The following is a 57,671-nucleotide window of genomic DNA, read 5'->3' as shown; positions in this document are numbered from 1 at the left end:
TCACGGTTATGCAGGGGATATCACCCGAACTTTTCCGGTTAACGGAAAGTTTACCGCACCACAGCGGGCTGTCTATGACATCGTGCTGTCATCGTTAAATACGGCTTTAGATCTCTTTGGTCCGGGCATCAGCATCAGGGAGGTGAACGATTCGGTCGTGCGGATCATGGTTACCGGGCTGGTCAAACTTGGCGTGATGAAAGGGGATGTGGACACCCTGATTGCCGAACAGGCACACCGTCAGTTTTATATGCACGGCCTGAGCCACTGGCTAGGTCTGGACGTTCACGATGTTGGGTTCTATGGCAACGAGCGCGACCGCATTCTTGAACCTGGTATGGTGATAACGGTCGAGCCTGGGCTGTATATCGCCCCGGATGCCGATGTGCCGTTGGAATATCGCGGAATTGGTATTCGCGTGGAGGATGACATCATCATCACTGCTGAGGGTAATGAGAACCTTACCGCCAGCGTGGTTAAAGATGCTGATGCAATTGAAGCACTGATGGAGACAGCGAGAAAGCAATGAGCATCGTTATCGCAGGCGGGGGAATGGCAGGTGCCACGCTGGCACTGGTGATTTCTCATCTCACTCAGGGAAAGGTAAAGGTGACGGTGGTGGAAGCCAGCGAGCCGGATAACCGCACTCATCCGGGGTATGATGGCCGCGCCATAGCGCTGGCCGATGGAACCTGTAAACGGCTGGAAGCCATTAACCTGTGGTCAGTGTTAAAAGCGCATACCACGCCCATCTCCGATATTCATGTCAGCGACAGAGGCCATGGCAGCTTTGTCTCAATCAGTGCGCAGGATTACGGCCTTGAGGCATTAGGGAATGTTATTGAACTCCATGATGCCGGTGCCATATTGTTTACGCTTTTGAAAAAGACGCCGTGCGTACGTCTGTGCAGTCCTGCGACCGTGTCGACAGTGGTGCGCAATCAGCAACAGGTCACCGTTACCTTGAGCACAGGGGAAGCGATTCACGCGCAGCTGCTGGTGGCGGCGGATGGTTCACAATCCTCTGTAGCGGCATCCTGCGGCGTCCAGTGGCAAACAGAGGATTACCAACAGGTTGCGATGATCGCCAATGTATCCACCAGCGAGCCCCATCAGGGCAGGGCATTTGAACGTTTTACGCCCTATGGTCCGCTGGCGCTGTTGCCGATGTCCGGCGGTCGTAGTTCTCTGGTATGGTGTCATTCGCTGGCTGCCCGGCAGCAGATTGGCAGCTGGGGCGAGCTGCGTTTTCGGGACGAATTGCAGAAAGCGTTTGGCTGGCGGCTGGGGCGCATTACGCAAATCGGTCAGTGTCACAGTTATCCATTGCGCCTGCAGGTGGCCTCACAGCGTGTTTCTCACCGTCTGGCGCTGGTGGGCAATGCCGCGCAAACGCTGCACCCTATCGCGGGTCAGGGGTTTAACCTGGGGCTGCGTGATGTCATGTCTCTTGCGGAAACCATTGCTGCTGCATCCCGTGATGGGCAGGACATTGGCAGCTATGACATTCTTCATCATTACCAACAGCGGCGGCAAGGGGATACTGCCACAACGATTTGCTTAACTGACACACTGGTCAGATTTTTCGCCAACCCTTATGCACCATTGGTCATTGGGCGAAATCTGGGTTTGATGGCGATGGATGCTCTGCCGCCGATGCGTGACTGGCTTGCCAGGCGCATGTTGGGCTGGGTTGCGCGTTGAGGAGAAATCTGTGATGCAAACATATGATGTGATTGTGGCAGGGGGCGGGATGGTCGGTCTGGCCGTTGCCTGTGGACTGCAGGGAAGCGGCATGAAAGTGGCGGTGCTGGAGCGCGAAATGCCGCTCTCCCTGGGGCATAATGATGCGCCTGCGTTGCGGGTATCAGCAATTAATACGGCCAGTGAGCGTCTGTTGCAGCATCTGGGCGTGTGGGATCGCATTCTTGCTGGCCGCAGCAGTGCCTATCACAGGATGGAAGTGTGGGATCGTGACAGCTTTGGTCACATTACCTTTGACACAGGGCAGCAGGGGCTCAGTCATCTTGGGCATATTATTGAAAATTCGGTGATTAAGCAGGCTCTGTGGGATAAAGCCTGCGAGCACAATCACATTACCCTGATAGTGCCAGCGCAACTTCAGCAGATAGCCTTTGGTGAAAACGAAGCTTTCGTTACCCTGAGTGACGGAAACATGCTCAGTGCCCGGCTGTTAGTCGCCGCCGATGGGGCCGACTCCTGGCTGCGTAATAAAGCAGATATTCCGCTGATGTTCCATGATTATGAGCACCATGCGTTGGTGGCAACTATCCGTACGCAACAGCCCCATGGCGCGGTTGCACGGCAGGTTTTTCATGGCGAAGGCATTCTGGCCTTCCTGCCATTGAGCGATCCTTCCCTTTGTTCAATCGTCTGGTCCCTGCCACCACAGGAAGCTTCCCGGCTGCAATCCATGCCGGAAGAGGTATTTAATCAGCAGCTTTCGGTGACTTTTGATATGCGACTGGGCTTATGTTCGCTGGAAAGCGAACGCAAAACCTTCCCGCTGATGGCCCGCTTTGCCCGCAACTTCGCCGCTCATCGCCTGGCGCTGGTAGGGGATGCTGCTCACACCATTCATCCGCTGGCCGGACAGGGGGTAAATCTCGGTTTTATGGATGCAGCGGCGCTGGTCAGTGAGCTAAAACGCCTGTACCAGCAGGGTAAGGATATTGGTCAGCATCTTTATCTGCGCCGTTATGAACGCAGTCGCAAACACAGTGCCGCGATGATGCTGGGCAGTATGCAGGGCTTCCGCGAGCTGTTTAGCGGTAATCATCCGGCAAAAAAACTACTGCGCGGCGCGGGGTTAAGCCTGGCTGATAAACTGCCTGGATTAAAACCTCGTTTGTTAAAACAGGCAATGGGGCTGGGCGATCTACCCGACTGGCTGCGCTAATTTTGCCGTAAGTATTATTCTGGCGACTGTAACCCTGCCGCCAGGTCCTTGATTCTGATCTGTTGCAGTTCAGGCAAAGGTGTGCTCTTTATTGCAACTTTTATATCAGCCAGATGTGTGGCAAAATTTTGTTGAAATTGCCTGAGTTTCTGTGGTTCAGGATAGTGGACTTTCACGCCCGTACTCTTTTTTTCCCGCGAACTGGGATTAATGCGAATCAACACATCGGCAGGCAGATTCACCCCTTTTGCCTGACAGGTAAGGCAAAGTGTCGCCAGATCCTGTAAATCGTTAAGCTCAATTTCTTTTCACCGCCCCCCTTTTGCGGAGCCTGTCAGAGGATGGTTTTGACTTTGGTAATGGTAGTTGCTGGCCACTTTGCCCAATGAGCCGCTGATCGAGTGGGTTTTTAGAGCGGCGACTTTACTAAAACCCAGCACCACAGGAACAATTTTACCGTTATTGACCATCCCCAGGAGCGGTGCTTTGCCGCCTTCCATCTGCTGCTGCAGCGTGGTGGTGGCACTGGCGAGCAGAGATTCAAGCATCTTACCCTTGAAAATAGTTTGCTGGTCGTCGGGCAAACTGAGAATAATTTAACGCGGAAACTTCAGCGTTGCTCCGCAGTGCTCCAGGGAGGCATTCAGAAATTTCCTGGGATTAATGTTGCAGGTTTTAGTGAGCATATTTTGCAACCATTGCACGATCGTACTTTGTGTATGTTCCTCGTTGGTTGCCTCAAATTTAAAGGGATATTCTGAAAGATCGAGGGCTTTTCCCGCTGCTAGATGCAGATTAATCCCCTGACACATCCGATGCTGAAACGCTCTTGCTGCTGGGTTGGTGCTATGCATACCTTTACCCTGGGCATAAAGTCGCGTTTTACTTCTCAGATTTTCACGGGTAACCAGGTCTGTCGACTTTTCGGCTGTACGATCTGAAAAGAAAACTTTTCCTTCAAGTGACTCTGAGCCGCCTTTTGCATCATTGACGTCGCCCCGTTAGCTCTCCTGACGCAAGGATTTCAAATCCCCATTGTGTACCGTGTTTGATATAACCTTTTGGTGCCGTCGGGCTCATGGACGAAAGCAACGCGCCGTGCTATTTGTTCCAGACTAAATAAACGGGAGAAAGACGAGCATCATCAAGTTAATTGGATTTGAACCTTTCCCGGCGTAATTGCATAATTTTTCCGGGTCCTGCTGTTCAACTGCTTCGTGAAGTAATAAACGATTGAATGACGATCCTGCTTTAACATCCATAATTACATCCTGAACCCGTTGTATTTCCAGTAAGTGTTAAATTGCGTAGGCTGGTTTCGGCGTTGACGATGTTTTCATTTGAAAAATACTAATTTTACTTGTTTTTCGGATTACTTTTTTTATTGAACATATGCTGTTTTATACCCGGATGATTTCCTTTTAATCCTGAATGTCGTGATATATTACTGTATTTATCTTAATTTTCATTATTTTTCACTTGTTTTTGAAAAATACTTGGTTAAAAATATTGTGTGAGTTTTTGCGGCCTGAATAATGTCATAAGAATTCAACCTCGTTCAGCTTATGGTTAATCGTCGTGTTCGGTGATAAGTTCAGTCTGAGGATAACGTTTGCGCTCAACATTTCGGGTGGGCGCACGCAACCAGTACAGGACAGGATATGACTCAGCAGACGCCTTTATTCCAACAGCACCAGGCCAACGGTGCGCGTATGGTGGACTTTCATGGCTGGATGATGCCACTTCATTATGGCTCCCAGCTCGACGAACACCATGCGGTGCGCACTGATGCCGGTATGTTTGACGTGTCGCACATGACCATTATCGACCTGCATGGCTCCCTCACCCGTGATTTTCTGCGTTATCTTCTTGCCAACGATGTAGCTAAATTAACCCAGCCGGGAAAAGCACTTTACAGCGGTATGCTCAATGCGTCTGGTGGCGTCATTGACGACTTAATCGTTTACTTTATGAGCGATACATTTTTTCGTCTGGTGGTTAACTCTGCAACCCGGGAGAAAGACCTGGCGTGGATCCGTCAGCACGTCGAACCTTATGGCGTACAAATCACCGAACGCGACGATCTCGCGCTCATTGCTGTGCAGGGACCACAGGCTCAGGCAAAAGCACAAAGCCTGTTTGATCGTGCTCAGGCCGATGCCGTCTGTGGAATGAAACCGTTCTTTGGTGTGCAGTCAGGTGAGCTGTTTATTGCCACTACCGGCTATACCGGTGAAGCAGGTTATGAAATTGCCCTCCCTAATGAGCAGGCGGTAGATTTCTGGAAAAAACTGCTTGCCGCAGGCGTCAGGCCTGCCGGACTGGGTGCCCGCGACACCCTGCGCCTTGAGGCCGGTATGAATTTGTACGGTCAGGAAATGGATGAAGGGGTTTCTCCGCTGGCGGCTAATATGGGTTGGACCGTGGCATGGCAGCCTGTCGAACGTTATTTCATTGGCCGCGCAGCACTGGAAGCCCGGCGACAGGAAGGGAACGAACAGCTGGTTGGTCTGGTGATGACCGAGAAAGGCGTCCTGCGTAACGATCTGCCGGTGCGCTTTATGGATGCCAACGGCAATCTGCACGAAGGGAAAATCACCAGCGGATCCTTTTCTCCCACCCTCGGCTACAGTATTGCGCTGGCCCGTGTCCCGGCGGGCATTGGCAAAACGGCGATGGTGCAGATACGTAACCGCGACATGCCCGTCACCGTGACAAAACCGATTTTTGTTCGCGCCGGAAAGCCGGTCGCGTAATAAACCGGGACCGTGAGCAGATGCCGGCGGTTCACTTTGGCAAGCCTTTTAAACATGTTTTCAGGAGAGCGGGCGATGAGCAATGTACCTAACGAATTGAAATACCGTGACAGCCACGAGTGGGTGCGTCAGGAGGCTGACGGCACCTGGACGGTGGGGATCACCGAGCACGCACAGGAGCTGCTGGGCGATATGGTGTTTGTCGATTTGCCCGATGTGGGTAACACCTACCACCAGGGCAATGATTGTGCCGTGGCAGAATCGGTAAAAGCAGCGTCGGATATCTATGCACCCATCAGCGGTGAAGTGATTGCAGTAAATGAGGCGCTGGATGTTGAACCTGAACTGGTTAACAGTGCCCCCTATGCTGAAGGCTGGCTGTTTCGCCTTAAAGCCAGTGATGAATCTGAACTGAACTCACTGCTGGATGCCGACGCGTATAAAGCCAGTATTGATGAATAACCCGTAATCAGGATTTGTAGCCAATGACTCAGACTCTTCGCCAGCTTGAACATATCGGTGCCTTTATTGAACGTCATATTGGTCCCTCCCCGGCGCAGCAGGATGCCATGCTGAGTGCCATCGGTGCCCGATCCCTCAGCGATTTGATCGCCTCTATTGTGCCAGCAGATATTCAACTGCCGGGGCCACCCGCCATCGGCGATGCTCTGACTGAGCATCAGGCGCTGACAGAGCTGAAAGCGATTGCCAGTCAGAATCAGCGCTACAAATCCTACATCGGCATGGGCTATACCCCGGTGCTGACACCACCGGTTATCCTGCGCAACATGCTGGAAAATCCGGGCTGGTACACTGCCTATACGCCTTACCAGCCTGAAATTTCTCAGGGCCGTCTTGAAGCGCTGCTGAACTTTCAGCAGATAACGCTGGATCTGACCGGTCTGGATATGGCGTCCGCGTCCTTGCTTGATGAAGCCACGGCGGCGGCTGAAGCGATGGCGATGGCTAAACGCGTCAGCAAGCTAAAAAATGCCCATCGTTTCTTTGTGGCGGATGATATCCATCCTCAAACGCTGGACGTGGTGCGAACCCGCGCGGAACCCTTTGGTTTTGAAGTGATTACCGACAAAGCCGAGAAGGTGCTGGATTACCAGGATGTTTTCGGCGTGCTGTTGCAACAGGTCGGCACCGGTGGGGAAGTCCACCATTATGCCAGCCTGATTGCCACGCTGAAAGCGCGCAAGGTGATTGTTGCGGTAGCAGCTGATTTTATGTCACTGGTTCTGCTTGAAGCGCCTGGAAAGCAGGGGGCGGATATCGTCTTTGGATCTGCACAACGTTTTGGTGTGCCGATGGGCTATGGTGGGCCTCATGCTGCTTTCTTTGCTGCCCGCGATGAGCATAAGCGTTCCATGCCAGGCCGTATCATTGGTGTTTCCCGCGATTCCGCAGGTAATACCGCACTGCGTATGGCAATGCAGACGCGAGAGCAGCATATCCGTCGTGAGAAGGCCAACTCCAATATCTGTACTTCTCAGGTGCTGCTGGCCAATATTGCCAGCCTGTATGCCGTGCTCCACGGTCCGGCGGGGCTGAAGCGAATTGCCAGCCGCATCCACCGTCTGACTGATATTCTGGCAGCGGGTTTGCAAAAAGGTGGACTGACACTGCGTCATCAAAGCTGGTTCGATACCCTCACGGTTAACGTGACGGATAAGGCAGCTGTTCTGGATCGTGCCTTAAGCTTCGGTGTTAACCTGCGAACCGATATCTATCACGCTGTCGGCATCACCCTCGATGAAACCACGCAGCGTGAAGATATTGCGGTACTTTTCTCTATTTTGTTGGGAGACAATCACGGTCTGGATATTGACCAGCTGGATGCAGATGCTGTCGAAAACAGTGATTCTGTCCCGGCCGGAATGCTGCGCGAGGACGCGATCCTGACGCACCCCGTGTTCAACCGTCATCACAGCGAGACAGAGATGATGCGTTACATGCACGGTCTGGAGCGCAAAGACCTGGCGCTGAATCAGGCGATGATCCCGCTCGGCTCGTGCACTATGAAGCTGAACGCAGCAGCGGAAATGATCCCCATTACGTGGCCGGAGTTTTCAGAACTGCATCCTTTCTGCCCGGCAGAACAGGCCGGGGGCTATTTGCAGATGATTGGTCAACTTTCTCAGTGGCTGGTTCAGCTAACCGGCTATGACGCGCTCTGCATGCAGCCCAACTCAGGCGCTCAGGGTGAATACGCCGGACTGCTGGCCATTCGTCGCTACCATGAAAGCCGCAACGAAAGTGGTCGCCATATTTGCCTGATCCCCAGCTCGGCTCATGGCACGAATCCGGCATCGGCTCAAATGGCGGGCATGGCGGTGGTGGTGGTGGCCTGCGATAAGCAGGGCAATATCGATCTGCACGATCTGCGTGAAAAAGCGGAAAAGGCGGGTGAGGCGCTTTCCTGCATTATGGTGACTTACCCGTCGACGCACGGCGTTTATGAAGAAACAATCCGTGAAGTCTGCCAGATTGTTCATCAATACGGCGGCCAGGTCTATCTGGATGGTGCAAATATGAATGCGCAGGTTGGTATCACCACGCCAGGCTATATCGGTGCTGACGTCTCGCACCTCAATCTGCATAAAACATTCTGTATCCCCCATGGCGGCGGTGGTCCTGGCATGGGGCCTGTCGGCGTAAAAGCGCATCTGGCACCGTTTGTGCCCGGCCACAGTGTGGTGCAGATTGATGGTGTGCTGACGCAGCAGGGGGCGGTCTGTGCCGCACCTTTTGGCAGCGCGTCGATTCTGCCCATTAGCTGGATGTACATTCGCATGATGGGTGCGGAAGGGCTGAAGCAGGCCAGTTCCGTGGCGATTCTCAATGCCAACTACATTGCCAGGCGTCTGCAGTCGGCCTGGCCAGTGCTATACGCCGGCCTCGATGGTCGCGTGGCGCACGAATGTATTCTGGACATCCGCCCGCTGAAAGAACAAACCGGCATCAGCGAGCTGGACATTGCCAAGCGGCTGATCGATTACGGTTTCCATGCACCAACCATGTCCTTCCCGGTAGCTGGGACCTTGATGGTCGAGCCGACGGAATCGGAAAGTAAAATTGAGCTGGACCGCTTTATTGATGCGATGTTGTCAATCCGTATGGAAATTGACCGTGTGGCGGCAGGCGAGTGGCCCGTAGACGATAACCCGCTGGTGAATGCACCGCACACGCAGATGGAAATGGTTGGTGAATGGTCGCATCCTTATACCCGTGAGCTGGCAGTGTTCCCGGCAGGCAGTGACAATAAATACTGGCCGACCGTGAAGCGTCTTGATGATGTTTACGGTGACCGTAATCTGTTCTGTTCTTGTGTCCCGATGAGCGAATACGAACAGTTCTGCTGATTTTTGACTACAGTAAAAAGGTCACATGACGTGCCCGTGCTATTTAACTTATTTAATCAAAAGGAATTGATTCACACTGTGACCACATCAAAAATTGCAGTCCCAGAGATGGGGCTTTTTAATAGCAGGACGGATATTACTAACCGAATTAATTCAATCGGTTAGTAATTACTTTGGATGTCGGGGTACCCCTCAGAATTTGTAAGTGTGGATGAAATGTGGATGTTTCCACTTAACGGATTCAGGGGACTGTCCAGCGGATCATGGCCCCGTTGATCGTACTGGGAATTGACGGACTTAATCTGCTGCGTCTGTTCACCAACACGCTGGATGTGATAGAGCAACTGGCCGCACTCACACCCGGCACACAGAATGCAGCACTGACCAGAAAATACAACAGCCTGATAGGCTGCCCCTCACGCACGACTAAACCCGACCAGAGCGCCACTGTTACACGCAGGGGCATTGTTTTTTGCGTGCAAGAATCTCCCCCGGCTCCAACCTGTTCATGCCATAATGTCCTGGCTATTTGTTGGGCCGATGACCAGCGATGACGAAATGAATCAGAATGTTGTGCTGTTTCTGATTTCCGTCCCGATTTTTGTTATAGCAGGGTACTTGCTGGCGGTTTGTTCATGCGACGGCGTTGCTACAAAAAACCGCAATTAGCTGGGTGCTGATTGGTGGTTACATCCACATGGTTTGTTGACCTGATGGCAACGGGTTCGGTCTGACGACATTCCCTTTATCCGGTTAAACCATGTAACGCTGCACCGACTTAAGTTTGATAAACGAAGCGTGGCGATGCGCGTTAAGACACTATTTGGCCGTGTAGGCCATTTAAAAGCTCGTACATACGTGGCGGCCAGCCGGAAGATATTGCTCAGGCTATCAGCGGGCTGTTGAGCTGTGCCACAGGCACCTTTATCAATGCGGCAGGCGGGCCTTAAAACCACAACAGGCGGTAAGGTTTACTGGTCGCCATAAATTGCGACCCCTGGTTTATGATCGTTTATGTAGGGTGCGCATTCATGCGCACCTGTGGTAACTGAACGTCCAGACTTTTTTCTCAGAGACATTCGCCGTTGCTGGCAATCACCTGTTTATACCAGGCAAAGCTTTTTTTCCTGGTGCGGTTCAACGTGCCGCTGCCATCGTCATTTTTATCAACGTGGATAAAACCGTAGCGTTTGCTGTACTGGCCGGTGGTGAAGGAAACACAGTCAATGCAGCCCCAGGGCGTATAGCCCATGAGTTCAACCCCATCATAAAACACCGCCAGCTTCATTTGTTCGATATGTGCCTGCAAATAGGCGATGCGGTAATCATCGTTAATCTGGCCATCCTCCTCCACCCGATCGATTGCGCCAAAGCCGTTTTCAACGATAAACAGCGGTTTCTGATAGCGCTCGTAAAGGGTGGCAAGGATGTAACGCAGGCCAACCGGATCGATCTGCCAGCCCCAGTCCGATGTTTTGACATGGGGGTTTGGCACACTCCCTTCAAAACCAGACAGGGCGCTGCCGCTGCCCTTTGCATTAGCCTGCACCGCATTGCTCATGTAGTAGCTTATGCCAATATAGTCCGCGCACCCCTCACGCAGCACCTCGGCATCCTCTTGTTGCATCTCGATGTGGTAGCCCTTGCGCGCCCACTCGTGAAGGATGTAAGAAGGATAGTTGCCGCGCATGTGCACATCGCTAAACAGGTAGCGTTCGCGCATGGCTTGCTGTGCCAGCATGACATCGTCTGGATGACATGACCAAGGGTACAGCGGTACCATGGCAATCATGCAGCCAATCTGGAAACCCGGGTTGATCTGATGGCCCAGTTTGACCACCTTTGCGCTGGCGATAAACTGGTGGTGCAGCACCTGATACATCGCCTGCTCAGGATTGTCGTGATCAGTAAACACCACGCCAGAGCAGCAATATCCGAATAGCGGATACTTCCAGTTACGCTGGTTGTTGATCTCGTTAAAGGTCATCCAGTATTTCACTTTGCCCTTATAACGCTCAAATACCACTTCACTGAAGCGAACAAAGAAATCCACCACCTTGCGGTTGAGCCAGCCGCCATACTTTTTCACCAGATGACAGGGCATCTCGAAGTGCGACAGTGTAATGACCGGCTCAATATTGTATTTAAGCAGTTCATCGAACAGATCATCATAAAAATGCAGGCCCGCTTCATTTGGCTTCTGCTCATCGCCGTTGGGGAAAATACGTGTCCAGGCAATAGAAGTACGAAAGCACTTAAATCCCATCTCAGCGAACAGCGCCACATCCTCTTTATAACGGGAGTAGAACTCCACGGCCTGATGGTTGGGGTAGCGGTAGCCGGGCTGAATACCGTCGGTTATTACCCGGTCAACACCGTGCGCGCCGCCTGAGAGAACATCCGCAATGCTAAGACCTTTACCTTCCCGATCCCACCCCCCTTCAACCTGATGTGCAGCAACAGCTCCTCCCCAGAGAAAATCTTTTGGTAACTGCTGATATGTGGTCATCAATACTGTCCCTTAAATAGTCAATACAATTTAGCCGCGGATCAGCCCTGTGAAGGTGCCACATGCGGTTCTTTAAAGCCTGCAAACCAGGTGAACAGGGTGCCTGACACAAATGCCACGGCGATTGACAGCAGGAAGCCGGTAAACTGCTGCATATGCCCTTCTTAAAAAACACGGGCAGTACGGTGATGCCCGGCAGGAAAGTAAAGCCCGCCCAGGAAACAAAGTTGAGAATACGATATGCGCCGCTGGCTTGATCCATCCAGCCCAGGGCGCTAACCAATGAAAGTATTCCCTGCAGCACACCACAGGCCGCCAGTGGATAGAGAAAATGGGCAAAAATACTGGAGATAATATCCATCAGGCGGCTGATAATGCCCACATTTGGGGCGACCATCGCGATATTATCGTCAATTTTTACCTGCTTTAATACAGTCGCATAGGCCTGACTGATATGGTTGCCAATAACTATTTGCAATTGACCACTGGCTTCAATAACGGTAATAACACCTTTTACTCGTTTTAATTGTTCTTTATTAACTTTATCGTGAATTTTTAATATAAATCGCAGCCTGGTGGCGCAATGTGTGATATTGATCAAATTATCATTTCCGCCAATTAACGCAATAATTTCTTCAGCGACCTTATCGTAATTCAGGGCCATGTTCAGTCCTCGCCAGCTACAGTTTGTACGGCGGCAGTATGATCCTGCTCTTTCTGGCTTCCACGCTGTACCATGTGATTACCCATGCGCGCAAAGTTCTGGCTGAAAAAGCCGGACCACTGCGCTATTTATCTTCTAATTGCGGGTACGTATACGCCGTTCTTGCTGATGGGGTTAAAGTTGCCGCTGGCGCCTATTTTGACTATCGTCATCTGAAGCCTGGCACTGGCTGGTGTGTTATTTAAACTTCTGTTTGTTCACCGCTTTGAGGCGTTCTCCGTGGCTACCTATCTTTTAATGGGCTGGCTCTCGCTGATCGTTATTTGCCAGCTTACGTTAGCGATCTCTCCCGGCGGAGTGTGGCTGTTGGCATGGGGCGGGATTATCTATTCACCGGGCGTGGTCGTGACGCAGACTTGCTGATCACGTATGCTTTGCGATTTGGATGTAACATATGGCTAAAGTTGATGTCGTCTGCCCTCAGTGCAATGAAACTCATGCTGTACGATGTAACGGACATTCAGCATCCGGTGCCCAACGTTAGATCTGCAAGCATTGTTCAAAGACCTTTCTGCTCAACTTTAGCTACTCCGGTGCCAAACCAGACACACACCAGACCATTGTTAATATGGCCATGAATGGTTACGGATGTCGCGATACCGCACGGGTTCTCGGTATCAGCCTCAATACGGTTCTGCGGCACGTAAAAAAATTTCGCCAAAGCAGGTAGCTGAGAATATCGACCCCGAAACGGAGGTTGTTATCTGCTGTGAAGCCGGTGAACAATGGTCTTACGTGCGGTGTAAAAGCAATCCCCGGTGGTTGTTCTATGCTTATGACCGTATCCGCAAACGTGCTCTGGCCCACGTCTTCGGCCCGAGAAATGCCCCGACCCTGCGACGATTGCTGGCCCTGTTAAGCAAATTTAACCTTGCCTTTTATATGACAGATGCCTGGCCGGTTTATAAAGTTCTGTTAAGTGCAACAGGCCACGTGGTGAGCAAGAAATATACCCAACGGACAGAACGGCATAATCTTAATCTTCGCACACATATCAAACGACTGACCCGCAGAACAATTTGCTTTTCGAAGTCAGAGGAAATGCACGATAAGATCATCGGTTGGTATCTTACTCTTCATCATTATCAATAAATATGCGTCACGACCCCGGTCGTTATCTTCTACGTGGCAAAAAGGATTCCTTATAATCATGCCATCTGGCATGGCTTTGTTTTGGGCGGGAGCTTATGCCACTTCCTGGCAATTTATTTTTATGTTTCCTGACTTTCAGAGGCGGTTTTTCAGCCCCTGAAAGTCGGTGAAGGTTAGTTCAATCGGTAGGGAAGGGGCTGAATGGCAAGATTGCTACCCTCATCGCCCTGAACTCGCAGCACGCTGTCAGATTCCAAATCGTTATTCAGCACCACCTGAACCCACACTTCACCGTTGTCCATCCGGCATGCAGCCAGCACGGTGCCAGTGCGACGCCAGTTTTCACCCAGCTTTAACTCCAGCGCATCGTTAGCCGCAGGAAGATGGTCGGCGCTGCCCGCCAGCCAGTAAAGGGCGCGCTTGTTGGCTCCGCGAAATTTTGCCCGGGCAACCATTTCCTGTCCGGTGTAACAGCCTTTCTTAAAGCTGATGGCATCCAGTGCCTGCAGGTTGGTGGCCTGCGGAATAAACTGTGCGCTGCTGACGTCATCAATGACCGGGAAGCCCGCTTCTATATCCAGCGCTAACCATTGCGAACTGTCAGTCCGCTGTGCATGGCCCTCCAGGGCATCGCACAGCGCCTGCATGTTGTCCTGGCTGGTTATTATAAGGAAGCGCTCGGCGGGCAAAGCAAACCACAGCAGCGTGGTTTCATCTACTTCGATTGACGGGTTGTCGGCATCTGGCAGCGTGTCAAAAAAGCGGGAGAGAGTGGCGCGTGCCTGTGAACCGGCAATACCCAATAGCATTGCGTCATCATCAGCGAAAATGCTCACTTTAGAAAAGACTGCATATTTTTTCAGTTCGGTTATTTGCGCGTCACGCAGGCTCCGCCGCACCAAATAGGCCAGTCCTTCCTTGCGATGAAACAGACGCAAATTGCTCCACATTTTGCCTTTTGCGTCGCAGTGAGCTGCGGGCAGGTGATTGCTGGCAGCCAGCGCGGCAACATCCAGCGTGACCTGCCCCTGAAGATAGCTGATGCGGTCTGCGCCAGTAACGTTGACCAGCGCCCATGCTTCCAGTGAGATCAGCGTAAGCGGCAAGCGGCAAGAAGCAGCGGGCTGACGAGGTACGAAAGAGAACGTCGACATAATGTCTTCCTGAGTAAAATAAATCTGCCATCATGTTAAAAGAGCCGGTCGGCTTTGCAACCAGTTTTCTGAAAGTGGCGCACAAATTCGGTGATATTTCTGCAAAGAACCCGGTCACGTTGTGCAGGACGACCTGAACTAAAAATTGCTGCATCAACATCTTGGCAAAAACGCGATACACTGGTTGCCATGTTTGACTGATTGACGATGGAAAAAATGGATATAAGTAATAAAGCCCGTGTTCACTGGGCCTGCCGTCGTGGCATGCGTGAACTGGATATCTCTATTATGCCGTTTTTTGAATATGAGTACGATTCACTGAGCGACAGTGACAAACTGGTTTTTGTACGCCTGTTGGAAAATGACGATCCCGATCTTTTTAACTGGCTGATGAATTACGGCGAGCCGCCAGACACCGAGCTGAAACGTATGGTGCTTCTCATTCAGCAGCGAAACAAGCAACGTGGCCCTGTGGCACTCTGAGCTGCGGGTCTCATGGCGAGCACAGTGGTTTTCATTGCTGCTGCACGGCGTGGCGATCCTGATTGTGCTGCTGGCACCCTGGCCGGCCAGCTATACGGTGGTGTGGATGTCACTCCTCACGCTAACGATATTTGAGTGCGTGCGGAGCCAGCGGAGAATAGGCAACCGTGAGGGAGAAATTGCCCTGTTTGAGGGGCGGCAGGTGCAATGGCGGCAGAAGCGCTGGCAGATTCGCGGGCGACCCTGGATTACCCGACAGGCTATTTTAATGACGCTGCGTTCAGCAACCGGAGAACGCGAAAAGCTTTGGTTATTTTCAGACAGTATGTCCGCGGAAGACTGGCGATCGCTTCGAAAGCAATTACTTCGGGCGGCTCTATAGGCTATTTGCACTACCCCTGCGGCGAACGGCGCTGATTATGCATTCCTGCACGGATATTCCTGAGTGATAGCCCGCACCTGGCAATAAGTCCTACAAGCGGGGTTGGCCACTACAGTAAACCGGCCATCTCCGTCAGGATCTGTTCACACCATTGTGCAATGCGTTCGTCTGTCGCATCAAACTGGTTAACGTCGTCAAGGGCCAGGCCCACGAAATGGCTGCCCTCAGCCGTGAGCGGTTTTTTACTGGTGAACTGGTAACCCTCGTTTGGCCAGAAGCCTACAAACTTCACGGCCTGTGGTGCCAGAACCTTATACAGCATGCCAAGCGCATCCAGGAACCATTCGCTGTAATCCGCCTGATCGCCCAACCCATAGAGCGCAACGATCTTGCCGCTAAGGTTAAGCGTCGGCAGTTTATGCCAGATGGCCTCCCAGTCTTCCTGCAATTCACCGAAATCCCATGTAGGGATGCCGAGAATCAGCATGTCGTACTGTTCCATCAGTTCGGGCGCATTGTCTTTCAGGTTATGCAGGGTAACAAGATCTTCACCGATAAAATCGCGTATTTTCTCTGCTGCCATTTCGGTATAGCAGGTGCTGGAACCGTAAAAAAGACCAATATTCATCTCTTGTTAACTCAATGTTCGTGGTGCAATGGCGCGGATTATATCAGAATTGCAACACGGCAGCGTCGTTGCCAATGGCACAGAAATAAGGAGGCGATATGCAGGACCGCGATCTGCTTGAACAGTTTCTTGACGCCATCTGGGTGGAGCGGAATCTGGCGGAAAATACGCTGGCATCCTATCGACTGGACCTGCGTACGCTGCTGGACTGGCTGGCGCATCACAACAGGAATTTACTGCTGGTGGCGTCGGCTGAATTACAGGCATTTCTGGCTGAAAGGTTGGAGGGCGGTTATAAAGCGACCAGCTCTGCCCGACTGCTGAGTGCCATGCGTCGTTTATTCCAGTATTTGTACCGGGAAAAGCTGCGTGAAGACGATCCAACGGCAACGCTGGCCTCACCCAAACTGCCGCAGCGGTTGCCAAAGGATCTCAGCGAAGCACAAATTGAGCGTCTGTTACAGGCACCCTCGACGGAACAACCGCTTGAATTGCGTGACAAAGCCATGCTGGAATTATTGTATGCTACCGGCCTTCGCGTCACTGAGCTGGTCAGCCTGACTCTCAATAATCTCAGCCTGCGCCAGGGGGTTGTGCGGGTGATTGGCAAGGGCAATAAAGAGCGGCTTGTCCCGCTGGGTGAAGAGGCCGTGTACTGGCTTGAGCAGTTTATTGAGTATGGTCGTCCCTGGTTGCTGAATGGGCAGACGCTTGATGTTTTATTTCCCAGCAATCGGGCACAGCAAATGACGCGTCAAACTTTCTGGCATCGGATCAAACATTACGCCACACTGGCAGGGATTGACAGTGAGAAACTGTCCCCGCACGTACTGCGCCATGCCTTTGCCACGCATTTGCTGAACCATGGTGCGGATCTGCGTGTTGTACAGATGCTGCTGGGACACAGTGACCTGTCTACTACGCAGATTTACACGTACGTCGCGACCGAGCGGCTGCGCCAGCTACATCAACTCCATCATCCTCGCGCCTGACGCGAAGATAAACAGCCCGATAATGAGGCTTAAAGGATATGAAATGAAAAAGCGTCACCTTTTACTTTCCTTGCTGATCACCGCCGTAACTGGCTTTGCCCACGCCGATGATGCAGCAATCCGCCACTCGCTGACAAAGCTTGGCCTGCAGCAGATTGATATACAGCACTCCACCTTGCCAGGCATGAAAACCGTGCTGACAGAAAGCGGTGTGTTGTACATCACCGAAGACGGTAAACAATTTATCCAGGGTCCGCTGTACGACGTAAGTGCAGGGGGGCAGCCGGTCAACGTCACTAACACCCTGCTGCAGAAAAAAGTTGATGCGCTTCGCGATGAGATGATCGTTTACAAAGCGCCGAAAGAAGAACATGTCATCACGGTATTTACCGATATCACCTGCGGCTATTGCCACAAGCTGCATTCGCAAATGGCCGATTACAATGCGTTAGGTGTTACCGTGCGCTACCTTGCCTTCCCTCGTGAAGGAATGAAAGGGCAGGTTGCCAAAAATATGAAATCTATCTGGTGCGTGGCGGACCGAAAAAAAGCCTTTGATGCAGCAATGAAGGGTGAAACCGTGTCACCTGCAGACTGCAGCATCGATCTTGCCAAACAATATCAGCTTGGGGTGCTTTACGGAATTCAGGGTACACCTGCCATTCTTCTGCAAAACGGTATGGTAATTCCGGGTTATCAGGGACCGCAGGAAATGAAGCAGATGCTTGACAGTCAGAAAGGTAGCTAACTGAAGTGAAAGGTAAAACTGAACTCCGGCGCCGTGAGGCGGCGGAAACGTGTTTACTGTCTGACGATCTCCATCCCCTGCTTCGACGCCTTTATCACTTTCGCGGCGTGCAGCAGAAAGAAGAACTGGACCGTGGGGTCAGGAACCTTCACGGATTCCACACCCTTGACGGTATTCAGCGCGCGGCTGACATTCTTCATCAGGCAATCGTTAATCACAGCTGTATTATGATTGTGGGTGATTTCGATGCTGACGGCGCAACCAGCACCGCCCTGACGGTGCTGGCGCTACGCAGTATGGGCGGCCGCCACGTCAGTTACCTGGTACCTAACCGTTTTGAGGATGGCTATGGTCTTAGCCCGGAAGTGGTGGAACAGGCCGCCGCCCGCGGCGCGCAGCTAATTGTTACCGTGGATAACGGTATCTCATCCCATGCGGGCGTCAGTCTGGCGCATGAAAAAGGCATTGCCGTGGTGATAACCGATCATCACCTGCCGGGAGAAACGCTGCCGGATGCAGATGCAATCGTTAATCCCAATCTGGAGGGCTGCGCTTTTCCCTCTCGTTCACTGGCGGGCGTGGGCGTGGCGTTTTATCTGATGCTGGCCCTGCGTGCAACGCTGCGTGACAGCGGTGTAGACGCGCTGCCTAACCTGGCAGAACTTCTTGATCTGGTCGCACTCGGTACGGTTGCAGACGTGGTGCCGCTGGATATGAACAACCGCATTCTGGTCTGGCAGGGGCTTAATCGCATTCGGGCGGGTAAATGTCGCGTGGGGATCAGGGCGCTGCTTGAGGTGGCTAACCGTGATGCTCGCCAGCTGGCTGCTAACGATCTGGGTTTTGCACTCGGGCCGCGACTGAACGCGGCTGGGCGACTTGATGATATGTCCGTTGGCGTGGCGCTGCTACTCAGCGAGGATCAGGCACAGGCACGTATGCTGGCGGCAGAGCTGGATTCGCTGAATCAGACCCGAAAGGAGATTGAGCAGGGGATGCAGGTGGATGCGCTGGCATTCTGCGAACGTCTTGAGCAAAGCAGTGAGGCACTGCCGCCTGGTATCGCCATGTATCACCCGGAGTGGCATCAGGGGGTGGTGGGGATTCTGGCATCGCGACTGAAAGAGCGCTTTCACCGACCGGTTATTGCCTTTGCCCCGGTGGGTGGCGGTACCCTGAAAGGTTCGGGGCGTTCAATTGTTGGTTTTCACATGCGGGATGCGCTGGAACGTCTGGACACGCTGCATCCGGGGCTGATCCTTAAGTTTGGTGGTCATGCTATGGCGGCGGGCTTATCCCTGGATGCATCAAATTTTGAGGTGTTTCGCCAGCATTTTTCAGATCTGGTGGGGGAATGGCTGGATGTGGCATCGTTACAGGGTGTGATCTGGTCGGACGGTGAGCTGCTGCCTCAGGAGTTGACCCTGCCGATGGCAGAATTACTGCGTGACGCAGGCCCGTGGGGACAGGCTTTCCCGGAACCGCAGTTTGACGGTAAGTTCATGCTTATTCAGCAGCGGCTGGTGGGGGAGCGCCATCTGAAGGTGATGGTTGAACCGCTGGGCGGTGGGCCATTGCTTGATGGCATCGCCTTTAATGTCGACACCACGCGCTGGCCTGATCCGAGCGTCAAACAGGTTGAAATGGCCTACAAGCTTGATATTAATGAGTTTCGTGGCAATCGTAATCTTCAGTTAATCATCGATCACCTCTGGCCATTGTGAGAGACCATTTAGCGATAACCGCACCATTAAGTGCGGTTATGCATCATTCAACGAATGTCGCGTTGTTGCGGCGTTATTCATTCGATTGCCATTACTGTTCGACGACATATTTTTTATAGCGTGAATACGTTTAGCGTATTCTGACGAGGCTGCTCTTTTCGACATTATTGGTCATGTCGATTTTAAAATTAATTAACGACGCAGATGCAACGCTATTCAACTATTTCTTTTTGCTATTCAGCGTGGGCATCATTTTTTTAGAAAAAACGTTTATTCTCCTGACTGGGTGATATATCGCCGTGCGAGTTAATCATCTGAAAAGCGGATCCAGCACATCATCATGTTTTGCTTGTCTCTGATGCAGGCGTCACCCCGTTATCTTCAATCAAATCGCGCTTTTCAATGCTACAAACCCTGCCTGAATTCGGTTAAACTGCGCCATTACATGACAGACTGTTGAAGACCAAATTATGTTTGAAATTAATCCTGTAAAAAACCGAATTCAGGATCTCTCTGAGCGCAGCGGCGTTCTCAGGGGGTATCTTTGACTATGATGCAAAGAAAGAGCGCTTAGAAGAAGTAAATGCCGAGCTGGAACAGTCGGACGTATGGAACCAGCCTGAACGTGCACAGGCGCTGGGTAAAGAGCGCTCCTCACTGGAAGTGATTGTCGCCACGCTTGACCAGATGAGCCAGGGCCTGGAAGATGTTTCCGGTTTGCTGGATTTGGCGGTTGAAGCAGAAGACGAAGACACCTTTAATGAAGCGGTTACAGAACTGGACGGGCTGGAAAAGAAGCTCGCTGAACTGGAATTCCGCCGCATGTTCTCCGGCCAGTACGACAGCGCCGACTGCTACATTGATATTCAGGCTGGTTCCGGTGGGACTGAGGCGCAGGACTGGGCCAGCATGCTGGTGCGTATGTACCTGCGCTGGGCCGAAGCGAAAGGCTTCAAAACGGAAATTATTGAAGAATCCGAAGGCGATGTCGCCGGAACCAAATCTGCCACCCTGCGCATCATCGGTGACTACGCCTATGGCTGGCTGCGGACGGAGACCGGTGTTCATCGCCTGGTGCGTAAAAGTCCGTTTGACTCCGGTGGCCGCCGTCATACTTCATTCAGTTCTGCCTTTATTTATCCCGAAGTGGATGACGATATTGATATTGAGATCAATCCGGCCGATCTGCGGATTGATGTGTACCGTGCTTCCGGCGCGGGCGGTCAGCACGTAAACCGGACCGAATCGGCGGTGCGTATTACTCACATTCCCACCAATACGGTGACGCAGTGTCAGAACGATCGCTCTCAGCATAAAAACAAAGACCAGGCGATGAAGCAGATGAAGGCGAAGCTGTATGAGCTGGAAATGCAAAAGAAAAATGCTGAGAAGCAGGCGATGGAAGATAACAAATCCGATATTGGCTGGGGGAGCCAAATCCGGTCTTACGTCTTGGACGACTCCCGCATTAAAGATCTGCGTACCGGCGTGGAAACCCGCAACACGCAGGCGGTGCTGGATGGCGATTTGGACCGATTTATTGAAGCAAGCCTGAAAGCAGGGCTATAAGGAACTGACATGTCTGAACTACAACCGCAGAGTGCTGACGCCCCACTGGATTTAAATAATGAACTGAAAACGCGTCGCGAAAAACTCAGTGTGCTGCGTGAAAATGGCGTGCCATTTCCAAATGATTTTCGCCGCAATGCCGTTTCCGGGCAGCTTCATGCCGCATACGATGAAAAGGACAACGACGTGCTGGAATCGCTTGGCGTTGAGGTAAGCGTTGCCGGGCGTATGATGACCCGTCGCGTCATGGGAAAAGCGTCCTTTGTTACCTTACAGGATGTGGGTGGCCGCATTCAGCTGTATGTTTCCCGCGACGATCTGGCGGAAGGTATTTACAACGAGCAGTTCAAAAAATGGGATCTTGGAGATATCGTCGGCGCGCGCGGCAGGCTGTTTAAAACCAAAACCGGCGAGCTGTCTATTCATTGTCATGAACTACGTTTGCTGACAAAAGCCCTGCGTCCGCTGCCGGACAAATTTCACGGTCTGGCTGACCAGGAAACCCGCTATCGTCAGCGTTACCTCGATCTGATCGCTAACGAAGAATCCCGCAACACCTTTAAAGCGCGTTCGAAGATCATGGCTGGCATTCGCAGCTTTATGGTTGGTCGCGACTTTATGGAAGTGGAAACCCCGATGATGCAGGTGATCCCCGGCGGCGCGGCGGCGCGTCCGTTTATCACGCATCATAATGCGCTGGACATCGATATGTATCTGCGTATTGCCCCGGAACTCTATCTCAAGCGTCTGGTCGTGGGTGGTTTTGACCGGGTGTTTGAAATTAACCGTAATTTCCGCAACGAAGGGATTTCACCGCGTCATAATCCAGAGTTCACCATGATGGAACTCTATATGGCTTACGCAGACTATAATGATCTGATAGAATTAACCGAAAGCCTTTTCCGCACGCTGGCTCAGGACGTTTTGGGTAGCACCGTGGTGCCCTATGGCGAGTGGGAATTCGATTTTGGTCAGCCGTTTGCAAAGCTGACGATGAAAGAAGCGATTCAGAAATATCGTCCTGAGACTAACCTTGCCGATCTTGATGACGTTGATAAAGCCTCTGCCATTGCACAGTCGCTTGGGATCAAAATAGAGAAAAGCTGGGGGCTGGGTCGCCTGGTGACGGAGATTTTTGAAGAGACGGCAGAAAGTCATCTGGTCCAGCCAACCTTTATTACCGAATATCCCGCTGAAGTGTCCCCGCTGGCACGTCGTAATGACCTCAACCCGGAGATCACTGATCGCTTTGAGTTCTTTATTGGCGGCCGTGAAATTGGTAACGGTTTCTCTGAACTTAACGATGCTCAGGATCAGGCTGAACGCTTCCTCCAGCAGGTTAATGCCAAAGAGGCGGGCGATGACGAAGCGATGTTTTATGATGAAGACTACGTTGTTGCGTTGGAGCATGGGATGCCGCCGACCGCAGGTCTGGGCATTGGCATTGACAGAATGGTGATGTTGTTTACCAACAGCCATACTATTCGCGATGTGATTCTGTTTCCGGCCTTACGTCCGGGCAGTAAATAATCCGATTTGTGCTGAATATCAGGGGTGAATATTTTAGCCCCTTTTTTCTGGTATTTCGGCAGGCGTAGCGGAAATATTATTTCCACGGTTTCAAAAAATAAGCACAATACTATTATTGTGACTGGCTTTTCATTTCTTCTTTGTTTTTCTTGTTGTTAATGACAGGTCGCATTATATAATCAGCAGGGAATAATAAATGGACAGGGAGAAAAGGAATGCCGTGGGAATATTATGTCAGAAAAGCGGAATTTTATCTGAATGGCTAGTTCAGGTTTACGGACAATTATGCGGGCGCACGCGGTTTTTATAATGATCCTGATTTTGAATGCGAAAAAAATAAAGGGCCGCTTCCGCGCGGTCGTTACCGAATAGAACCTTCTCGCGATTCCGACCGAACCGGGCGTTATACGCTGCCATTGACGCCAAACAGTGCAAACAATATGTGCAACCGCGTTGCTTTTGCCATTCATGGAGACAGCATTCGTGATCCAGGCGGGGCGTCGCAGGGATGCATTATTTTGAAATTAAAATTTCGGGAAGCATTATGGGACAGTGGAGACAGGGAGCTTATTGTAAAATGATAAAAGCGATAGTGTTTTCAGTCATGCTTCTGCCCGCGCTTTCTCCCGCCATGACCCATCCCTGTGTGGTCATCGGGCGCTCTGTTGATATGTCGCTTGTTAATGCCATGCGAAATGATATGGGGATAGGGATGAAGGAGCTTGATATGGACAGGACCACCCTGGAACTTTTAGGCCAGTATCCGCTGGATGCCACATTCTCAGGCTGGCTGGCAGATAAAGGTCCAACAGAATTTGTTAAAAGAAAAGATCTTTTAGCGATATATACTCAGGATAATCCGGTTAACCTTATCGTTAAACACACTTATTTTAATCATAAAAATCATAAAAATCATAAAAATCATAAAAACATCTTTATTGGATCCCATATCGTCAACGATGATGAGTGCTCGGTGAAATTCACAGGGTATATTGTCGTAAAGCGTGAATTCTGATTTCTTAAATAATTAATGGCACCCGTAAATATTATCCTGACCGGGCTCAGCCTGCACAAACGTGGTCAGATACGGTCTCTTAGGATTGATTATGGTTATTTTTCAATTTCACTCGGGTTTACTGAAGTCTGTGCAACAGAAGATAGGGTGATATAACCTGGTCAGTAATTTGACGCAAAAAACATGCTGGGTTTGCCTTTCAGATGCATCTGTGTAGCTGTGCCGGTATCGCCGCACAGCGCCTGCAATACGGATACTTTCCGGCATGGACAGAATACAATGCAAGCCACAGATTGGCTTTTCTGCGAACTCAGTTGCGGTCGAGTTGCAAAGTGTAACGTCGTTGTCACAGCTGATTTCGTAACAACGGGTAAGCAGTTTTAAGTTTTATACAAACTGACCATCAGAAATGGCTGTTTCAGCTACGCTTTCTTAACCTGTCATCATGGTGTGGCAGGCGCAGCGGCGGGCTGTACGGTCTGTCATCATATCGCCAGTAAGAAACAAAAAAACTGAAAGTCAGCAGCAGTAAATGGGGTTTCTGTACCTTGCGTCATAAATACTCTGCACTGAACTCCAGGTGCCGTTTCGGGTACCTGTTACAGACACAGGATGTATCCGTGCTATCTACCGCGCTTATCCAGCCGCTGTGACGGGGGGCCTGATGGCCTCAGTTCAACAATCCCGGCCAACATTTACTGTAGTGGTCAACTAATTTTGGCCACACGACCTGACTGTTCGTGGAACAGCCGCTCTGATTCATTTGGCGTTAAGCCGCCGTTATTCCAGTGAGGCCTGAGAGCACTGTAGTACCCCGTGATATATCGGATTATCGATAACCGTGCTTCCCCTAAGCTTTCGTAGCCCGTCGTTGGTACCCATTCACTCTTCAGTCTACGGAAGAACCGCTCCATCGGACTGTTATCCCGGCAGTTTCCCCGGCGACTCATGCTCTGTGTGCTCCGGTAGCCCCACAGCATCTGTCGGTACTGACGACTGGTATAATGACTCCCCTGAACACTGTGGAACATCACGCCTGATGGCCGCCCCCGTAGCTCCCATGCCATCTGAAGTGCTTTTATAGTGAGGTCTGAGTCTGGTGAGTACGACAGCGCCCAGCCCACCGGTTTACGGGCAAACAGAGCCAGCACCACGGCCAGATAAGCCCACCGTTTGCCCGTCCAGATGTAGGTCACATCACCGCACCAGACCTGATTCGGTTCTGTCACTGCAAACTGCCGGGCAAGAAGATTCGGGATTTCAACATGCTCATTGCCCCCACGTTTGTATTTATGCCCCGGTATCTGACAACTGGTGATACCCAGCTCTTTCATCAGTCGACCAGCCAGCCATCGACCGAGTTGTACGCCCTTTGTCGTGACCATCGTGGCGATACTTCTGGCACAGGCGGAACCCCCACTGGCGTTCCAGACCTCGCTGACCAGACGGCGTTTAACGGCACGGTCAGCATCAGGCTCAGTACTGTTTTTACGTGTGTAGCGATAACTGCTGCGGTGAACACCGAACAGTCGGCACAATGAGGCAACCGGGTAATGCGCCCTCAGACTGTCGATTATCGAGAACTGTTGAGGGAGTCCGACATCAAGAGCGCTGTAGCCTTTTTTAGGATTTCGTTTTCCATTTCAAGGCGCTGTATACGTTTTCTCATTTCCCTGAGTTCAGTTTGCTCAGGAGTGACAGGCAGCCCCGATGTTTTTTTCCCTGACGCTGCAGACGTAACGATTTTACCCACCGGTTGATGGCAGAAAGACTGACATTCATCGCCTTAGCAGCTTCACCGTGTGTGTAGTGCTGGTCGAGGCCCCGCATTGCCGCTTCAAGTTTAAATTCAGCAGTAAATACCTTGCTCATTGGTTCACCTGTGAAATTTTGAGGTGAGCATATCACCTCAACTCAGGTGGACAAATTCAGTGTGCCACTACAAACAGAAACAGACACAGACACTAACGGTACACATCGCCCTTGCTGCTATCTCAATAGCGACAGGCTGATTGCCCGAACGCCTGCTTAAAGACGACGCTTCAGATCGTTGTGCTACTGATTTCCACAGGCTACTGAATGAAGTTAAAACACACCGTTGGTTACATCAGTCTGTTAACTAAACTACCCAGAAAAAATCCTGTGAGATTTTATTCAAACAAAAACAATTCACTTCATATTTCTTCAACTGAAACATCTTAAAATTTAGTAAAACTCTCATCGGCGGATGTTCAAACGCAGCGCGTTATAAGGCTGTAATTCGCGGGCAGGCCATTGCTCCAGTGCAGCTGGTGGACTGATTGTTAAGACGCTGGATGTACAGACGGTGCGTGTGGCAGAGAAATAAAAGAGAGAAGAATGTTCTGGAAGGTTATCATGGATATGATATTGTTTAATCATGTTGATAATCTTTATGAGAGCGCATTTATGAATGTCCAGAAAGAGCACCATGGCGTTTCCACACTGGTTGGAACCCCTAAAGAAGTAAGAGTCCGTCTCAACCAGTCCCGTGCGGAGCAAGTGCTGGTTGTCACTTTCGAGCACCAGAATCATCATGGAACAAAGGCTCTGATTGAAAACCTGTCAAATATGGCGTCCTCCATGTTCGGGGTATTTCAACAGCAGCATCAAAGCCGTGTAACGCTCGAACGCCTGGCGGAGGCGTTGGTGCCACCTGTACCAACATCACCACACATTATCAAAGAAGTGGCGATGTTGGTTAAAGCCCGCAAGGGCGTGCTGGAAAGTGGTGACTGGCTGACTGCTGCGGAAATAACAGAGCTGGCACAGTTAAGCACCGCCAACCCGAGTGCGCAGCCGAATAAATGGAAGAAGGCTGGCCGCATTTTTGCCATCCACCATAATGGTGTCGATTACTTCCCGGCCTATGGACTGAACAAGGATGAGGGCTTCCGGCCACTGAAATCAATGGCTCATGTGATTGAGGTATTTAACGATTATAAGGACGGTTGGGGGATGGCATTTTGGTTTTTGTCGGCCAACAGCTTTCTGGGCGGGGAACGGCCACAGGACATGCTGGCTACGCAGCCTGAACGCGTGATTGAGGCGGCCAGGGATGAAATTCATGGAGTAGAGCATGACTAAAGGCCCCACGAAGGCAAAAGCGGTGCCGAAGCAACATGAGTATGATGAGATCAGAAATACGTCACAGCCTCATTCTGGCCTCCTGAATATAACACCGTACTTGTTAAAGAAAGGCACCGTATTGCATCGTGTACATCAGGAGCAGTATGCCGCCGATCAGTTTAATCCTGGCCTGCGTGGCAACGCGCGATTCAGCCCTATACAGAATGCGGAAGGTGAGCCTGTCCCGACTATATACACAGGGGTAACCAAAGACTGTGCCATGATGGAAACGGTCTTCCATGATGTCTCGTTTGCGCCCGGCGTTAAAACGTATGATAAAAGTAAGCTGAAGGGACAAGTACACTCCACACTTGAAGTCGTCGAGGATCTGGAATTACTGGATCTGACCAATGTGTCGTTGCGTAAGCTGGGTATGAGTCGCAAAGCGTTAATCGACACCGAAAAGGGTCAGTATCCGATCACGCGCAAATGGGCTGAAAAGCTTTATCAGCAAAGTCCGGCGGCGCAGGGGCTGAGATGGGTATCGAGGCAGGATGACACTGCATTTGCGATGATGCTCTTTGGTGACAGGATTAAACCGGGATCGTTATGCCAAACCGATGAATCACTCAGCCTGGTTCACCATCCCGCAACTTATGACGATGTACTCGATCTGGCTGGCAGGCTTGATGTCCTTATTGTGCCGGGCAGGGACTGACAGGAAGAGCAGAATGAAAGTTTCTTTTATTGCTGAATTAAAAGCATATTTTCATGACTTCCTGCGTACCAGAGTCTGAAGAAGAAAGAGGGTGGTATGTTACAACGCAATAAATTGCGGCAGCAGGCGGTGACGACAAAAGGCAAGTTAACGCTGTCTTTTGCCAGTGAAGCCCGCAATCTTGAATTTCCGAAAGGCGACGGCCAGTTTTTTAGTTGACCACTACAGACAGGTTTTGGCAGGTCGGTGCCATTATTCTCAGTGCCACCATCCCTTCAGGAAGCGGCATGCCTCGTCAAGATTTGATCGCGCTATCCAGCCATTCTCTAAAGCTGGCATAAGGGATATACAGCGATGTGTCTTTGTATAAGGTTTTTCCGGTTTTCATGTCATTAATTCGCGAAGAATACCCGACAATCACGCCAGCGATTGCATCGTCTGAAGCATTGTATACTGCCCCGCCGGACATCCCCTGAACCACCCCCGCATCTGAGGCTACCACCACGCATCCCAGCTTATTCCAGTCATTTTTCAGGCCGGTATTCACCAGATTGGTGCCACTTGAGGCAACCGGCATGGCGGAGATAAAGCTGTAGCCGTACATATTGATTTTGTCGCCAATGCGGCCGTTACGAAAATGGGGTACCGTGATGTTGGGATTATGATGATAGATCACGGCAAGGTCACACAGCGGATGCCGGGATTTAACCCGGTACAGCGAGAATTTTGCCACATGGGCCGCCGTCAGGCTGTATTCCGACGTTAACGGAATAGTGGTACCCAATGTGCCTGCACCAAGGATCGTAGGGATGCCGGTAACGGTCATATCAACCCGTTTTTCCGCTTCTTTGCTGTACTCATAATGCCCAACTGAGCATCCCATCAACATGAGAGAAAATAGGGTCACTGTGCATCGCATTTTTAGTCCTCGGCAAAGAATAGATCAAGCATGTCACATGAAACGCCCGGTAATCCATCATCGAGGTATCGGCTAATGCTAAAAAAAATTTAATAATTAAACGTTAACACAAAGACGGTGATATTCCGCCTTAATTGACATTTTTTTGTATTTTTCAGAATAAACATAAGAATGTTCTGAGTGGTAAGGGTAAGTAGAATTTATAAATGACCGTATGGAAGTAAAAGGTGGCAGAACGATTTTGCGGTATATCACTCTGCATTAAGGCCTGTTAAATCCGTTCAGGATAAAACAGATCTTTATCAGAAAGGGCTGTGCTTCATTAACACGCTGTATGGCATCAACAAGCTGTGTTTAAATAATATTTGTGATTTGGATCAAAATTAATCACCATTCACGCTCAGTTCAATTTTTAACTGTCCGTTACCGTTGACACGTTAACCCACAGAATATCTCGAGAAAACATGCCCGTTTCCTTACTGGCACTGGCTTTAAGCGCTTTTGCTATTGGTACCACGGAGTTTGTCATCATGGGGCAGCTGCCGGAAGTGGCTGTCGACCTCAGGGTATCAATTCCTTCTGCTGGCTGGTTAATCAGTGGCTATGCGCTGGGCGTGGCCATTGGTGCGCCCATCATGGCCTTATTAACGGCGAAGTTGCCCCGAAAAAGCACGCTGATATTGCTGATGGCGATTTTTATCGTGGACAATGTCCTCTGTGCGCTGGCCGCAGATTATCACCTGCTGATGCTGGCCCGAATCATTACCGCCCTGTGCCACGGCGCTTTTTTTGGCATTGGGTCGGTGGTGGTGGCCAGCCTGGTCGAACCAGGCAAACAGGCCTCCGCCGTTGCGTTAATGTTTACAGGGCTGACGTTGGCTAACGTATTGGGTGTGCCGCTGGGGACGTGGTTTGGTCAGATATTTGGCTGGCACGCCACTTTCTGGGGCGTGGCGGTTATTGGCCTGTTTGCCTTTATGTCGTTAATACTTAGTTTGCCCGCCAACCGCGATGAAAAACCGGTGCACTTGGCAAGTGAGATCGGTGCACTGGCTAATGGGAAATTATGGCTGTTACTGCTTATGACTGTCTGTTTCGCCTCTGCCCTGTTCAGCTATATTGCACCGCTGTTGTTGCAGGTCACCGGTATTAGCAATCATGGCGTCAGCTGGACACTTTTTCTGATTGGCGCGGACCTCACCGCAGGGAATATGCTCGGTGGACGGCTGCCTGACTGGAAAGTTTCCTTCAGTCTGATACTGAGTTTTTCGCTGATTGCCCTGTTCTCGCTGGTGTTCAGCTGGGCCAGCCAGGTGCTGTTACTGGCGGAAATCACCCTGCTGTTGTGGGCGATGGCGACCTTTGCCATCGTGCCAGGATTACAAATCAATGTGGTTCGTCATGGCAAAGATGAGACTAACCTGGTGTCAACGCTGAACATTTCGGCGTTCAATGTCGGAAATGCCTTCGGTGCCCGGGCAGGTGGTGCGACGATTGCTAAAGGCTATGGATTGACGGTGGTGCCGATGGTGGCCGCAGGGCTGGCACTGGTTGGTTTATTGGTGTGCCTGTTTACTTTCCGTCGTTCCGGTGGTCGGCCTCAGGCTGTCCGCGCTTAATCAAGCAGACTGTCCAGCCGTTGGTTAAACAGGCTGATATGCTGTTGCAGATGGCGGCAGAAAGCCTCTGTCAACGTGCAGGAGGGCCGGTGGCGCGGCCTGATCAGACTCACCGTAAAAGGAATGTCAGCGCTAAAGCGTCTGATTGCCACCCCGCTGGCGGCGTAATCTACCGCCGTCAGCGGATTGACCACGGAAATACCCACTCCGGCTCTGACCATCGAACAGACTGACGCTGCACTGTGGGTTTCCATGACCATCCTACGGACAACGCCTTGCTCGTTGAACAGCTGGTCCAGAAGCTGTCGGTAGCTGTCTGTGCGCGACAGACTGACATAATTCTGGTGGCTGAAATCCTGGGGTGTCAGACAGGTTTTTTCTGCCAGTGGATGCGCCTCGGGCAGCACGCAGACTTCCATTCCGGTAAAGAGTTCGGTGCGTGTCGTCCCCGCCGGTGTCTGAGTGGTTTCCGTCAATCCCAGATCGTAGCGCTGTGCCGACAGCCATTCTTCAAGCAGCGGAGACTCCAGGGCAATAATATTCAGGCTGACGTCAGGATAACGCTGTAAAAAAGTGGGGCAAAGCAGCGGTAGCAGCGACTGGGCAAAAACGGGCAGGCAGGCCACGGACAGTTCTCCCTGGCGAAATTCGCGCAGGCTTTCGGCTGTGCTGATAATGCGGTCCAGTCCGTACCAGGAGCGCTGAACCTCTTCAAACAGCCGTAATCCTTCCGTGGTGGGTTGCAGACGGCCACGAACGCGGTCAAACAGCTTCAGCCCACTGATTTTTTCTAACCTTGCCAGCTCACGACTGACGGTCGGCTGCGAGGTGTGCAACAAACGCGCCGCTTCGGTGAGATTGCCTGTGGTAACCACCGCATGAAAGATTTCAATATGCCGCAGGGTGATGCTGGTCATTCATTCGTTTCCAAAAAGAAAAAACCATATCATGGATGAATAGACTGCCATAAAACAGATATTTTTCATCCCGATGCCTTTATGGCGTAATATCGTTTCACTTTCAGGAGAAATGCTATGCCACGTCTGCTCGATAACACTGATACTGCTCTACATCGCGATAACCTTCTGCCGCTGGTGCAGCAAATGGGTGGCCCCGTTTGGGTTTATGATGCCGACATCATGCGTGCGCGTATCGCCCAGCTACAGCAGTTTGACGTGGTGCGTTTTGCGCAAAAAGCCTGCTCGAATACGCACATTTTGCGGCTGATGAAAGCCAGCGGTGTGAAAGTGGATTCGGTGTCCGTCGGTGAAATTGAGCGTGCGCTGGCTGCCGGATTCGAACCGGGCGGCGATGACATTGTGTTTACTGCTGACGTCCTGGACGCACCTACACTGGTGCGGGTGGCTGAACTCAGCATCCCCGTCAACGCCGGGTCCGTTGATATGCTCGATCAGCTTGGCGAGGTCTCTCCAGGCCATCCGATCTGGCTGCGTGTTAACCCAGGTTTTGGTCATGGTCACAGTCAGAAAACCAATACCGGTGGCAAAAACAGTAAACATGGCATCTGGCCGCAGGATTTGCCTCTGGCGCTGGCCGCCATACAGCGTCACCAGCTCAGGCTTATCGGCATTCATATGCACATTGGCTCCGGGGTTGATTATGGTCACCTGGAGCTGGTGTGTGATGCGATGGTTAATCAGGTGGTCAGCTTCGATCAGGATCTGCATGCCATTTCGGCGGGCGGCGGTTTGTCCATTCCGTATCGTCCGGATGAAGAGGCGATTAACACTGGGCATTACTTTACCCTGTGGGATACGGCGCGTAAGCGTATTGAGCAGCATCTCGGGCATCCGGTGAAATTGGAAATTGAACCCGGTCGTTTTCTGGTGGCGGAATCTGGCGTGCTGATCTCTCAGGTTCGCGCAGTAAAGCAGATGGGCAGCCGTCACTTTGTGCTGGTTGACGCCGGTTTTAACGACCTGATGCGCCCGGCGATGTACGGCAGCTACCACCATATTTCTGCGATGGCCGGAGACGGGCGTGATCTGAACGCGCAGCACACCGTAGAAAGCGTGGTGGCGGGACCGCTGTGTGAGTCAGGCGATGTGTTTACTCAGCTGGAAGGCGGCATCGTCGAAACGCGCACGCTGCCGTCGGTTAAGGTGGGCGATTACCTGGTGTTTCATGATACGGGCGCCTATGGTGCCTCCATGTCCTCAAACTACAACAGCCGTCCGCTGCTACCGGAAGTGTTGTTTGATACGGGCCTGCCCAGGACGATTCGCCGCCCCCAGACCATGCAGGACCTGCTGGCGCTGGAACAGGGGCTATAATCTCGCTTTCAGCCCGGTGGGGCCACCGAATGGCGGCGGACCAGCGTCGGGATGAAAAGATTCGTTACCTCCGGCCTCGGCTGATTGTCGGCTAAAGCCAGCGCCAGTAAAGCGGCCTGTTGCGCCATGGTGACAATCGGGTAGCGCACGGTGGTCAGGCGAGGTCTTACATAGCGTGAAACCAGCACGTCATCAAAACCAATCAGCGACATCTCTTCCGGCACCCGGACGCCATTATCATTTAGCACTGCCAGCGCACCGGCTGCCATCGAATCGTTGTAGCAGGCCACGGCACTGAACGGTTTACCCCGGCCCAGCAGCTCGGTCATCGCCTGCTCACCGCCTACTTCATCCGGTTCGCCATAGGCGACCAAACGATCGTTGCAGGGCTGCTGATGTTCACACAGGGCATGGTAATAGCCTTGCAGGCGTTCTTCGGCGTCTGAAATTGGATGATTGGAGCAGATAAAGGCAATGTTTTGATGGCCCTGTTGAATCAGATGGCGGGTGGCCAGCCAGGCACCATAGTGATCGTCCAGCGCCACACAGCGCTGCTCGTAACCGGGTAACGACCGGTTTATCAGCACCATTCCGGGAATTTGTGCCATGAGCGAAAGTAGTTGTTCGTCGGGAATTTTTTTTGCGTGGACCACCAGCGCATCGCAGCGATGGCGAATCAATTGCTCAATGGCCTGATGCTCTTTCTGCTCAGTGTGATAACCGTTGCCAATCAGTAAAAAGTGACCGGTTTCATAGGCAACCTGTTCCACCGCTTTCACCAGTGCGCCAAAAAAGGGATCGGAAACGTCACCCACTACCAGTCCCATGGTTTCCGTGGACTGCTGCGCCAGCGCACGGGCGTTGGCGTTAGGATGGTATTGCAACTCTTCCATTGCGGTTTGTACGGCCTGCCGCGAGATGTCACTGACTTTCGGTGAGTGATTAATGACGCGGGAAACCGTTGCGACAGAAACGCCAGCCAACCTGGCAACATCCTTAATCGTGGTCATAAATCGTAAGCCTTCCTGGGTAAACGTTTACAGACGCTCAGTGTTGCGGAATTTTCCAGCTACTTCAAGCACACAGAATATCCGCTATGTCGCAAAGAGGGACAAAACCTGACTGCCCGGAGGGTGCATACACGACAAAAAAATGCCATTTTGCCGAAGAAAGTACGCCGATTAGCCTGCCGGACCGCCTGATGATCATTAAAAAAGTACCGTACCTTGCTCACCGGGGAGCCTTCACCGCCGTTGTTGAAGATGGGAAATTGCTGCGCTGCGAGCCATTTTTTGCCGACCAGGAGCCTTTTCCCATGCTTAATTATCATTCCTGAGCTGGTTTATTCCGACAAGCGAATACGCCAGCCGATGGTGCGGCGCTCGTGGTTAACATCCCGTGAAAAAAGTGACCGTACCCTGCGCGGCCGCGAAGATCTTGTGGCGGAAGAGAATCGCAGGGTGCGTGACCGCTACGGAGCCGACTGCATCTTTTCAGTGATCCTCTGGGGCCGGATTAATCATGCCCGCACGCTTATCCGGCGTTTTTATTCTACCGATGGCGGTATCGATCAGCCTGGTAACTACAGCTTGGGGGCGGCCCAGTTTTTCCTGCCTTACGTTATCGGGACCTGTATGCCGCTGACGAGGCGCATCACCGACTGGCCGCAGGGGGTTGCACACTGCGAAATTTTTGTGACCTTTGGCGGACTGGCGTTAAAAAACAGTCAGGTGGCATCCGGTGGCGCGGGGCAGCGCAGCCTGAAACCGGCACTGCTGGAGCCGGCGGCGAAAGGTACTCCGGTTCAATATCAGCCCGATGCGCGATGACTGCCCGGCATTTATTAATGCTGAATGGATACCCATCCGGCCCGGCACCGATGTTGCGCTGATGCTGGCACCCGGCTATGAAGTCTGGCGTAGCGGGGCGGCGGATAAGGCGTTTCTGAATTCGCACTGCGTAGACTATCCACGGCTGCGCGGCTATCTGCTGAGGGAAAGCGACAGCATCCCTAAAACGCCAGAATGGGCCAGCGAGATAACTGGTATTCCCGCATCGCGTATTACTGCTCTGAGGCGGCAGCTGACGGGCAGGCACCGCTTTATTAGCTGCTCTTATTCGGTTCAGCGTGCGCACTGGGGTGAGCAGCCGTACTGGATGATGATTGCTCTGTCGTCAATGCCTGGTCAGTCGGTACTATCGGGCGCGGGATTCTCGTTTGGTCATGGTTCAATGAACAGTGTTGGCAATCCGCGCATTGAAGATCCTGCGCTATTAATGTCCACCGGGGTTAATCCTGTCGCTGACCGCGCAATTCCGGTTGCCCGCATTAGTGACATGCTGTTACACCCTGACGAGCCATACCGTTGCCAGGGGCAAACGCACACCTATCCTGACATACATTTGATCCACTGGGTGGGTAGTAATCCCTTCTATCATCACCAGCAGCTTAACTATCTGGTGGAAGGATGGCGGCGACCTGACACGGTAATCGTCCCGGATATCGTCTGGACAGCGGCCACGCCGATGGGCGATATCGTGCTGTCGGTGACCATCACGCGTGAGCGTAATGACATTGGTGGCTCGTCGCGCGACCGTTTTGTGCTGGCGATGCATCAGGCCATCAAACCACAGCATCAGGTGCGTAACGATTTTGACATTTTTGCCGATCTGGCAGAACGGCTGGGCTACTGCGAAACCTTTACCGAGGGCTGTAACGAAGCACAGTGGATTGCCTTTCTTTATCAGCAGGTTGTGCAGGCACACCGGGAAAAGGGGATAGACTGGCCTGATTTTGATACCTTCTGGTCAGAAGGATTTGTCGAGGTACCGCCCGGCGGCAAGCATTTATTTTTATGGAAGAATTCCGTCATGGCCCGGTAGCGAATCCAGTCAAAACTGCCAGCGGAAAAATCGAACTGTTCAGTCAAACCATCGCGGATTACCAGCTTGATGACTTTACGCCACACCCGGAATGCCAGCCGCCCAGGGCGTGGCTGGGTGCAGAAATTGCCCATCGATTTCCGCTACATATGATCTCGATTCAGCCAGGCGACAGTCTGCACAACCAGATGGACGCGACGTCAACGGTACAGGCAAACAAAACGTCGGGCCATGAAACCTTGTGGATGTACCCGGATGATGCTGCCTCACGCGATATTGTCGACGAAGAGGTAATAAACGTCAGTAACGATTGCGGACGGATGCTGGCGGGTGGGCGGTTAACCAACGGCGTCAGCCGCGGCGTGGTGTTGATTAGCACCAGAGTCTGGTTCGATACCGGCTTCGGTAAGGCCTGGCTGCTTTATGACTGGGCTGGCAATCCCCACACCCTGGCGCTGGATATCGGCACCTCGTCGCTGACACAGGGCCCCAACGCCATGAGTTGCTTGGTGGAGATCAAACGCGCCGGGTACGTTTAATCTCGCTAGCAGCAAAATTGGCGGCCTTCGTGCTAATGCCGATCATTTAAGGATCGGTTGACCGATCCGGTTTATGCGGTAAAAAGGGTTCTATGTTCATCATGGAACCCTTTTTAAATGGAACTTTCCCAGGCCCTCGGCATCATCAATGCCGCCACTCCTGAGCGCGCCCGTAGTCTCGCCGACCTTATTCCTCCCGAGCTTATTCAGCAGGCGCTCACCCTGACCGATACCGTTACTTTGCGTAAACGTAAACTTTCCCTCGAATCCATGATTTGGCTTGTCGTTGGGATGTCCATTTTTTGCGATCGTCCGATGACCGAAATCGTCAATCTGATGGATATTACTGACCGGACCGGAGCTCCTTTTACCGCACGCAGCGCTGTCATTCAGCGCCGTAAGACTCTGGGTGAAAATGCAGTGCGGGAGCTTTTTGATATCACACAGCAGCACTGGAATCAGCAGGCTGCACATCCAAAATGGCACGGTCTGAATCTGTTTGCTGTCGACGGCGTGGTCTGGCGTACCGCCGATACGCCGGAAAACAGAGCCGTCTTCAGTAAACACAGCAGCCAGTACGGCGAAGGCGGCTATCCTCAGGTGCGAATGGTTTGTCTGATGGAGCTGAGCAGCCATCTGATCGCCGCCAGTGCATTCGACAGTGAAAAAGTCAGTGAAATGCGGCTGGCTGAGCACCTGACGGAGAAAACCCCGAATAACAGTATCACCCTGTTCGATAAGGGATTTTATTCGATGGGTCTGCTTCATCACTGGCAGACAGCAGGAGAACACCGTCACTGGTTGTTGCCGTTGAAAAAACACGTACAGTATCAGGTGGTTCGCCGTTTGGGGCGTGGAGATGAACTGATATGCCTGAAAACCAGTCCACGAGCCAGGAAGCAATGGCCAGGGGTCCCGGAAGAAATGGTGGCAAGACTGCTGACCCGCAGGGTAGACGGTAAAGAGAGGCAGGTGCTGACGTCACTGACAGACCCGAATCGCTATCCGGGTAAAGATATCAGCGAGCTATATCGCCACCGCTGGGAAATAGAACTGGGCTACCGGGAAGCAAAGCAGGGTATGCTGGACAGCCGGTGGACATTACGCAGTCGCCTGCCGGAGCTGGTGAGACAGGAGCTATGGGGGGTACTGCTGGCTTATAACCTGGTGCGATATCAGATGGTGCAGATGGCGTTCCATCTGAAAGGAGATTACCTGCCTTACCAGCTGAGCTTCAGTGGAGCGATAAGCGAAATAATCCGGATGCTGATAACCCTGCCCTGGGCTTCGCCGGGAAAAATGCCGGGAGAACTGAGAACCCTGTATGAACAGGCGAAATGGCTTGTGTTACCGGGTAGAAGAGAGCGAAGTTACCCGAGAGAGTTGAGGGTAAAGAGCAGGAAATATCCGGATAAAAAGGTTGCTGGTCACCTTAAGTGACCAGCATTAGCCTTCGTGCCGCCGTTTTTATTCAGCAGCCATTCGGAAAGCATATAAAACCGCAAAGTACGCTTATAATCTTTTTCGTATCCTGACAGGCCAACAGCGAACAGACTACATACTCTGTTTCACCGCGCTGCACAGGTTTTTTGTTCCTCTGCTGAGAATGGGCTAATAAGATTAATTTTAATTAAAAATTCTTTCAGCACGGCCAGCCTTGGTGGGGGCAATCACAGGCTGAAACACAGTTTCCCTGTTTTCCTGGCGGCATTTTTTATATAACCCACCGTTAGTTACCCTCATCCGCTATGAAAGAACCCATGCCCCGCTTAAAGAAATTACTGGCAAAAGACCAGGCAAAAACGCCTTTCCATCCTGTTCGCTTTCGTCTGATCTGTCTTGGCGTGTTCAGTTGCCTGGTTTTGCTGTTGGTCCGGGTTGCCGACCTGCAGCTGATAAATCACCCGATGCTGGAAAAGGAGGCGGACCAACGCTCCCTGCGTACGGTGACGCTGCCGACCAATCGCGGTACGTTGTTGGATCGTAACGGTGAGACACTGGCATTGAGTGTTCCGTCGCGGGATATCATTGCCGATCCAGAGCGGGTGCTGGAGGCGCATCCCGATTTCACCAGTGCAAAATGGCAGTATCTGGCCAATGTCCTGGAGCAGCGCCCTGAAGATATTGCGCGACAAATCAATGCCAATCCCTCACGCCGCTTTCTCTATCTCGGACATAAAATTGAGCTGGGCATCGCCAGGGACATTGCAAAGCTGCATCTGGCGGGGATTACCACCGTGTATGATGACAGCCGTTTTTATCCGATGAGTGAAGCGACTGCGCCGCTGATTGGCATTGTTGGCGCGGATAACAACGGCCTGACCGGGCTGGAAAAGGGGTTCGACAAGGTGTTGCAGGGTACGCCGGGCGTGGAGAAATATCGCCAGGATGCCAACGGCAATATTGTATCAATGATCAATTATGAACCGCCGCGTCAGCCGCCAACCGTCCAGCTGAGTATTGATAAGTTTGATCAATACACTCTCTACACCCGGTTGCGCGACGGTGTATTGCTTAACAAAGCGGATTCCGGTGCCGCCGTGCTGATAAAAATTGATACCGGCGAAATTTTAGGCATGGCGTCCTATCCCTCATTTAACCCTAATAATTTTGGCGATGTGTCTCCGGCGCAAATGCGTAACGCGGCCATTAACGACAGTTACGAACCGGGATCGACGGTTAAGCCGCTGGTGGTCATGGAAGGATTGATCCGCAAGCTGGTACGTCCTGATTCGTTGCTGGATACCACGCCATATCGCGTTAATGGTCATTTAATCCGCGACGTGGGCCACTGGCCGCGCCTGACCATGACCGGCATTCTGCAAAAATCCAGCGATATCGGCGTGTCGCACATTGCGTTGGCGATGCCTGCCGAGGTATTGGTCAATACCTATCGTTCATTTGGCCTGGGCAAGCCGACAGGGCTGGGGCTGACCGGTGAAAGCGTCGGTTATTTCCCTCTGCACCGTGAGCGCTGGGCCGATATTGAACGTGCCACCTTTTCGTTTGGCTATGGTTTGCGGGTAACGCCCCTGCAAATTGCGCACGAATACGCAACCCTTGGCTCCTTCGGCATCTATCGACCGCTGTCAATCACCAAAGTCACGCCCCCGGTAATAGGCACGCGGGTCGCTGATGAGGACACCGTTCGTTTAGTGGTACACATGATGGAAAGTGATGCGCTGCCAGGCGGTAGTGGCGTGCGTGCCGCCGTGCCGGGCTATCGTCTGGCGATCAAAACCGGCACCGCAGAGAAAATGGGCAGCAGCGGAAAATATGACGGCGGCTATATTAACTACACTGCAGGTGTGGCCCCGGCCAGTGATCCTCAGGTGGCGCTGGTTATCATGATTAACCACCCAACGGCGGGTGACCACTTTGGTGGTTCGGTAGCCGCGCCGGTATTTGGCAACATCATTGGTCCGGTGCTCAAACATATGAATATCGCGCCCGATGCGATTTACAGTACGCACGACGGTATTTGAGTTACGCCCTGCAAAGGTCGGTAAACAAAGCGGCAAATGTTTTACAGCTGGTAGCATTTTCGCTAACTCCGTTGCGTTTTGCCGCTGGCAAGCCAGGAGTGCAGCTGCGAGCATAACCGTCCCAGAGATATTGATTGGTGGTAAAGTAATCTGCTCCCGGCAGATTTACAGCCTTTTGATTGCACCAACCCACGCGCGTGCGTGGGTTTTTTTTGTCTGTTTCCCTGAGTTTTTATGCTGTTCTTCTAAATGGCCGCGTGGAACAATTATCCCCTTTCGGCCAGGCCTTGCAGGATAAGTCGTTGGGGGCTTTCTCTGTCAGGTTACGCTGCAAGAGGCATGGGACGTGTTGCCCTTACGCAAGGTGCCATATGTCAGAAATGGCAGTGGTGGCGGGATCAGCGGTGCCTGCTGCTGTGCCAGCCACTTGCCTTAATCCCATTCATTGAACGACGCGCCTAATGTATCGAATGCCGTTAAGATGTTAAGATATTGATTAGGGATTCTTACGTTCAGGGGGTGGAAACTAATCATCCTCTGCAATCATAAGGAAATCAGGCCGGTGTTTTACTGGTCTGGTTTTATTCCGGGCGGTAGCGAAATGTTGCCCTGAATTTTTGTTCTTACCTGATCAGCAGATTCCTATGATCCCAACATCTGGAAAAGCTTCTTCCTCTCTGCGTAAAAAATCCTGTTACTTGTTCTGATTGTTGTGGACATCCTGCAGGCAGTCCACCGCTGGGAGGGCCAGTTGGGCAGCATGCCATGGTGTTTGATGGGCCGACGCCGGTGTATGCGGTCGTGGTCACCACGGCAGATGTGCCGGTTTACCTACTGCGCTGGGTACGGTTGTCCCCAGTGCCACGGTGGCCGTCACCAGTCGTGTGGATGGTCGCTAATGAAGGTTTACTTCACCGAAGGGCAGAAGGTGAAAAAAGGGCAGCGGCTGGCGCAAATTGATCCGCGCAGCTACCAGGCAACCCTTGACCAGTACCAGGGCAGCCTGAATCAAAATCAGGCGTTGTTGAAAAGCGCCGGGCAGACGCTGGCCCGCTAAACGATGATGAAAAAAAACAATAAACTCACCTCTGTTTTACTGGCACAGCTGCTGAGTGTTTGTGCGGTCGGCACTGATTATCAGCGCCCCGCGGCGAATATTCCGACCCAGTACAAAGAAGCTAAAGGCTGACGTCAGGCAAAAGCGCTGGTGGGGGAGGCGCTTTCCGATCTTTTCCCCAACGTCACGGGGAGCGTAAGCGCCACGCGCAGTGGTACCGCGGTCAGTTCCACGACCGGGCAACGAACCACCAGCAATAGCCACTTCGTGCAGGCCAGCGCCAGCTGGCCAACATCACCTTCAGCACACAGTCGGAACTGTCGCAGGGCTATGTCAAACTGTGGGTGATGGATCAACAAATAGCGTTGTATCGGCAGAGCGTGGACGCCTGTCAGCGTTATCTGAATATCATCAATAATAAATAATCAGGTCGGTAGTGAATCCGCACCACCCTGGCGCAGGCGCAGCTGGAGAGCGCCGCGCGTCGGTGCTGGATCTGAGCTGGCAGCGTGCGCAAACCGAGCACGCAATTACCATGCTGATGGGTAAAACACCCGCAGGGTTCAGCCTGCCTGCGGCAGCGCTTACCGCGACGTTATCGGCTATCCCGCAGTCGGTGCTGTCTGAACTGTTACAGCGCCGCCCGGATATTGCTTACGCCGGGCGTAATGTGGAGGCGGCTAATGCGGCGGTGGGCGTGGCTATTGCCGGGTATTTCCCTGACCTGACGCTGAGTGCCAGCGGCGGCTATACTAGTTCATTATTTCGAAATGTGATTTCGCTGCCCAGCCGTGTCTGGTCGCTCGGGCCGGAACTGAGCGGCAGGCTGCTGGATTCTGGCGCTACCTCATCGAAAGTGGAGCAGGCCAGTGCCAGCTACGATGCAGATGTCGCCCGCTACCGTCAGGCCGTGCTGACCGGCTTCCAGGAAGTGGAAAATTATCTGGTCCAGCTGCGCACCTTGCAGGATGAAATGCGCACGCCGCAGCGGGCAACTGAGGCTGCGAAAGGATCGGCCCGTGTGACCTACAACCAGTATCAGGCGGGGATGATTGATTATCTCGACGTGACGACCACGGAAAACACCAGCCTGAGTTCGCAACAAAGCCTGCTGTCATTGCAAAGCACCCAGTGGGTGGCAGGCGTGCAGCTGATTGCCGCGCTCGGCGGCGGCTGGCAGGCAACGAATTTGCCGCAGTGAGTACGCATTTGCCCTGGCTTGTAAATACGTTGTGCTTTCCCCTGCAGGCTGACCACATGCGCAACGCGGTCAGCCTGCGGCGGGCAATCAATCCACCGTGGTCCTGCGGCTTAATGCGTCAATACATCGTTGGTTTGCTCCCGCTTAAGCCGCTATCACCATAATTTTCTGCGCGGTGCATTGAGTTATCATGCGCTATCCTGCATCGTTATAGCCAACTTTTTTAAGCGCATGGAGTTGGCATGCTTTTTTCATTTTTTCGTCTGGTATTCAGGCTCTGTTTTCGTACCCGTCTGAACGGTGACCTCTCTGCCTTATCACGGGAAAAAGTGCTGATAGTGCCTAACCACACCTCCTTTCTTGATGGCATTTTGCTGGCGGTTTTCCTGCCGGTGAAGCCGGTTTTTGCGGTCTATTCCTCTATCAGTGAGCAGTGGTATATGCGCTGGTTGAACAGGCTGATTGATTTTGTTCCGCTCGATCCCGCCCGGCCCATGTCGTTAAAATATCTGATTAAAATCATTGGACAGGGGCGTCCTGTGGTGATTTTCCCGGAAGGGCGTATCACCGTGACCGGCTCGTTAATGAAAATTTATGACGGGGCAGGGTTGGTTGCCGCCAGGTCGCAGGCGACGGTTATCCCCATGCGTATTGAAGGCGCAGAGTTTTCGCCTTTTGGCCGCCTCTCTGGCGTGTTCAGGCGGCGTCTTTTTCCGCGTATCACTCTCACACTCCTGCCAGCGACAACTTTGCCGATGCCGGAGGCCAAAAGTGCACGCGAACGGCGCTGGCTGGCTGGCGAGCATCTGCATCATATTATGATGGAGGCCCGGATGGCGGTACGTCCGCGTGAGACGCTGTATCAGGCATTTCTGGCGGCACGCACACGCTATGGATGGTTCAAGCCCTGCATTGAGGATGTCAGTTTTGCTGTGGACAGCTACAGCGGCTTACTCAAAAAATCCCTGGGGGTGGGACGTATTCTTGAGCGTTATACCGCGCCTGGTGAATATATCGGATTGCTGCTGCCTAACGCCACGGTCACGGCAGCGGCGATTTTGGGTACCTCTGCACGCGGGCGTATTCCGGCAATGCTCAACTATACGGCCGGTGTGAAAGGTATTCGCAGTGCCGTCACCGCCTGCGGCCTGAAAACAATTTTCACCTTGCGTCAGTTCCTTGATAAAGGCAAGTTGTGGTATCTGCCAGAAGGCGTCAGCGAGGTGACCTGGATTTTCCTTGAGGACCTGAAAAGCACCGTTACCCTGCGTGATAAACTGTGGGTGCTTTCCAGACTGGTTTTCCCAATGCAGGCGGCGGTGGCACAGCAGCCGGAACAGGCGGCGATGGTGCTGTTCACTTCCGGTTCAGAAGGCGACCCCAAAGGCGTCGTGCATTCGCATAAAAGCCTGCTTGCTAACGTCGAGCAGATCCGCACGGTAGCGGATTTCACCCCGCGTGATCGTTTTATGTCGGCGATGCCTCTTTTTCACGCCTTTGGCCTGACGGTGGGCCTGTTTACGCCGCTGATTACCGGCGCACAGGTGTTTCTCTATCCCAGCCCGCTACATTACCGTATGGTGCCAGAGCTGGTATACGACCGGAACTGTACGGTGCTGTTCGGTACTTCCACTTTTTTGGGCAACTATGCCCGCTTTGCTCATCCGTATGATTTTGCCCGCCTGCGCTACGTGGTGGCTGGCGCAGAGAAATTGCAGGACGCTACCCGGCAGGCATGGATGGATAAATTTGGCATCCGTATTCTTGAAGGCTACGGCGTGAGCGAATGTGCGCCCGTCGTAGCCATTAACGTGCCGATGGCGGTCCGAAACAACACCGTTGGTCGTATTCTGCCGGGAATGGACTTCCGGCTTATCGCTGTGCCGGGCATTGAGCAGGGTGGCCAGCTGCAACTCTGCGGCCCGAATATTATGAAAGGTTATTTGCGCGTGAATAATCCGGGCGTGCTGGAAGCGCCGCAGGCGGATAACGGTGAGGGCCGGATGGAACCGGGCTGGTATGACACCGGCGATATTGTCAGCTTTGATGTCCAGGGTTTTTGCCAGATTCAGGGACGGATGAAGCGCTTTGCCAAAATTGCCGGTGAAATGATCTCGCTGGAAACCGTTGAGCGTATTGCGCTGGCCGCATCCCCGGATAAGAATCACGCGGCGGCGGTAAAGCCGGACGGTCAGCGTGGTGAGGCGCTGGTGCTGTTCACCACGGACCCCCATCTGACGCGCGAGGCGCTCAGGCACACTGCCCGCAGGCAGGACAATATGGAACTGGCGGTGCCGCGTGATATTCGCTTTCTGAAGCAATTGCCGTTGTTGGGCAGCGGCAAGCCTGATTTTGTCACGCTCAAAAGCATGGCTGAACAGCCGGAGAATGATCATGCACAGTGCAGCACGCAGTGAAAGGCTTTTGTCACGCGGCATGATGGCGGTCATTGCTGCGCAGTTTTTTTCTGCCTTTGGCGATAATGCACTGCTGTTTGCAACCCTTGCTGTACTCAAGCAGCAATCCTGGCCTGCATGGAGCCAGCCCATGCTGCAAATGGTCTTTGTGGCCACCTATATCATTCTCGCGCCTTTTGTCGGTCAGATTGCTGACAGTTTCGCTAAAGGTCGGGTAATGATGTTCGCTAACGGGCTGAAGCTGCTTGGGGCATTGGTTATCTGCTTTGGGTTGAATCCTTTCCTGGGCTACAGCTTGGTGGGCATCGGTGCGGCGGCTTACTCAACCGCGAAGTACGGCATTCTGGGCGAGATATCCCACGGCGGCAGCCTGGTGAAAGCTAACGGCCTGATGGAGGCATCCACCATTGCCGCGATCCTCGCAGGCTCTGTTGCCGGGGGCGTGCTGGCGGACTGGCATTTGCTGGCCGGGCTGTCTGTCTGTGTGATTGTGTATGCACTGGCGGTAGCGGCTAATCTGCTGATACCCCGTCTGGATGCGGCGCGTCCGGGGCAGCAGTGGCATCCGATAAGGATGTCGGCCAGCTTCTTTCACGCCTGTGTGGTGCTCTGGCAAGACGCCCGGACGCGTTTCTCACTGGTAGGCACCAGCCTGTTCTGGGGAGCGGGCGTAACGCTTCGCTTCCTGCTGGTGCTGTGGGTGCCGGTGGCGCTGGGCGTCACCGACAATAAGACGCCCACCTTGCTGAATGCGATGGTCGCTGTGGGCATCGTTATTGGTGCAGGTGCAGCGGCGAGACTGGTGACCCTGAAAGCGGTAAACCGCTGCATGCCCGCAGGCGTGTTAATTGGCGTGGCGGTGATTGGCTTCTCGTTGCAGCATACGATGGTGGGGGCTTACGGGCTGTTAATGGCTATCGGTGCGCTGGGTGGTTTTTTCGTGGTGCCGCTCAATGCGCTATTACAGGTTCGCGGGAAAGAGAGCGTGGGTGTGGGTAATGCCATCGCGGTACAAAATCTGGGTGAAAACAGCGTGATGCTGCTGATGCTCGGCATCTATTCGCTGGTAATAAGTCTCGGAGCACCTGTAGTGGCAACCGGCATCGTTTTTGGTACGCTGTTTGCGCTGGCGATTGCGTTGCTGTGGGGTTGGCAGTGGCGACAGAAGCGGGGTCAGCCCGTGCGTTAACTCGATACAATGGCTGTTTTACAGAAATTGAGCGCATAAAAAATAGCGCCCGGCAAACTGCGGGTCGTTTTACACGATCCGCACTGCACCTTACGGTGCGGGGAAGGTATAGCGGCGGTGTATCACTTCCAGCTGCTCAATGATCTCCTTGTCCAGCGTCAGGTTGTAGCTGTTGATATTGATCTGCAACTGTTCAGGGGTGGTTGCGCCCAGCAGGGTACTGGCCACAAAGGGCTGCTGACGGACAAAGGCCAGCGCCATTTGTGATGGGTCCAGCCCGTGCTGTTTCGCCAGCGCAACGTATTCCTCGATGGCAAGCTGCGACTGCTCGCCGCTGTAGCGGGTAAAGCGGCTGAACAGCGTATTACGTGCGTCTGCCGGTTTGGCACCCTTCAGATATTTGCCGCTCAGGGTACCGAATGCCAGACTGGAATAGGCCAGCAGCTCCACGCCTTCAAACTGGCTGATTTCAGCCAGCCCCACTTCAAAACTGCGGTTGAGCAGGCTGTAAGGATTCTGGATGGTAACGATGCGTGGCAGCTCATGTTTTTCCGCCAGTTGCAGATAGCGCATCACGCCCCAGGGCGTTTCGTTTGAGACACCAATATAGCGGATCTTACCGGCCCGAACCTGCTCGCTCAAGGCTTCCAGCGTTTCAAGCAAGGTGACGGGAACGCTGCTGTCGGTCCAGCTGTAGTTCAGCCTGCCAAAGCAATTGGTCTGACGCTGTGGCCAGTGGAGCTGGTACAAATCAAGATAATCGGTGTTTAGCCGTTTCAGGCTGGCATCCAGCGCCTCGCGAATATTTTTCCGATCCAGCGCCTGGCCAGGGCGGATGGACGCATCGGCCCCCCGTGATGGCCCGGCCACCTTGGACGCGAGAATGACTTTATCGCGATTGCCACGGGATTTTAGCCAGCTGCCGATATAGCTTTCGGTTAATCCCTGCGTTTCTGGTCGGGGCGGCACCGGATATATTTCCGCAGTATCAATGAGGTTGATACCCGAGCGGAGGGCCAGATCCAGCTGGGTGTGGGCGTCGGCTTCGCTGTTTTGCTCACCAAACGTCATGGTGCCCAGTCCCAGGTTGCTGACTTCAAGCGTGCTGTGGGGAATACGATGATAGTGCATTTTCCGACTTCCTTTTTTTCATTTTTAACGGTCTGAAATCTGACAACCATTTTTCAGCCTGTCTTATCAGGGTGTTATTGCCTGCTATGTTGAACCGGGTTCCGCAGGTCTTAACAAAAAATCGCTTTGTTTTAGTTTCTGCACGCTGCTATGAACCCCTGCAAGATCAGCACAGCAGAGACTCAGGCCGATCAGGTCTGGCTTTTGACTATAACCGCCGCGTGTTGCAGGGGGAAGAGGGGATTTGTCGGGAGATGAAGACAGGCTGCCCGCAGTATCGCAATGGGTGGCAGAGTCTGTTCAGCGCTCGACAATAGATGAGATGTCGTCGCCGTTAATCTGTAATTCATGGTCGGTGTTGTCGGTGTATTTTACCAGGCCGGTTTGTTTATCGATTTCAGGTTTGCCCTGTGTCATGATCATTTTGCCGTCCTTGGTGGCCATCACATAATCGCTGCTACATCCACTGACCAACATAACCAGCATTAAGGCAACCGCCTTTACTAACCACTTCATATTCTGCTCGCCTGCGACTTGTTTGGTTATTAATAACGCATATAACACAATCGGCTAATCGCAACACTCTGAAAATAGACTGAAGCGCGTAGGGTTAAGGGATTCTTTTCGTAAAGTGATATTACAAAAAGGATAACTGGCCAGCAGGCTGGCCAGAGGAAATCAGGCGTGACTTTTTTTATTACGCAATAAATTCAGGCATTCAACGGCCATTGAGAAAAACATGGCGAAGTAAATATAGCCTTTGGAAATATGAATATTGATGCCCTCAAGAATGAGGGTAAAGCCGACCAGAATCAGGAAAGCCAGCGCCAGCATTTTTACTGACGGATGGTGATCGACAAACTCGCCAATAGTGCGGGCGGCGAACATCATAATCAGCACGGCAAACACCACGGCAGCCATCATAATGATCAGATGATCGGAAAGCCCCACGGCAGTAATGACCGAATCCAGGCTGAAAATAATATCCAGCAGCATAATCTGGACAATCGCCCCGGCAAACGAATGAACATTGTTTTTCTGCTCGCTCTCGTTGCCCTCAATGGTTTCATAGATCTCAAAGCCGGATTTCCACAGCAGAAAAAGACCACCGGAAATAAGGATCAGATCCCGTGTGGAGACGCCGTGATCCATCAGCGTAAACAGTGGATTGGTCAGACGAATCACCCAGGAAATAGAGGCCAGCAGTGCAATACGCATCAACATCGCACCAGCCATACCCAGCCTGCGCGCAGTATTTTGTTGACGCTCAGGCAGTTTTGCCACGACCAGAGACAGGAAAATAATGTTATCAATCCCAAGGACGATTTCCAGAATCGTCAGCGTACCCAAAGCCAGCCAGGCATCCGGGTCGGCAATCCACTCAAACATACAAAGATGACATCCTAAACAGAAGTTAAACGAAGAGGATACTCAACCCGACCCACATTAGCCATATGTACGCCTTACTTAAGTCTGGATCGACGCCTGGCCGCACGGTGCTGGTTGCTGCCGGAAGATGCCCGATTTTAAGAATGTGGCCGCGTGACGGGGTTACAGCAGGAAATGGCGTGCGAGAAGCGGAGCAGTGAATGTTTTCTTCAGATAAAAACCGCGCGGCAGGGTCATAATGGACTGGCCGTTTTCGCCTATCCCTTCGGTCAGTGCCTTGCTGTTGGCGGCTTTGGGACGAATTTGCAGCACTTCACCGTGACGGGCGGTGATACGTTCCACCTGGCCCAGTACGATCATGTCCATCAGTTCTTCCCAGTCCTGCCGAAGTTGCGCTTCTTCTTCATGGTTCGGGCTCCACAACAGCGGCGCGCCTACCCGACGTTCCGCCAATGGGATGGTGCGTTCTCCTTCCACGGGTACCCACAGCACGCGTGCCAGCTTGTGGCGTACGTGGCTGGTCTGCCAGACCACACCGGTATTGCCTGTCAGTGGCGCGACGCAAACAAAAGTGGTTTCCAGCGGGCGGCCAGATGCACTAACAGGGATGGTTTTCAGCTCCACGCCAATTCCTGCAAAATCCTGCACTGGCTTGCTTCCTGCGGTGGCACCGAGATGGCACTCCAGTAGCGTGCCAACCCAGCCTTTATCCCGCCGCAAATCGCCCGGAACAGGAAGATTTGCCCTTAGCGCCAGCTCCGCCAGGGAAAAACCTGCCAGTTTTTCAGCGCGTTCGAGCAGTTGGGCTTCATTTTCCGGCGCGGGCAGTGGCTGAAAAGAGTGGCGCATAGACAAGGCTCCGCTAGCGTATAAAAAATAACCATGACAAAGTCTGTTTTGCACGGAGGAGGATGTGAAAACGAAATAATAGCATGATTAATCATGTTTTTTTGCACTGGCTGCCGTATTCCCTTTTTACTTCATGTTGGGTTATGCGCTGGTTGTCACTGACAATGAACAGGATCTTCCCCCTTGTTATCCACAGAAAAATGGGATAAGTCTTTCACAGAATGAATACTGTTTCGATTTACAGCCTTGACGAGGAAGATTTTATGCTTTTTTCGGTTTTTTTTGCCTGGCGCTACGACATATCCTGTGGATAAAAATAACAGTGCGCGATCTTTCGCCAGTCACGATTCAGAACAATATGACAGCCCGATGAAATCCACGGTTAACGCGTTTTTTCAAAAAAAGATGATTATAAACATAATATTAGGTTTTATTTATTTTACCATAACAGACTCTGGTCGGGAGTTTTCCCCACAGGTTAATGGAGTTCTGCACAAAGCTATCCACAGAAAAGGTGAATAAAATCGCCTTCCGATAAGGTTTTTTGTTTATAACTTTGCCAATTATCCTGAGTTATCCCATTCCTGCCGGCTCCTGAGCAGATAAACCAGTGGTTTACCACCTGTAAGGAGTATGAAACAATCAGAACATCCGAGTTTTAGTTTGAGGTAGTCCAGTGATCGATGATGATGGCTACCGCCCGAATGTTGGTATCGTAATTTGTAACGGGCAGGGGCAGGTGTTGTGGGCCAGACGCTATGGTCAGCACTCCTGGCAATTTCCCCAGGGTGGAATTAACCCGGGGGAAACGGCGGAACAGGCGATGTATCGGGAACTGTTCGAGGAAGTCGGTTTACACCGTAAAGACGTGCGTATTCTTGCCTCTACCCGCAACTGGTTGCGCTACAAGTTGCCAAAACGTTTGGTGCGTTGGGACACAAAGCCGGTCTGTATCGGCCAGAAACAGAAGTGGTTTCTTCTGCAATTATTGTGCAATGACGCGGATATCAACATGCAAACCATCAACACGCCTGAATTTGATGGCTGGCGATGGGTTAGCTTCTGGTATCCGGTGAGGCAGGTGGTCTCTTTTAAACGTGACGTTTATCGTCGGGTCATGAAGGAATTTGCCAGCGTGGTGATGCCATTGCAGGAAAATCACGGACAGCGTAATGCGTTCTATCGTCGGAAGCGAGGTTAAGCCAGACAGATTATGCTCACACAGCTGCGTGAAATAGTCGAAAAAGTGGCTGGTGCCCCCAGATTGAATGAGGCACTTGATATTCTGGTCAACGAGATTTGCCTGGCGATGGAAACCGAAGTCTGCTCGGTTTATCTCGCTGACCACGACCGCCGCTGCTACTACCTGATGGCTACACGAGGGCTGAAAAAGCCGCGTGGCCGCACGATTGCACTGGCATTTGACGAAGGGATCGTTGGGCTGGTTGGGCGACTGGCTGAACCCATCAACCTTGCGGATGCGCAAAGCCACCCCAGCTTTAAATATGTTCCTTCCGTGAAAGAGGAGCGTTTTCGCTCTTTCCTCGGCGCACCCATTATCAGCAGACGCCAGCTGCTTGGCGTGTTGGTGGTTCAGCAGCGTGAGCATCGTCAGTTTGACGAAAGCGAAGAGTCTTTTCTTGTTACCTTAGCCACTCAGATGGCGACCATCCTTTCTCAGTCGCAGCTCAACGCGCTATTTGGTCAGTACCGACAGACGCGAATTCGTGCGCTGGCAGCGGCACCTGGCGTTGCGGTGGCCACGGGATGGCTGGACAATACGCAACCTTCACTGGAAAACGTTTCTGCTGCCTCAACGCTGGATACGGTGCGTGAGCGTGAACGTCTGTCGCTGGCAATAGATGAAGCAGCTGGTGAGTTTCGCCGTTTCAGCAAGCGTTTTAACGCCAGCGTGCAAAAAGAAAGCGCGGCGATATTCGATCTCTATTCTCATCTGTTAAGTGATAACCGGCTGAAGAAAGATCTTTATGCCGAAATTGACAACGGCTCGGTTGCAGAATGGGCGGTAAAAACGGTCATTGAAAAGTTCGCCGCGCAATTTGCCAGCCTTCAGGATAATTATCTGCGCGAGCGTTCCTGCGACCTGCGGGTGCTGGGTCAACGCCTGCTGTTTCACCTTGATGATTCAATACAGAACAATAACAGCTGGCCTGAACACTTCGTGCTGGTCGCTGATGAACTGACGGCAACCACGTTGGCAGAGGTGCCGCATGACCGTCTTGCAGGTGTAGTGGTTAGAGACGGTGCGGCCAACTCTCACGCGGCGATAATGGCACGTGCAATGGGCATCCCAACCGTGATGGGCGTGGATGCACAACCAGAATTGCTGAATGGCCGCCTGCTGATTGTTGATGGCTATCGCGGCGAGCTGCTGGTAGACCCGGAGCTGGTACTGGTGCAGGAATACCAGAGGCTGATCAGTGAAGAGCATGAGTTGAGTAAGCTGGCAGAGGACGTGGTTGAATACCCCGCCGCGCTCAAAAGTGGCGAGGCCGTCAAAGTCATGCTCAACGCCGGGCTGAGTGCTGAACATGAAAAAGCGTCAGGCAACCGGGTGGATGGCGTGGGACTCTACCGTACGGAAATTCCGTTTATGCTGCAAAATGGCTTTCCATCGGAAGAAGAGCAGGTGGCGCAATATCAGGGAATGCTGCAGCTTTTTCTGGACAAACCGGTCACCCTGCGCACGCTGGATATCGGTGCCGACAAGCAGCTGCCTTATATGCCGATCAGTGAGGAAAATCCCTGTCTTGGCTGGCGGGGCATCCGGCTGACGCTCGATCAGCCTGAAATTTTTTTGGTGCAGGTCCGGGCGATGCTGCGTGCTAACGTTGCCAGCGACAACCTCAGTATTTTGCTGCCGATGATTACCTGCATCGATGAAATTGATGAGGCGATCCGTCTGATCGACCGCGCCACCCGTAAAGTGGAAGAGATGCTGGGTTATACCATCCCTCAACCGCGCATTGGCGTTATGATTGAAGTCCCGTCAATGATCTTTATGATCCCCCATCTGGCCGGGAGGGTCGATTTTGTTTCAATTGGCACCAACGATCTTACTCAGTATCTGCTGGCGGTGGACAGGAACAATACCCGTGTTGCTAACCTCTACGACAGCCTGCATCCGGCGATGCTGCGTGCATTAAAAATGATTGCCGACGAAGTGAAATGTGCCGGAATTGAGCTGTGCCTGTGTGGTGAAATGGCTGGAGACCCCGCCTGTGTTCCGTTATTAATCGGGCTGGGATATCACCACTTAAGCATGAACGGCCGTAATGTGGCACGGGTGAAGTATTTGCTGCACCATCTGGACTACGCCGACGCACAAAAACTGGCGGAGGCGGGGTTAAAAGCGCGACAGGCAGTGGAAGTCCGTCACCAGGTCGCGGCGTTTATGGAGCGCCGTGGGCTAGGCGGCCTGATTCGTGGTGGACGCTAGCCCGGCTTTTCCGTTAAAGAAATGACGATGTCACCTGAACCGATTAATAAAGTTTACAGTTAAGTCCGGTCAGGGTTTTTCTGGCTGTGATATGATGCTCCCCTTGTTTCTGCGCCCTGCGCACACTGGATGATCCACTTCGCTGCCCGCTAGCCGGAGCGATACTGAAAAATGGTGCAAGATGACTAACCGCTATCTGGCTTTCCCCCAATTTGATCCTGTTATTTTTTCTGTCGGGCCAATCTCCCTGCATTGGTACGGCCTGATGTATCTGGTCGGTTTTATTTTCGCCATGTGGCTAGCTGTGCGCCGTGCTAACAAGCCGGGCAGCGGTTGGAAAAAAGAAGAAGTTGAAAATCTGCTGTATGCCGGATTTCTCGGTGTTTTCCTCGGTGGACGTATTGGCTATGTGCTGTTCTACAATTTGCCGCTGTTTTTGGATAATCCGCTTTATCTTTTCAAAGTGTGGGACGGTGGGATGTCATTCCACGGCGGTCTGATCGGGGTTATCGTGGCCATGCTGTGGTTTGCCCATCGCACCAAACGTAACTTCTTCCAGGTCTCCGATTTCATTGCCCCACTCATTCCATTTGGTCTGGGCGCCGGGCGTCTGGGTAACTTTATTAACGGTGAACTCTGGGGACGCGTGGCCCCCGATCTGCCCTGGGCGATGCTGTTTCCCGGTTCGCGTGGTGAGGATGCCGCGCTGGTGTCCACCCACCCGGAATGGCAATCCTTGCTCTCAACGTACGGCGTGCTACCGCGTCATCCTTCGCAGGTTTATGAGCTGCTGTTGGAAGGCATAGTGCTGTTTATCATGCTGAATGTGTTTATCCGTAAATCACGCCCGATGGGGGCGGTTTCTGGTCTGTTCCTGATTGGTTACGGCCTGTTCCGTTTTATTGTCGAATTCTTCCGCCAGCCCGATGCGCAGCTGGGCCTGTTTGACAATGCCATCAGCATGGGGCAGATCCTCTCCACGCCAATGATTTTCGCCGGTCTGGTGATGATGATTTGGGCCTGTCGCCGTCGGGGCGCACAGCAACTCAGCGAGGAAAAATGAAACAGTATCTGGCGTTAATGCAAAAAGTGCTCACCGAAGGTACACCAAAAAATGACCGAACCGGTACCGGCACCCTGTCCATTTTTGGCCACCAGATGCGTTTCAATTTGCAGGAAGGTTTTCCGCTTGTGACAACCAAAAAGTGTCACCTGCGCTCAATCATTCATGAGCTGCTGTGGTTTCTCAACGGCGATACCAACACGGCTTATCTGCAGGATAATAAGGTCACTATCTGGGATGAATGGGCTGATGAAAAGGGCGATTTGGGGCCGATCTATGGTAAACAGTGGCGCAGTTGGGGTGCTGCCGATGGGCGTCAGATCGATCAGCTCACTCAGGCAATACAGCAGCTAAAAAGCGATCCGGATTCGCGGCGTATTATTGTTTCTGCCTGGAACGTCGGCGAACTGGATCAGATGGCGTTGGCACCCTGTCATGCGTTTTTCCAGTTCTACGTTGCTGACGGTAAACTTTCCTGCCAGCTTTACCAGCGTTCCTGCGATATTTTCCTCGGCTTGCCTTTCAATATTGCCAGCTATGCGCTGCTGGTGCATATGATGGCGCAGCAGTGCGGGTTGGAGCCGGGTGATTTTGTCTGGACAGGCGGAGACACCCACCTTTACAGCAATCATCTGGAACAGACGCGTCTGCAGCTGACGCGTGAGCCGCGCTCACTGCCCAGATTGATCATCAAACGCAAACCGGCGTCATTGTTTGATTACCGCTTTGAGGATTTTGAGATCGAAGGGTATGACCCGCATCCTGCTATCAAGGCACCTGTAGCGATATGAGTTATCTCAGCAGCGGCGAGGCGGCTGCTGAGATTTCGCTGTTTGCAGTTTGCCTCGGGCCGTCGAACGACTGTCCTCTGTTGCTATCCTTTCAGGCCGAATCTGGCAGTCTGGCCTTTCACAGTGCTGTTATTCTCAAGCTGACATCGGGCAGGATAACGTAGCCCCCTGAACTTTGCCTTACGCTTTAATCTTCCTGACCTGACCTGAGCGGATAGAATGGCGGTAGGCACCATTTTCTTTCCAGCGCGGTATTTCCGTCATCGTCGCATACACATCGTTTTTTATTTTTTGCCCAGGTTTCCCGGTATGGACACTTTCGCGAATATGGATACTACCCCGGGCAGAAATGCACCTTACATCAGAAGCCCCAGGATCTTCACCGCACCGGGCCTGCGGTTTAATGAGGCTCTGGACTTCACATCTGCTGAATTAGCTCAGATTGGAACTGACACAGCACCAAATCTAATCTGACAGATCGCTCTGGGCCTGAAGCGCACATTCAAAGATCTCTGCCAGTGAGAAAGAAGCTTTTAAACATAAGCGCGTTTTTTTGAAAATTATTACTCTGCTTCACAAACGCCGCACCGCTTTAGGGTATGGTTCATCTCTGTTGCGACCACAGTCGGATTCCCACTGAAGCAGCATCGATTGCACCAGCAAGATAGCCCGGAAATTGTGTTGACCATTCACTGCCAATACCGATTAGGTTACCTGTTTCTCTGAATTTCAGGGTGAGGAGAACCAGAGCAGTAGATGATCAACAATTTTTTGTGGTGACATCAAGGATGTATGAAATGTGCGATGATGCGCAGCCTCTATTACGCTGCTGTAATCACACTGTTTCAGAATCTCTTTAAGTTTTGCCTGGGTATCCATCTTACCAAACCGGCGTCGGTCAGGGCTTTCAACCTGTTTTAACAGATTCTCCCGATCGCTGCGAAGTTGCACAAAAAATGGCGTGATGCGGTGTTTCCCGCATGCGCTGCGGATGTCCTCAATGTACCTGTCATCTTTACTGCCTTCGTAACAGAAGGTTGTGACGATATCGCGCTGGCTTTCCTCAAACAGTAGCGTCAGTGCATAAAGCCTCAGCCTGCAGGCAAAATGCCTGACAGTGCTGAATTCATGCTCAGACGCCAGCAGCTCCATCGCTAAGTCATATGTCATATGGTTATGAAACAGCGTTGCCTGCATATCTTTCGCCAGCAGGCGGCCGACGGTAAGCTTTCCCACTGCTGGCGCACCATAAATAAAAACCAGCTTTCTCACTGCGCCGTACTCATCGTGCTGGCATCATACCAGGTGACATTTAAAGCGTTGCGTGTCTTGACGGAAACGCCGGTTAACGGCACCACCTCATGCCAGGTTTCATGGTGGTTGGTACGAATTATGACGCGGCGTTGCCCATGATCGGCAGAACAGAATGGCATACCTCAGCATGGTTCAACGGGTTAAGAATGCGAAAGGTGCCTCCCCAGCTTTCCTCCCACTCTGCTTTAAAGTAGATAATCAGTCGATAACCTCGCTTCAACTAGGCATCGACATGCGGTTGGTAATGTGTTTCTCTGCCGCCGCGAAATGCAACGGCCTCCATTTTGTAGTTGGAAAGATCGTCGCCACAAAAGGTGGACAGCGTGGTGGTAAAGCGTTGGCATACCAGCTCGGCGCACATTTCCTGCGATGCCACTGACAGCGTATTGGCATCGCTGACTTTACCGGACGCGAGAGGGATCAGCGTACGACGGTAAAAGTAACCCCCGTTACGTTCACGATAGTTAAATCCATCAGTGGGAAGTTCGTCAGCAGGCGTGGCGGCAACAGATGCGTTGCACCATATCTGCGTCAGTTCTCCCCAGGTAAAGGGCGTTTGATGCCGTTTACCGTCGGCGATACGCTTAAAATCGAAGTAATTAGCCATGCTTTTATTCTCTCCTGGCAGAATTGAGGGCTCAGACGTCCGTTACAGGTTTTTCAGGCCCGTCGCCATGCGCTCAGTGAGTTCCGCTATCTCCCGGGACGAAATCGTAAAGGCCGGTGCCAGTTTTAAATAGGGTCCTGCCGCACCGACGATAACCCCCTGCTGACGAATAGCCGACTGCGCCCGGCTGCAGAGTTCAGGGGATGCAAAGGTTATAGATAACATCAGCCCTTTTCCCTGCAGGCTAATCAGCCCTTCTGTTTCAGGCAGTTGCTCTCTAGCCAGCTCCAGCAGCTGCTCTCCTTTGGTTACCACACCATCCAGCAGGTAATGATTATCAAGATAATCAAGCACGAAGAGTGCCGCGCTGCAGCCCAGCAGGTTGCCGGATTGGGTGTGACCATGGCGAAAAAAGGGAAGAGTCTGGCCGCTAAAGCTGTCAGCGATTGCTTCAGTCGCCAACACGGCAGTGACAGGGACACCTCCCCCCAGGCATTTACTGAAAATAACAATGTCAGGATGCGCACCTTGCGAAACTGACTCACAAAATGCCCCTGCACGGCCAATGCCACAATAAACTTCATCACAGATCAGTAGAATATCGTGCTGCCGGGTGAGCCTTGATAGCTGCTGCAGAAAACCGTCAGGGAATTGTCTGGTACCTTCCATTGCCATAATCGGTTCTATAATCACGGCGGCGAGGGTTGACTGCTGTTCTTCCAGCAGGATTTCCCAGGCTTTAATATCATCGGGATGCTGCGGAAACGGCATTGTGACCGTATTGCTGGCGAGTACAGACGGTAAAATTCCCTCATTAATAAAAGAGCGTCTTGTGGCCATCATCGCACCAAGCGTACAGCCATGGTATGCCCCCTCGATAGCCACGATCCTCGTGCGCTGCGGGCGTGAGGCATTGACCTGGTACTGCCATGCCATTTTTAGCGCACTTTCTACGCCTTCGCTGCCGCTGCCCACAATAAATGTTTTATGAAGGGCGGTATCAGGTAGCCTGGCCACCAGTTTTTCTGCCATTTCGCCGGGAAGCTGTGTGTTCGAATAGATATTGCAGGCATGAATTAGCGTGGATAGTTGCTGCTGCAGCGCCGCGATAAATTCTGGATGAGAATGTCCGAGACAATGATTGTAACAACCGGAAATGGCATCCAGATAGCGTCTGCCGTGATCGTCGTAAAGGTAGACACCTTCGCCTCGCTGAATAACGGGCCGCCGATCCTGTTGTGTTAAAACCGTATAGGGGGGCCAATATGCGCTAGAGGCAGGATTCATATTTTGTCCCTTTTAGTCTGGTTTGAATTTCGTCAACGTTACTAATGACGGAATGAATCGGTCGGATTTCTTTTTTGCCTGTTCCTGCACATAGCCTGAAATCAGACACGCCGAGGAAAGAGAGCAAGCGACGGGCTGCATCATCTGGCCCGGTAATGACATCTTCGTAATTAAGGGAAAGAATATCGTGATGCTGGAAGGCTTGATAAAATGCGGCCTGATTTTCACCGTTTTTATCAATGAAATCGGTTAATTCATCAACGCACACCGTTATTTTTTCTGCTGATGTTGGGCGATTATCCTGTAGTCCGATGTACCAGATACGATCACGCAGGCTTTTTTTCAGGGAAACGAACTGTTGCAGGCGGCTTTGTCTCTCCAGCAGGATAAGCTTCAGGTCTGGAATTGCCTGCAAGGCCGGCCAGACAGGCGTATCGCCCCAGTCGCTATCCAGATCGCGGAACAAGACGAAACCAACGGCTTCAACATATTCGAAGCAGGGCTTGAAAAGATGGCGATCCAGAATCGTTTTTACTGGGGTGTCCTTAACGCGGTAAGGTAGTAGATACTGACCAAATCGGTTAAATGCTTCACCATGCATTTCAATCGTTGGGTGAGAGCCCAACATGGTACGAAGAAGATGAGTACCTGCTCTGGGCGTTGATACTATTGCAAATTTCTTATAGCGAGTTTGTGCCGCCAGGATGTCCGCGCTCAGGCTTCCGCCCAGCCATTTATAATGTTCAGCAAGTGCTATTTTCTCGCTAAACAGCCTGTA

44 protein-coding genes and 9 pseudogenes (2 of these 53 running past the window's edge) are annotated in these 57,671 nt (G+C 52.3%); 35 read left to right on the top strand and 18 right to left on the bottom strand.

Annotated features, from left to right (window positions below):
* The 3 genes in view from pepP to ubiI are tightly spaced (at most 13 nt apart) and all read left to right on the top strand, a layout consistent with a single transcriptional unit that may run on beyond the window.
* Positions 1-529, top strand: partial view of a Xaa-Pro aminopeptidase gene (pepP, locus tag LU633_RS18870; protein WP_016190262.1) — the end only. Its footprint begins 788 nt before the window's first position; the window shows 529 of its 1,317 coding nt (coding positions 789-1,317); its start codon lies off the left edge, out of view; it ends in the stop codon at positions 527-529.
* Entirely contained in the window at positions 526-1,704 is a 1,179-nt protein-coding gene (ubiH, locus tag LU633_RS18865) for a 2-octaprenyl-6-methoxyphenyl hydroxylase (RefSeq protein ID WP_016190261.1), read from the top strand. Before pepP ends, ubiH begins: the two co-directional genes overlap by 4 nt.
* A gap of 13 nt (positions 1,705-1,717) precedes the next feature.
* Complete coding sequence (ubiI, locus tag LU633_RS18860) at positions 1,718-2,920, top strand: FAD-dependent 2-octaprenylphenol hydroxylase (RefSeq protein WP_016190260.1); 1,203 nt, start codon at positions 1,718-1,720, stop codon at positions 2,918-2,920.
* A gap of 14 nt (positions 2,921-2,934) precedes the next feature.
* Here ubiI and LU633_RS18855 read toward each other — a convergent pair whose 3' ends face one another.
* Positions 2,935-3,162 (bottom strand): hypothetical protein, encoded by a 228-nt coding sequence (locus LU633_RS18855; RefSeq protein WP_016190259.1) that lies wholly within the window; start codon positions 3,160-3,162, stop codon positions 2,935-2,937.
* A gap of 66 nt (positions 3,163-3,228) precedes the next feature.
* The gene (locus LU633_RS18850; protein WP_016190258.1) at positions 3,229-3,468 is read right to left on the bottom strand and encodes a hypothetical protein; all 240 of its coding nucleotides are present in this window, start codon (positions 3,466-3,468) and stop codon (positions 3,229-3,231) included.
* Positions 3,469-4,581: 1,113 nt separating this feature from the next.
* On the opposite strand from LU633_RS18850, the gene gcvT reads away from it, so the two are divergent.
* The 4 genes from gcvT to LU633_RS18830 all read left to right on the top strand — a co-directional run bounded on the left by gcvT (position 4,582) and on the right by LU633_RS18830 (position 9,598).
* The gene (gene gcvT, locus LU633_RS18845; protein WP_016190256.1) at positions 4,582-5,676 is read left to right on the top strand and encodes a glycine cleavage system aminomethyltransferase GcvT; all 1,095 of its coding nucleotides are present in this window, start codon (positions 4,582-4,584) and stop codon (positions 5,674-5,676) included.
* Positions 5,677-5,751: 75 nt separating this feature from the next.
* Positions 5,752-6,138: a glycine cleavage system protein GcvH gene (gene gcvH / locus LU633_RS18840; protein WP_016190255.1), complete on the top strand. Its 387-nt coding sequence runs from the start codon at positions 5,752-5,754 to the stop codon at positions 6,136-6,138.
* Positions 6,139-6,161: 23 nt separating this feature from the next.
* Positions 6,162-9,044, top strand: coding sequence for an aminomethyl-transferring glycine dehydrogenase (gene gcvP, locus LU633_RS18835; protein ID WP_016190254.1), 2,883 nt, complete (start codon positions 6,162-6,164; stop codon positions 9,042-9,044).
* Positions 9,045-9,307: 263 nt separating this feature from the next.
* On the top strand, positions 9,308-9,598 hold the full coding sequence (locus LU633_RS18830) for a hypothetical protein (protein WP_016190253.1): 291 nt from the start codon (positions 9,308-9,310) through the stop codon (positions 9,596-9,598).
* A gap of 515 nt (positions 9,599-10,113) precedes the next feature.
* Here the strand turns inward: LU633_RS18830 and LU633_RS18820 are convergent.
* On the bottom strand, positions 10,114-11,553 hold the full coding sequence (locus LU633_RS18820; protein WP_016190252.1) for a 6-phospho-beta-glucosidase: 1,440 nt from the start codon (positions 11,551-11,553) through the stop codon (positions 10,114-10,116).
* Between the two features lie 193 nt (positions 11,554-11,746).
* A pseudogene (locus LU633_RS18815) lies at positions 11,747-12,217 on the bottom strand (PTS transporter subunit EIIB); the annotation flags it as partial.
* An 8-nt stretch (positions 12,218-12,225) separates the two neighbouring features.
* Here LU633_RS18815 and trhA point away from each other — a divergent pair.
* The 3 pseudogenes from trhA to LU633_RS18795 all read left to right on the top strand — a co-directional run.
* A pseudogene (gene trhA, locus LU633_RS18810) lies at positions 12,226-12,622 on the top strand (PAQR family membrane homeostasis protein TrhA); the annotation flags it as partial.
* A gap of 49 nt (positions 12,623-12,671) precedes the next feature.
* Positions 12,672-13,369, top strand: a pseudogene (locus LU633_RS18800) (IS1 family transposase).
* Between the two features lie 21 nt (positions 13,370-13,390).
* Positions 13,391-13,501: pseudogene (locus tag LU633_RS18795) on the top strand (PAQR family membrane homeostasis protein TrhA); the annotation flags it as partial.
* A 41-nt stretch (positions 13,502-13,542) separates the two neighbouring features.
* On the opposite strand, the gene ygfZ reads toward LU633_RS18795, so the two are convergent.
* Complete coding sequence (gene ygfZ / locus LU633_RS18790; protein ID WP_016190248.1) at positions 13,543-14,523, bottom strand: tRNA-modifying protein YgfZ; 981 nt, start codon at positions 14,521-14,523, stop codon at positions 13,543-13,545.
* Positions 14,524-14,739: 216 nt separating this feature from the next.
* Between ygfZ and sdhE the strand changes: the two genes are divergently transcribed.
* Positions 14,740-15,006, top strand: a complete 267-nt coding sequence (gene sdhE, locus LU633_RS18785) for an FAD assembly factor SdhE (protein WP_016190247.1) — start codon at positions 14,740-14,742, stop codon at positions 15,004-15,006.
* Positions 14,987-15,388, top strand: coding sequence for a protein YgfX (locus tag LU633_RS18780; protein ID WP_016190246.1), 402 nt, complete (start codon positions 14,987-14,989; stop codon positions 15,386-15,388). The genes sdhE and LU633_RS18780 overlap by 20 nt, the downstream gene beginning before the upstream one ends.
* 109 nt (positions 15,389-15,497) lie before the next feature.
* Here the strand turns inward: LU633_RS18780 and fldB are convergent, their stop codons facing one another.
* Complete coding sequence (gene fldB / locus LU633_RS18775; protein ID WP_016190245.1) at positions 15,498-16,016, bottom strand: flavodoxin FldB; 519 nt, start codon at positions 16,014-16,016, stop codon at positions 15,498-15,500.
* 98 nt (positions 16,017-16,114) lie between these two features.
* Here fldB and xerD point away from each other — a divergent pair, with 98 nt between their 5' ends.
* The 7 genes and pseudogenes from xerD (at position 16,115) to LU633_RS18740 (ending at position 23,594) form a co-directional block, all read left to right on the top strand.
* Positions 16,115-17,008, top strand: coding sequence for a site-specific tyrosine recombinase XerD (gene xerD / locus LU633_RS18770; RefSeq protein WP_016190244.1), 894 nt, complete (start codon positions 16,115-16,117; stop codon positions 17,006-17,008).
* Between the two features lie 43 nt (positions 17,009-17,051).
* Complete coding sequence (dsbC, locus tag LU633_RS18765) at positions 17,052-17,756, top strand: bifunctional protein-disulfide isomerase/oxidoreductase DsbC (protein ID WP_016190243.1); 705 nt, start codon at positions 17,052-17,054, stop codon at positions 17,754-17,756.
* A 5-nt stretch (positions 17,757-17,761) separates the two neighbouring features.
* A complete protein-coding gene (recJ, locus tag LU633_RS18760; RefSeq protein ID WP_016190242.1) occupies positions 17,762-19,480 on the top strand; it encodes a single-stranded-DNA-specific exonuclease RecJ in 1,719 nt (572 codons plus the stop codon).
* Positions 19,481-19,950: 470 nt separating this feature from the next.
* Positions 19,951-21,049 (top strand): peptide chain release factor 2 gene (gene prfB / locus LU633_RS18755; protein ID WP_152664187.1). Its coding sequence is split into 2 segments (ribosomal slippage): positions 19,951-20,025 and positions 20,027-21,049, totalling 1,098 coding nucleotides; the frame shifts between segments, so codons are not numbered across the junction.
* Positions 21,050-21,058: 9 nt separating this feature from the next.
* Positions 21,059-22,579 (top strand): lysine--tRNA ligase, encoded by a 1,521-nt coding sequence (gene lysS, locus LU633_RS18750; RefSeq protein ID WP_016190240.1) that lies wholly within the window; start codon positions 21,059-21,061, stop codon positions 22,577-22,579.
* Positions 22,580-22,920: 341 nt separating this feature from the next.
* Positions 22,921-23,160: pseudogene (locus tag LU633_RS18745) on the top strand (tlde1 domain-containing protein); the annotation flags it as partial.
* The gene (locus LU633_RS18740; protein WP_233485070.1) at positions 23,088-23,594 is read left to right on the top strand and encodes a hypothetical protein; all 507 of its coding nucleotides are present in this window, start codon (positions 23,088-23,090) and stop codon (positions 23,592-23,594) included. The pseudogene LU633_RS18745 and the gene LU633_RS18740, both read left to right, overlap by 73 nt.
* Positions 23,595-24,301: 707 nt before the next feature.
* Here LU633_RS18740 and LU633_RS18735 read toward each other — a convergent pair.
* Positions 24,302-25,466, bottom strand: a pseudogene (locus LU633_RS18735) (IS3 family transposase).
* Between the two features lie 504 nt (positions 25,467-25,970).
* On the opposite strand from LU633_RS18735, the gene LU633_RS18730 reads away from it, so the two are divergent.
* From LU633_RS18730 to LU633_RS25835, 3 genes are all read left to right on the top strand, one after another.
* Positions 25,971-26,699 carry a hypothetical protein gene (locus LU633_RS18730; protein WP_232426817.1) on the top strand — a complete coding sequence of 243 codons (729 nt, stop codon included), beginning with the start codon at positions 25,971-25,973 and terminating at the stop codon, positions 26,697-26,699.
* Positions 26,692-27,399, top strand: a complete 708-nt coding sequence (locus tag LU633_RS18725; protein WP_016190237.1) for an RES family NAD+ phosphorylase — start codon at positions 26,692-26,694, stop codon at positions 27,397-27,399. The genes LU633_RS18730 and LU633_RS18725 overlap by 8 nt, the downstream gene beginning before the upstream one ends.
* A 96-nt stretch (positions 27,400-27,495) precedes the next feature.
* Complete coding sequence (locus tag LU633_RS25835; protein WP_256371722.1) at positions 27,496-27,618, top strand: hypothetical protein; 123 nt, start codon at positions 27,496-27,498, stop codon at positions 27,616-27,618.
* A gap of 76 nt (positions 27,619-27,694) precedes the next feature.
* Here the strand turns inward: LU633_RS25835 and LU633_RS18720 are convergent, their stop codons facing one another.
* Positions 27,695-28,318, bottom strand: coding sequence for a hypothetical protein (locus LU633_RS18720; RefSeq protein WP_040465321.1), 624 nt, complete (start codon positions 28,316-28,318; stop codon positions 27,695-27,697).
* 464 nt (positions 28,319-28,782) lie between these two features.
* Here LU633_RS18720 and LU633_RS18715 point away from each other — a divergent pair, with 464 nt between their 5' ends.
* Positions 28,783-29,937 carry an MFS transporter gene (locus tag LU633_RS18715; RefSeq protein ID WP_016190235.1) on the top strand — a complete coding sequence of 385 codons (1,155 nt, stop codon included), beginning with the start codon at positions 28,783-28,785 and terminating at the stop codon, positions 29,935-29,937.
* Here the strand turns inward: LU633_RS18715 and LU633_RS18710 are convergent.
* Positions 29,934-30,854 carry a LysR family transcriptional regulator gene (locus tag LU633_RS18710; RefSeq protein ID WP_016190234.1) on the bottom strand — a complete coding sequence of 307 codons (921 nt, stop codon included), beginning with the start codon at positions 30,852-30,854 and terminating at the stop codon, positions 29,934-29,936. The two genes, LU633_RS18715 and LU633_RS18710, sit on opposite strands and share 4 nt — an antisense overlap.
* A gap of 117 nt (positions 30,855-30,971) precedes the next feature.
* On the opposite strand from LU633_RS18710, the gene lysA reads away from it, so the two are divergent.
* Complete coding sequence (lysA, locus tag LU633_RS18705; RefSeq protein ID WP_016190233.1) at positions 30,972-32,231, top strand: diaminopimelate decarboxylase; 1,260 nt, start codon at positions 30,972-30,974, stop codon at positions 32,229-32,231.
* 8 nt (positions 32,232-32,239) lie between these two features.
* On the opposite strand, the gene galR is transcribed toward lysA, so the two are convergent.
* Positions 32,240-33,241, bottom strand: coding sequence for an HTH-type transcriptional regulator GalR (gene galR, locus LU633_RS18700; protein WP_016190232.1), 1,002 nt, complete (start codon positions 33,239-33,241; stop codon positions 32,240-32,242).
* 191 nt (positions 33,242-33,432) lie between these two features.
* Between galR and LU633_RS18695 the strand changes: the two are divergent.
* From LU633_RS18695 to lplT, 7 genes and pseudogenes are all read left to right on the top strand, one after another.
* A pseudogene (locus LU633_RS18695) lies at positions 33,433-35,653 on the top strand (molybdopterin-dependent oxidoreductase).
* Positions 35,654-35,770: 117 nt separating this feature from the next.
* On the top strand, positions 35,771-37,093 hold the full coding sequence (locus LU633_RS18690; RefSeq protein ID WP_046371795.1) for an IS4 family transposase: 1,323 nt from the start codon (positions 35,771-35,773) through the stop codon (positions 37,091-37,093).
* Positions 37,094-37,413: 320 nt separating this feature from the next.
* Positions 37,414-39,138, top strand: coding sequence for a penicillin-binding transpeptidase domain-containing protein (locus tag LU633_RS18685; protein ID WP_016190231.1), 1,725 nt, complete (start codon positions 37,414-37,416; stop codon positions 39,136-39,138).
* Between the two features lie 738 nt (positions 39,139-39,876).
* A pseudogene (locus LU633_RS18680) lies at positions 39,877-40,192 on the top strand (biotin/lipoyl-binding protein); the annotation flags it as partial.
* A 9-nt stretch (positions 40,193-40,201) separates the two neighbouring features.
* A pseudogene (locus LU633_RS18675) lies at positions 40,202-41,396 on the top strand (efflux transporter outer membrane subunit).
* 242 nt (positions 41,397-41,638) lie between these two features.
* On the top strand, positions 41,639-43,813 hold the full coding sequence (gene aas / locus LU633_RS18670) for a bifunctional acyl-ACP--phospholipid O-acyltransferase/long-chain-fatty-acid--ACP ligase (protein WP_016190228.1): 2,175 nt from the start codon (positions 41,639-41,641) through the stop codon (positions 43,811-43,813).
* Positions 43,791-45,002, top strand: a complete 1,212-nt coding sequence (lplT, locus tag LU633_RS18665) for a lysophospholipid transporter LplT (protein WP_016190227.1) — start codon at positions 43,791-43,793, stop codon at positions 45,000-45,002. Before aas ends, lplT begins: the two co-directional genes overlap by 23 nt.
* 90 nt (positions 45,003-45,092) lie before the next feature.
* Here the strand turns inward: lplT and LU633_RS18660 are convergent, their stop codons facing one another.
* From LU633_RS18660 to mutH, 4 genes are all read right to left on the bottom strand, one after another.
* A complete protein-coding gene (locus LU633_RS18660) occupies positions 45,093-46,133 on the bottom strand; it encodes an NADP(H)-dependent aldo-keto reductase (protein WP_016190226.1) in 1,041 nt (346 codons plus the stop codon).
* 300 nt (positions 46,134-46,433) lie between these two features.
* Complete coding sequence (locus LU633_RS18655) at positions 46,434-46,649, bottom strand: YgdI/YgdR family lipoprotein (RefSeq protein ID WP_016190225.1); 216 nt, start codon at positions 46,647-46,649, stop codon at positions 46,434-46,436.
* A 162-nt stretch (positions 46,650-46,811) separates the two neighbouring features.
* Positions 46,812-47,522, bottom strand: coding sequence for a TerC family protein (locus LU633_RS18650; protein WP_016190224.1), 711 nt, complete (start codon positions 47,520-47,522; stop codon positions 46,812-46,814).
* Between the two features lie 162 nt (positions 47,523-47,684).
* On the bottom strand, positions 47,685-48,371 hold the full coding sequence (gene mutH / locus LU633_RS18645) for a DNA mismatch repair endonuclease MutH (protein ID WP_016190223.1): 687 nt from the start codon (positions 48,369-48,371) through the stop codon (positions 47,685-47,687).
* Positions 48,372-49,047: 676 nt separating this feature from the next.
* On the opposite strand from mutH, the gene rppH reads away from it, so the two are divergent.
* The 4 genes from rppH (at position 49,048) to thyA (ending at position 53,685) form a co-directional block, all read left to right on the top strand.
* Entirely contained in the window at positions 49,048-49,572 is a 525-nt protein-coding gene (rppH, locus tag LU633_RS18640; RefSeq protein ID WP_016190221.1) for an RNA pyrophosphohydrolase, read from the top strand.
* A gap of 12 nt (positions 49,573-49,584) precedes the next feature.
* Positions 49,585-51,831, top strand: a complete 2,247-nt coding sequence (gene ptsP, locus LU633_RS18635; protein WP_016190220.1) for a phosphoenolpyruvate--protein phosphotransferase — start codon at positions 49,585-49,587, stop codon at positions 51,829-51,831.
* A 181-nt stretch (positions 51,832-52,012) separates the two neighbouring features.
* Entirely contained in the window at positions 52,013-52,894 is an 882-nt protein-coding gene (gene lgt / locus LU633_RS18630) for a prolipoprotein diacylglyceryl transferase (protein ID WP_016190219.1), read from the top strand.
* Entirely contained in the window at positions 52,891-53,685 is a 795-nt protein-coding gene (gene thyA / locus LU633_RS18625) for a thymidylate synthase (protein ID WP_016190218.1), read from the top strand. Before lgt ends, thyA begins: the two co-directional genes overlap by 4 nt.
* Positions 53,686-54,414: 729 nt before the next feature.
* Here thyA and LU633_RS18620 read toward each other — a convergent pair.
* The 4 genes from LU633_RS18620 to LU633_RS18600 all read right to left on the bottom strand — a co-directional run.
* Complete coding sequence (locus tag LU633_RS18620; RefSeq protein WP_016190216.1) at positions 54,415-54,957, bottom strand: DEAD/DEAH box helicase family protein; 543 nt, start codon at positions 54,955-54,957, stop codon at positions 54,415-54,417.
* Positions 54,958-55,219: 262 nt separating this feature from the next.
* Positions 55,220-55,606: a hypothetical protein gene (locus LU633_RS18610; RefSeq protein WP_232426815.1), complete on the bottom strand. Its 387-nt coding sequence runs from the start codon at positions 55,604-55,606 to the stop codon at positions 55,220-55,222.
* Positions 55,607-55,648: 42 nt separating this feature from the next.
* On the bottom strand, positions 55,649-56,893 hold the full coding sequence (locus LU633_RS18605; protein ID WP_016190215.1) for a class-III pyridoxal-phosphate-dependent aminotransferase: 1,245 nt from the start codon (positions 56,891-56,893) through the stop codon (positions 55,649-55,651).
* A protein-coding gene (locus LU633_RS18600; protein ID WP_016190214.1) for a sulfotransferase family protein crosses the window boundary here: on the bottom strand, positions 56,877-57,671 show its 3' portion. The gene runs 255 nt beyond the window's last position; 795 of the gene's 1,050 nt are visible here — the last part of the coding sequence; the start codon falls outside the window, past its right edge; its stop codon occupies positions 56,877-56,879. Before LU633_RS18600 ends, LU633_RS18605 begins: the two co-directional genes overlap by 17 nt.

Source organism: Erwinia tracheiphila (genome assembly GCF_021365465.1).
In the GTDB taxonomy this organism is placed as follows: domain Bacteria; phylum Pseudomonadota; class Gammaproteobacteria; order Enterobacterales; family Enterobacteriaceae; genus Erwinia; species Erwinia tracheiphila.
The sequence above is the reverse complement of the archived record's forward strand: the minus strand, read 5'-3'. Positions and strand labels throughout refer to the sequence as shown.

What these genes read in the sequence shown, in the direction of transcription:
- ubiH (WP_016190261.1), top strand. Translation starts at nt 526, where the DNA reads ATGAGCATCGTTATCGCAGGCGGGGGAATGGCAGGTGCCACGCTGGCA.
- ubiI (WP_016190260.1), top strand. Translation starts at nt 1,718, where the DNA reads ATGCAAACATATGATGTGATTGTGGCAGGGGGCGGGATGGTCGGTCTG.
- LU633_RS18850 (WP_016190258.1), bottom strand. Translation starts at nt 3,468, where the DNA reads ATGCTTGAATCTCTGCTCGCCAGTGCCACCACCACGCTGCAGCAGCAG.
- gcvT (WP_016190256.1), top strand. Translation starts at nt 4,582, where the DNA reads ATGACTCAGCAGACGCCTTTATTCCAACAGCACCAGGCCAACGGTGCG.
- gcvH (WP_016190255.1), top strand. Translation starts at nt 5,752, where the DNA reads ATGAGCAATGTACCTAACGAATTGAAATACCGTGACAGCCACGAGTGG.
- gcvP (WP_016190254.1), top strand. Translation starts at nt 6,162, where the DNA reads ATGACTCAGACTCTTCGCCAGCTTGAACATATCGGTGCCTTTATTGAA.
- LU633_RS18830 (WP_016190253.1), top strand. Translation starts at nt 9,308, where the DNA reads ATGGCCCCGTTGATCGTACTGGGAATTGACGGACTTAATCTGCTGCGT.
- LU633_RS18820 (WP_016190252.1), bottom strand. Translation starts at nt 11,553, where the DNA reads ATGACCACATATCAGCAGTTACCAAAAGATTTTCTCTGGGGAGGAGCT.
- ygfZ (WP_016190248.1), bottom strand. Translation starts at nt 14,523, where the DNA reads ATGTCGACGTTCTCTTTCGTACCTCGTCAGCCCGCTGCTTCTTGCCGC.
- sdhE (WP_016190247.1), top strand. Translation starts at nt 14,740, where the DNA reads ATGGATATAAGTAATAAAGCCCGTGTTCACTGGGCCTGCCGTCGTGGC.
- fldB (WP_016190245.1), bottom strand. Translation starts at nt 16,016, where the DNA reads ATGAATATTGGTCTTTTTTACGGTTCCAGCACCTGCTATACCGAAATG.
- xerD (WP_016190244.1), top strand. Translation starts at nt 16,115, where the DNA reads ATGCAGGACCGCGATCTGCTTGAACAGTTTCTTGACGCCATCTGGGTG.
- dsbC (WP_016190243.1), top strand. Translation starts at nt 17,052, where the DNA reads ATGAAAAAGCGTCACCTTTTACTTTCCTTGCTGATCACCGCCGTAACT.
- lysS (WP_016190240.1), top strand. Translation starts at nt 21,059, where the DNA reads ATGTCTGAACTACAACCGCAGAGTGCTGACGCCCCACTGGATTTAAAT.
- LU633_RS18740 (WP_233485070.1), top strand. Translation starts at nt 23,088, where the DNA reads ATGCATTATTTTGAAATTAAAATTTCGGGAAGCATTATGGGACAGTGG.
- LU633_RS18730 (WP_232426817.1), top strand. Translation starts at nt 25,971, where the DNA reads ATGGATATGATATTGTTTAATCATGTTGATAATCTTTATGAGAGCGCA.
- LU633_RS18725 (WP_016190237.1), top strand. Translation starts at nt 26,692, where the DNA reads ATGACTAAAGGCCCCACGAAGGCAAAAGCGGTGCCGAAGCAACATGAG.
- LU633_RS25835 (WP_256371722.1), top strand. Translation starts at nt 27,496, where the DNA reads ATGTTACAACGCAATAAATTGCGGCAGCAGGCGGTGACGACAAAAGGC.
- LU633_RS18720 (WP_040465321.1), bottom strand. Translation starts at nt 28,318, where the DNA reads ATGCGATGCACAGTGACCCTATTTTCTCTCATGTTGATGGGATGCTCA.
- LU633_RS18715 (WP_016190235.1), top strand. Translation starts at nt 28,783, where the DNA reads ATGCCCGTTTCCTTACTGGCACTGGCTTTAAGCGCTTTTGCTATTGGT.
- LU633_RS18710 (WP_016190234.1), bottom strand. Translation starts at nt 30,854, where the DNA reads ATGACCAGCATCACCCTGCGGCATATTGAAATCTTTCATGCGGTGGTT.
- lysA (WP_016190233.1), top strand. Translation starts at nt 30,972, where the DNA reads ATGCCACGTCTGCTCGATAACACTGATACTGCTCTACATCGCGATAAC.
- galR (WP_016190232.1), bottom strand. Translation starts at nt 33,241, where the DNA reads ATGACCACGATTAAGGATGTTGCCAGGTTGGCTGGCGTTTCTGTCGCA.
- LU633_RS18690 (WP_046371795.1), top strand. Translation starts at nt 35,771, where the DNA reads ATGGAACTTTCCCAGGCCCTCGGCATCATCAATGCCGCCACTCCTGAG.
- LU633_RS18685 (WP_016190231.1), top strand. Translation starts at nt 37,414, where the DNA reads ATGCCCCGCTTAAAGAAATTACTGGCAAAAGACCAGGCAAAAACGCCT.
- aas (WP_016190228.1), top strand. Translation starts at nt 41,639, where the DNA reads ATGCTTTTTTCATTTTTTCGTCTGGTATTCAGGCTCTGTTTTCGTACC.
- lplT (WP_016190227.1), top strand. Translation starts at nt 43,791, where the DNA reads ATGCACAGTGCAGCACGCAGTGAAAGGCTTTTGTCACGCGGCATGATG.
- LU633_RS18660 (WP_016190226.1), bottom strand. Translation starts at nt 46,133, where the DNA reads ATGCACTATCATCGTATTCCCCACAGCACGCTTGAAGTCAGCAACCTG.
- LU633_RS18655 (WP_016190225.1), bottom strand. Translation starts at nt 46,649, where the DNA reads ATGAAGTGGTTAGTAAAGGCGGTTGCCTTAATGCTGGTTATGTTGGTC.
- LU633_RS18650 (WP_016190224.1), bottom strand. Translation starts at nt 47,522, where the DNA reads ATGTTTGAGTGGATTGCCGACCCGGATGCCTGGCTGGCTTTGGGTACG.
- mutH (WP_016190223.1), bottom strand. Translation starts at nt 48,371, where the DNA reads ATGCGCCACTCTTTTCAGCCACTGCCCGCGCCGGAAAATGAAGCCCAA.
- ptsP (WP_016190220.1), top strand. Translation starts at nt 49,585, where the DNA reads ATGCTCACACAGCTGCGTGAAATAGTCGAAAAAGTGGCTGGTGCCCCC.
- lgt (WP_016190219.1), top strand. Translation starts at nt 52,013, where the DNA reads ATGACTAACCGCTATCTGGCTTTCCCCCAATTTGATCCTGTTATTTTT.
- thyA (WP_016190218.1), top strand. Translation starts at nt 52,891, where the DNA reads ATGAAACAGTATCTGGCGTTAATGCAAAAAGTGCTCACCGAAGGTACA.
- LU633_RS18610 (WP_232426815.1), bottom strand. Translation starts at nt 55,606, where the DNA reads ATGGCTAATTACTTCGATTTTAAGCGTATCGCCGACGGTAAACGGCAT.
- LU633_RS18605 (WP_016190215.1), bottom strand. Translation starts at nt 56,893, where the DNA reads ATGAATCCTGCCTCTAGCGCATATTGGCCCCCCTATACGGTTTTAACA.